We start from the raw sequence: 57,671 nt of genomic DNA, 5'->3' as shown, positions 1-57,671 counted from the left end.
ATGAGGTAGTCGGTTGCCGCACCGGAAACCGAGCTCACCGTGTCCTTATCCAGGTAATCCTTGGCGCCCACCATGTTCATCACGGCGCGGAAGAGCAGGCCCACCACCATCGACATGGCGAACAGCGGAATGGAAACGTTCTCCCAGATGGAGGAGATTCCCTTGTTAATGCCGTAGGCGGTCATCACGGTCAGAGCGATAAAGCCCACGTGCAGGGTGATGGGCTCGATGGCAGACGGGTTCGTGGTAGCACGGCCCAGGGAAGGACGATCCTCCAGGCGCGAGATGTAGCCGCGGCGCAGTTCCTCCGGAAGCTGCTTCGGCACGTGCGAGACCTTGCCCTTGCGAATACCCCAGTTACCGGCGACGATACCGCCGATGATGGCGGCCAGCGTGCCCACGGTGGCGGAAGTAAAGCCCAAGGAGGATGCCGCCTCAGCACCCACACCTTCCAAGGCGCTGCCGACAGCCGCCGCGGTACCGAAACCACCCGTGAAGCCAACGGGCAGCATCATGCCGAACCAGTCCGGGGTGTCGAAGGCCGGCTTGAACAGGAGAAGACCCAAAACAATGAACAGGCCCCACTGGCCGGTGAACATCATGGTGGAGTAGCCCCACATATTGCGGGCACCCTTGCCCATGTTGCCGCCCATCTCCATAGAGTAGGCCATGGAGGCGAAGACTACGGCGATGAGCAGCGAGGTGTAATCACCAAGATTGTCGGAGAAACCGATCCAGCCCAAGACATTAGGGCCTAAGAGCAGGCCGAGTAGACCTGCCGTGATGGGGGCAGGCAAGAGCAAATCCTGAAACACGAACTTGATCTGGTGGCGCAGAACGTTGCCGATAACCATGAGCAAAGAAATCCAGCCCACGTCTGTCATGATTGTGAACGCAGAGAATTCTTCCATGCGAAAACTTCCTTCCATGCCGCCCATGGCGGCGTCCTTGAGACGAGACTCACCCTCTTTCGGGAAATGATCCGTTGATTACACTACAACTCCCTTCCCGCTTTTCCACCCCTGGCATATAACCCTAGGGTGATGTAGCTCTACCCCCAGGGGCTAGGATGGGCGGGCATGAGGGAACTGGGTGAGCACCTACGCAACCACGCGGAAGACTATCGCGATGCAGTACACAGGCACTTTTTCGCCAACGTCGTCGAATCCCGCCAAGTCTTTGCCCTATCGATGAAGGACACGCACCCCTCCATGGCCCCGGCGCTGGCGTGGGTGCTGGAGAATGTGGAGGGCGATGAGGTACAGGGGGACGTCGCTCAGCGCCTGGCACGCATGGGCCGTGATCATCGCCGCCACGGTTTCCCGCCTGAGGTCTATCCGAAATTCGAGGCATCGCTTGTTCACGGGCTGGGGGTTCTGGGGCTCACCCCGTACCAGCACGACGTCGCCACGCGCACCATTTCCCAGGTGTGCTCCATCATGCGCACCGCCGCACAGGAGGCGGACTCGGATGGTGTTCCCCCTGCCCACAGCGCCCAGGTGGCGGCTGTTGACAAGCCGAACCGGCGCACCGCGGTGGTCCGGTTGGAATCGGGCGTGGCGCTGGATTACCGCGCAGGGCAGCACGTTCCGGTGACGTCTCAGCTCACGCCCGGCACCTGGCGTCCGCTGACCCCGGCGGCACCCCCGGAGGACTCAGGACAGCTGACATTCCACCTCGCGCTGGCCGGTGAGGCCTCCTCCATGCTGGCCAAGGCGCAGCCGGGTGATTGGTGGACGCTGGGCGCGCCCGCCGGTGAGCCGCCGCGGCTTAGTGCCGACACGACTCTCATTTCCTTCGGTACCGGCTGGGCGGGCGCGCGGGCGCTGCTTCTCGACGGCCTAGCGAACGGCCTTCCCTCCGGCCTCCAGGTCTATGCCGTAGCACCTTCGCCAGGTGAGCACTATGACACAGAATTTCAGGCTAACCTGCAGGCCTTGGTTCCGAAGCTGAAGCTGCGCCACATCGTCCGGGATGGCCAGGACCCCTGGTTGCTCGGCGCACAACCAGCGGCCCACGGGTTTGCCCCCGTAGTGGCCAAGGAGCCGATGGACCCGGTGCTCGCTGAGGGAACCGACCGCCGCTTCGTGCTCATTGGTCCCGCCGACCGCGTTGAGCTAGCCCAAGCGGCCCTGCTTTCGGGCGGCGTTAAAGAGGAGGCAATAACCACGGATAGCTGGCAGCGTGGCCACGAGTGGGCGGCCTCCGCTGCGGAGCTCGACGGCTGGGGCGATGACTGGGAGGCCTGGGCGGCGTGGAAGAAGTCCCAGTGGGCCTAGGCGCACTAAGCGCCTAGGCGTGCAATCGGAGCCTAGGCGTGCAAACAGAGATTAAGCGTCCAAGACGGGGAGGGACTGGCGGACCTTTGCCACGGTGTCTGGGTCTACCTCACCGTAGAGGGTTTCTTGCTCATAGCCGGCTTCAGCAAGACGCGTGCCGTCCGGTGCCACGAGAACAGAGTGCCCGATACCAGTCGGCCCAGAGGCCTGGCCCGCCTTGGCCTCGCCGCCGGGGCGAGCCTGGCCAGCCGCCAGGATGTAGGTCGTGGAATCGAGCGCCCGCGCTGCGCTGAGCAGGCGCCACTGTTCCAGCTTGCCCGGGCCATCCGCCCAGCTGGTGGGCACGACGATGAGCTGGGCGCCCTGGCGGGCGAGTTCCTTGAACTGCTCGGGGAAGCGGATGTCATAACAGGTGGCCACGCCCACAGTGAGGCTCCCGGCCTCGAAGGTAACGAGTGATTCACCCGGCCGGACGGTATCGGATTCCTTGTATTTGAAGGCATCGTAGGTGTGGATTTTCTCGTAACCGCTGAGGACTCCGGGCCCGGCGATGAGCGCGACGTTGGCCACGCGGTTGATGGTTTTCTCACCGCGCTCGACGGTGTCCGCCGGGGCGAACATTCCCAGGACCACATACACGCCGAGTTCTTCCGCTAGGGCGCGCACCGCGGTGGCGGTGGGTCCATCGAGCCCCTCCGCGTTCGTATCGAGGCGCCCGGAGTCGAAGCTTTGGGTGGTAGCTTCCGGCAGGACGATGAGCTGCGCGCCGTTATCCGCAGCTTCCCGGATCTTGTCGAGTGCTACGGCGAGGTTCTTTTCAACGTCCCCGGTGCTGGTCAATTGAACTGCTGCTACCTTCATGCGGCCCACGGTAGACGAGCCTGGACTAGTTATCCACAGATTTCGCGGATTCGGCACTACCCTCCTTTACGGCGGGTGGGCTGCTGACGCAGTCTCGATGCCATGAACCATCTCGCTATTGACCGCGGTGCCCGCCAGCAGATCCGCTCCCTCCTCGACCATTCCTCCCCCACCGCGTTGCCCTCGGTGCGGAAGCCTCCCCGGACCGCACGTGCCTTGGAGATCCTCGGCGCGCGGTGGGAGGAGTCACGAAGGCTCAGCGAGGGTGCGCGGCGAGCCCAGTTGGAGGAGCTGGACCGCTTCGTGGGTGCAGCCCAGGGTGTCGATGCGGAGCTTTCAACTTTCTTGGGAGATACCCAATGAGCGCAGCAGCGGCATTGCGCGCGGAGGCTTACCGGTTGGAGGATCATTCCGCTGAGCTTGCCCGATATATCGATGCGTCGCACCATCATTGGGTAGCGCTAGCGATTTCTGGGGCGGCCGCGGACGCAGCGCGCGGTACCCTCCACAGCGCCACCGATGCCCTGCTGGGTCCGGCGCAGCAGATGCGCGTGGCGGCACGCATCGTGAGCCTTTATGCGCCGTTGATGGAGCGGGTCGAGCATCTGCGCGTTCGAGCCCTTCGGCTCGCTGCGGTTCCCGCTCTTGCGGAGCCCGCCAGCGCGGTGCTGGGGCACCTCGACACGCTGGCCGATGCCCTCGACTGGGCCTGCGCCCGCCAGCTGAGCGCCTTGTGCACCCCGGAGCTGGGTGAGCCGCCGACCCGCCTGGAGGATTTCAGCGAGCTATCCCTGGCGGAATTGCATGAGGTCCAGCTGACCATGGCCAGCGAGGAGGTCCGCTCCCTGGTTGCAACTAATCCGGACCTCACCGTGCTGGAGGCCAGCCCCGGGCGACTGGTGGTGCTCGTCGACCCAGAGAGTATCGGCACGCACGCGGCCCAAGTCAGCACGTTTGTGGGCGGGGTCGGCTCCTCCGAGCCTGGTAGCTGGCCCACCGCAGTGGAGCGCGCCCGCGCCATCGCCCACGCCACGCACGGGCCTGCTGTGGCGTGGATTGGCTATGCAGCCCCCTCCTCGCTGTCCCGCGCGGCACACGAGGAGCCGGCGCGCCGCGGCGCTGCCGAACTCATCCGCTTCCAGCGCGCCCTGCGGCAACGCTTCCCTCGTGCCCAGCACATGTTAATCGGCTACTCCTACGGTTCCGTGGTGGCGGGCAAGGCTGCGCAGCACGACTATGTTGCGGATGACGTCGTACTCGTCGGCAGCCCAGGTGCCTCCGTGGCTAACGCCGCACACTTGCATGGCCGGGTCTGGAGCGCACGCAACGCCGAGGATCCGATCGCCGCCACCACCGGACCGCGCGGCGGCATTCACGGCCCGGATCCTTCCTCCCCTGCCTTCGGCGCCAACGCGGTGCCGGGCGCGAGTGGGCTGCCGGGCGATCATGGCTCCTATTGGAAAGACCCCGCATTCCTGCGGGGGCTGGGTGTCATCGCCCAACGCTACTAGTAGGCAGCCAATTGGAATTGCTGCCTTTTAGAAGAGGCCGGCATGCTCCTCAGAGTAGGACACCAGCATATTCTTCGTCTCCTGGTAGTGGGACAGCATCATGAGGTGGTTCTCGCGTCCGATGCCTGATTCCTTGTAGCCGCCGAAAGCGCTGTGGGCGGGGTACACGTGGTAGTGATTAACCCACACGCGGCCGGCCTGAATTTCGCGCCCGGCGCGGTAGCAGGTGTTTTGGTGGCGCGACCACACACCGGCACCGAGGCCAAAGTTGGTGTCGTTGGCAATCTGAATGGCTTCCTCGAAGTCCTTGAACGTGGCCACGGAGAGCACCGGTCCAAAGATTTCCTCGCGGAAAATGCGCATGTCGTTGGTGCCGCGGAAGACGGTCGGCTCGATGTAGTAGCCGTTCTCTAAGCCTTCCACCTTGTTCACGTGACCACCAACGAGCGTTTCCGCACCCTCCTTCGGGCCCACCTCAAGGTATTCGGCGATCTTGTCCATCTGCTCCTGGGAAGCCTGCGCGCCCATCATGGTTTCGGTATCGAGCGGGTGGCCAATCTTGATCTTCTTTACGCGCTCCACGGCCTTCTCCAGGAACTTGTCCGCGATGTCCTCGTGGATCAGCGCACGCGATGGGCAGGTGCAGACCTCGCCCTGGTTGAGGGCGAACATGACGAAGCCCTCGACGCACTTCTCCAGGTAGGCATCGTCCTTGTCCATAATGTCCGCGAAGAAGATGGACGGCGACTTGCCGCCGAGCTCCAAGGTGACCGGAATGACCTTGTCCGCAGCCGCCTTGTTGATGATCTTACCCACCGGGGTGGAGCCGGTGAAGGCAATCTTGGCGATGCGGTCCGAGGTGGACAACGCCACACCCGCTTCCTCACCTACACCGTTGACGATGTTGAGCACTCCCTTGGGCAGGAGGTCCTCAATGATTTCAATGAGCAGCAGGATGGAGGCCGGGGTCTGCTCGGCGGGCTTCATCACGATGGTGTTGCCCGCAGCCAGCGCCGGCGCGATCTTCCACGCCGCCATGAGCAGCGGGAAGTTCCACGGGATGATCTGGCCCACAACACCCAGCGGCTCGTGGAAGTGGTAGGCCACGGTGTCCTGGTCAATCTGCGACAGACGGCCCTCCTGCGCACGGATGGCGCCGGCGAAGTAGCGGAAGTGGTCGACCGCCAGCGGGATGTCGGCGGCGAGGGTCTCGCGCACGGCCTTGCCGTTCTCCCAGGTCTCCGCGACGGCGATCTTTTCCAAGTTCTCCTCGATGCGGTCCGCAATGCGGTGCAACAGAAGCGCGCGCTCTGCCGGGGTGGTCTTGCCGAAGGTCTCGAAAGCCTTCTCCGCAGCGTCAATGGCCAGGTTGATATCCGCCTCCTTGCCGCGGGCAACCTGGCAGAAGACCTCACCGGTAACCGGGGTGATGTTGTCCATGTATTCGCCGTCGACCGGCGGTACCCACTCGCCGCCGATGTAGTTGTCGTAGCGCTCGCGGTAGTTGACGATGGCGTCTGCGGTTCCGGGGTTAGCGTACAAAGTCATGGTCATCGCACCTTTCTCGTTGTCTTAAGGGTTTCCGTTGCGCCTTCACCAGTGGTTCTCGAACACATTCTCCAAGAAATGTGACAGGCCGCACAACGTTGGGTGCGAGTGTAGCGCTATTTTTCAACAAACTCACGTTTTCTACAAGGAAAGCTTTTTCTTCTGGACGGTTGCCGCCAGAAAAAGTGCCCGAGTTGCCAAAGATCATGCCCACAATTGCTCTGGACCGTGGATCTTTGGCAACTCGGGCACTTATTAAGTGGAGAGCGCGGAGCCTCAGGCCGACTGGCTCAAAACGAAAAGAACCCCCTCCCTGAAGGAGGGGGAAGTGCCTAGCTGTCGCGGCGGCGGTTGCGCCGCGGCGTCCACATCACCACGGAGGTAGAACGTGGTACGTGGACCAGCTCGCCGCGCGATGGACGTGCTTGGCTGCGCAGGCGGTCGACCTCCGCCTGCAGCTCATCGCGCTCGGCCGCGAGGCGGTCCCGCTCCGCGGTCAGTTCGATGATGGATTTGATGCCGGCCAGATTCACGCCATCATCTTGCGAGAGCGTCTGAATCTTGCGCAAGAGCTCGATGTCGCTCTCGGAATAGCGGCGCCCACCCCCGGAGGTGCGGGCTGGGGAGACCAGCCCCATCCGGTCATAGGTGCGCAATGTTTGAGCGTGCATGCCGGAAAGTTCCGCGGCAACAGAGATGACGTACATCGCCTTGGGCTGGGCCGCATCGGTTCGATTTGTGTCGTCCTTGCTCATCTCACACCTCCTTCTAGCGCGTCACCGTGTTGCCGGCCCAGCCGGCACGCGGATCGAAGCCGGAGTCCTTCTCCGCCTGTGCGTAGCTGCGCAGCGCCGAGGAGGCCGCAGCATCCAGCGTGGAAGGCACGGTGACCTGCACGGTCACCATGAGATCGCCGGCCTTGCCGCCACGCTTGGCTACGCCGCGGCCCTTGACGCGCAGCGTGCGCCCGTCGGGCGTTCCCGCCGGTACCTTGACGCGCACGGGCGAATCGAGGGTCGGCACCGTAATGGTGTCACCCAAGGCCAGCTCCGCAAAGGAGACGGGGACGGTGACGTGTAGGTCATCGCCTTCCCGAGTGAAGACCTTGTCGGGCTTCACCGTGACCGCTACGAAGAGATCGCCGGACGGGGTGCCGTTCGGCCCCGCTTCGCCCTGGCCAGCCAGGCGCACCTTTTGCCCATCGATGACCCCGGCGGGGATACGTACCGTAATCGAGCGGGTGCGGTGTACCGTTCCGGTGCCAGAGCAATCCACACACGGATCCTCCGCGCGCTGGCCGGTGCCCCCACAGTCGGTACACGGCGCCGAGAAACCGAAGGAGCCGCGCTGTTCCGAGGTGAACCCGGTGCCATCACACGTCGAGCACGTCGACAGCTTGCCGGTCTTCGAGCCGGAACCGTGGCACGTGGTACAGGGGGCTTCGCCGCTCAACTGCAGCGGGATGGTGGTCCCCTTGGCCGCCTCGCGGAAGTCGAGGGTTATGTGCGTTTCGACGTCGGCCCCCCGCGACGGCCGAGCTGTGTGGCCAGCACCACCGCCGCGGTTGAAAACGCCACCGAAGATATCCCCCAGACCGCCGCCTTGAGACGCTCCTCGAGCGGATCCTCCGAAGATGTCCGAGAGGTCGAAGTCTTGCGCACCCGGTCCACCCATGTGCGTGGATCGAAACCCGCCGGGAAACCCGGCGCCTCCTCTCCGTCCAAAGCCGCCGCCGCGCATCATGGCCTTGAACTCGTCATAGTCCTTGCGGGTAGCTTTATCAGACAGCACATCATAGGCTTCGGCCACCTGCTTGAATTTCTCCGCCGCCGCGGGGTTATCCGGGTTGGCGTCGGGGTGGTTCTGGCGGGCCAGCTTGCGGTACGCGTGCTTAATTTCTTCGGCGGTAGCGGATGAGGAGACCCCCAGATCCGCGTAATAATCCTTGTCTGCCCATTCTGGCTTAGCGTTCACTGGGCATCTCCTCCTTTCAGGAGAATCGTTAATCGGTTGGGTTTAAAGATTTTTTGCTAAGTAAAAATGCTAACTAAGTAGTGAAAAGAACAGTGGCGCCAAGGAATACTCAAACCCTGACGCCACCTATGATGCCTATCCTGCGTTATCCGGGCTGTCCGGACCGTCAGCGGCATCGGCTGACTCGGCAGGGGCGGCGATAATCACCATGGCGGTGCGCACAACGCGCTCCCCCACCGTGTAGCCGCGGCGCAGAACCGTGCCGATGACCTGCTCGTCACCGGTGGACAGGTCCTGAACTGCCTCGTGCACCTCGGGGTCGAAGGCATCGCCCTCGGCACCGAACGGGGTCAGCTGGTTGTTGGTCAGCACTCCCGTGAGCTTGTCCGCGATGGCCTTGAGTGGCCCCTCGTTGAGGTCACCGTGCTGGTGTGCGAGCTCCAGGTCATCAAGGATTGGCAGGAAGTCTGCCAAGACCTTGGCCTTGGTGGTCTCAATCACGGCCTGACGGTCACGCTCAGTGCGACGGCGGTAGTTGGTGTACTCCGCGTTGAGACGCTGCAGATCCTCGGTGCGCTCAGCCAGCTGAGCCTCCAGGGAGTTCTCAGCGCTGGCGTCCTCACCGGCGGCCGCTTCATCGGTGATGTCGCGGGCGGCATCCTCAACCGCAGCCTCTGCCTCAGCGGTGCCCGCGGTGGCAGCATTAGCCTGTGCCTCAGCAGCCTCATCCACGGCGCCGTCGGCAGAAGCGGCCTCGGCGGCGGCAGCCTCCGCAGCCTCAGCGGAGGTTGCCTCAGGGTCGGTATTGGCCGGGTTGCCTGGGTCCTGAGGGGAGGTCATGGTTTACTTCTCCTTGTTCTCGTCGTCCTCGTCGACAACCTCGGCGTCGACGACGTTCGGGTCACCAGCGGTCTCGCCAGCAGCAGCGCCCTCGGCGCCTGCCTCAGCAGCCTGTGCCTCGTACAGGGCCTTGCCCAGCTCCTGGGACTCGGTGCCGAGCTTCTCGACGGCCGACTTAATCGCCTCGATGTCATCGCCCTTGAGCGCTTCGTCGACGGCATCGGCAGCCTCGGTCACGCGGTTCTTCAGATCCTCCGGCAGCTTGTCGGAGTTCTCATCCATGAACTTGCGGGTCTGGTAGGAAGTGGACTCCGCCTGGTTGCGGGTCTCCTGCTCCTCGCGGCGCTTCTTGTCCTCCTCGGCGTGTGCCTCGGCATCCTTGACCATGCGGTCAATCTCTTCCTGGGACAGGCCGGAACCATCCTGAATCTTGATGGTGTTTTCCTTGCCGGTGGCCTTGTCCTTAGCGGAAACGGAGACGATGCCGTTGGCGTCGATGTCGAAGGTGACCTCAATCTGCGGGACACCGCGCGGTGCCGGGGCGATGCCGCCGAGCTCGAAGGAGCCGAGCAGCTTGTTGGCGGAAGCCATCTCGCGCTCGCCCTGGTAGACCTGAATCTGCACGGAAGGCTGGTTGTCATCAGCCGTGGTGAAGGTCTCGGACTTCTTGGTCGGGATGGTGGTGTTGCGCTCGATGAGCTTGGTCATCACGCCACCCTTGGTCTCGATGCCGAGGGAGAGCGGGGTGACGTCGAGAAGCAGCACGTCCTTGACCTCACCGCGCAGCACGCCTGCCTGGAGAGCAGCGCCGACTGCCACGACCTCGTCCGGGTTAACGCCCTTGTTCGGATCCTTGCCGGTCATTTCCTTCACCAGGTCGGACACAGCCGGCATACGGGTGGAGCCACCGACGAGAACCACGTGGTCAACCTGGGACAGGGACAGGCCAGCATCCTTGATGACCTGGTTGAACGGCTCCTTGGTGCGGTCCAGCAGGTCCTGGGTGATCTTCTGGAACTCGGTGCGGGACAGGGTCTCATCCAGGAAGAGCGGGTTCTTCTCCGCGTCCACCGTGATGTACGGCAGGTTGATGTTGGCGGACTGGGAGGAGGACAGCTCAATCTTGGCCTTCTCCGCAGCCTCACGCAGGCGCTGGACGGCGCGCTTATCCTTGGTCAGGTCAACGCCCTGGGAAGCCTTGAACTTATCCACGAGCCAGTCGACGATGCGCTGGTCCCAGTCGTCACCACCGAGCTGGTTGTCACCAGCGGTAGCCATAACCTCAACCACGCCGTCACCGATCTCCAGCAGGGAGACGTCGAAGGTACCGCCGCCCAGGTCGAAGACCAGGATGGTCTGCTCCTGCTCGCCCTTCTCCAGGCCGTAGGCCAGTGCAGCGGCGGTCGGCTCGTTAACAATGCGCAGGACGTTGAGGCCTGCGATCTGGCCGGCCTCCTTGGTGGCCTGGCGCTGGGAGTCCTCGAAGTAAGCAGGGACGGTAATAACGGCGTCGGTAACGTCCTCACCCAGGTAAGCCTCGGCGTCGCGCTTCAGCTTCATCAGCGTGCGGGCCGAAATCTCCTGCGGGGTGTACTTCTTGTCATCAATGTCGATGGTCCAGTCGGTGCCGATGTGGCGCTTGACGGAGCGGATGGTGCGGTCAACGTTGGTGACCGCCTGGTTCTTAGCGGACTGGCCGACGAGGATTTCGCCGTTCTTAGCGAAAGCCACGACGGACGGGGTGGTGCGGGAACCCTCCGAGTTAGCGATAACGGTGGCCTCGCCACCTTCCAGAACGGATACGACCGAGTTGGTGGTACCGAGGTCAATTCCTACTGCGCGTCCCATAATCTTTTCTCCTTGCTTGTTGGGGTTTGTTCTTAAGTTGATAGTGCGCGACTCAACTTCCGCCGCGTTCAGGGTTGAACTCTAACAGAAGCGGCACCCATTGTCATCCAAACCTGAGCGCCGGTCACTCAACCTACACAACGCGGGCAAACCCAAAGTTGTTCCCGATCCACTCAACTTTTTTTAATTACCGCCCACACGCTGGGAAAACAAAACCGGTTTGGCGGAAACTCACCCCACAGGGACGATTGCTGGCTCACCGTCCACATCTACAACGCGGACTGTCAGCCCATAGAGTTCCTCAATAAGGGCAGGGGTAATGACGTCGCGCGGCACGCCCGCGTCCCACACCTTTCCATCTTTCATCGCCACGACGCGATCCGCATAGCGCAATACATGCGCCAAGTCATGAATGACCGCAATGAGGGTTTTGTTTCCTGCCAGCTGTCGCATCAGCCGCATGAAGGAATGCTGGTATCCGATGTCAAGAGCGCTCGTTGGCTCATCCAAGAAGAGCACAGGCGTTTCCTGGGCGAGGGCCATAGCCAGCCAAGCACGCTGACGCTGACCACCAGACAACGCCGCTACCTCGGCCGTCTCCAGTTCTTCAAGGCCTACCTTTGCTAGCGCGCGACTAACAGCACGCTCGTCCTCCTGACTCCTCCACCCCATAAATCCTTGGTGGGCGAAGCGCCCGCGCGCGACCAGTTCCCTGACATTGATCCCTTCGGGAGCTATGGATTGCTGCGACATCACGGCGACGCGCCGAGCGTAGCTTCGCCGAGAGAATGCGGCTGCATCTTGTTCGCCAATGCGCACCGCGCCCGCGTTCGGTGTTTCCAACCGCGCCAACACCTTGACCAAAGTGGATTTTCCACAACCATTGGGACCGATAATGGCAGTGAATTTCCCGGCCGGAAAAGACACATCCACCGAGTCGAGAATTAGCGGGGCAGTCCTCCCGTAGGACATGCTCACCCCCTCAGCCCGCACGCTCGGCGCACCGTCACATACTTTTTGCTGGTTCACTTTACTGACCTTTCATTCCGGCAGCTCGGGATTGCCACAGCAGCAGACCCGCCAGATAGATGCCACCGGCGCACACCGTAATAAGACCGGCAGGCAGAGTAATTGGGAAAAACAGTCGCTGCCCTGCTAAGTCGGCAGCGAGCAAGAAAAGAGCACCGAGGACTCCAGAGAGCAACACCGGTGTCCTGTCTGGACGCGAGAGCAACCGAGCCATATGTGGGGCCGCGAGGGCAATAAATGAGATTGGACCCGCTATCGCCGTCGATACAGCGACAAGAACTGTGCCAACCAGAACCATCACCACACGTGCACGACTCACGTTCAACCCCAACGCACTCGCCGCGCTATCCCCCAGGGCAAGCGCGTCGCACCAGCCACGCAGCAGCAACCCAGCGACGCACGCCGCGCCTCCCAGCACCCCCAATGGAATAACTCGTGCCCAGGACACAGCATTCAATGTTCCAGCAGCCCAAGTCGCCGCGCCTAAGGATTGCTCCAACTCACCGCTAAGAATCAACCACTTGTTTATTGCTGAAAGAAAGAACGTCACTCCAATCCCCACCACAATCAGTCTTGCTCCCGTAAGCCTTCCTGCAAATGAAAGCCCCATGATGAGTAACGCAGTGAGAGCCCCACCCACCAATGCGCCTAGCGCAATGTTGAACGCGGAGCTAAAGCCCGCCAAGGAAACCGCGATGACACCGGTATAGGCACCGGTATTAAACCCGATGATGTCGGGCGACCCCAGAGGATTGTGAGTAAGGATCTGAAAGATGGCGCCCGCTATGCCCAAACACATTCCTACGACAATCGCAGCAACCACCCGCGGAGCACGCCATTGCCACACGACGGTGGCCGCAAAGTCAGTGCTATTGGGATTCGTAGCCACGGACCACAACGCTGCGCTTTCTTGCCCGGCACCAGGCGAGAAGAGCGAATAGGCAGCAATAGCCAGCGCGACGATCACAATGCCCGTAAAGGACAAAACACTTCTCACGCTCACAATCACAGCCTCCTTCCAGCGCGATGGGACAGCGCAATCAATACTGGGGCACCAATGAGCGACACCGTGACGCCAGCCGGCAACTCAGCAGCAGTGAGGTAGCGCCCCACAATATCGGCTCCCAACAAAAACAAAGGCCCCACCACGGCAGCGGCGACAAGCTGTGCCCGTTCTTCATATATCCCGCACAGCCTGACAACATGCGGGATGACTAATCCGACAAATACAATCACCCCCGCCGCTGCGGTAGCGGTAGCAGCCAACACTGTTACCGCCGCGACAAGTCCCAAACGAGTCAGTTTGAGGTTGATACCGAGACCCGCCGCAACGTCATCCCCCAGAGCAAGGGGCGGCAAATGGCGCGCAAAGGCAATCAGCAGCACCACACCAACTGCTAACCCGCCGGCTGTAATCGCCACCGGTGTCCACGAGGCCACGTCAACAGAGCCCGTCACCCACGCGCGGATACGTGCAAAAGAGTGCGGATCTACCAGGATGAGAGCGGAGGAAAGCCCTTCACATACCGCCCCGATGGCTACACCTGCAAGAATCAGTCTCAGCGGATCAACATCGCCAGCTCTGCCACGCCCTACCGCGGTGACCAGCAGCATGGTCACTGCCGCACCGATGATGGCTGCGAGCGAAAAAGCAAAAGGTGATTGCCACCCCCACCAGCCCAGAGCAATGGCCGCGGCCAAGCTGGCGCCTACGTTAATCCCGAAAACTCCGGTATCTGCCAAAGGGTTGCGCGTCATAATCTGCAGAACTGCACCAGCGAGAGCCAAAGCACAGCCCGCACAAACGGCCACGAGAGTACGGGGAAGCCGCCTCTCCCACACGATCGAGGAAGCTATACCAGGCTGACCTCGAAGGGCGGCCAACACGTCACTGAAAGGAATGCTGCGCGCCCCCAACGCCAGCGACAGCCCCACGCCGATACAGAGAATGGCAAGGCCAGCAACTACTACCCGACCAAGACGCCGAGTATTTCCCTTTCCGGTGTGCACCCCCTGCTCAATCACCAACACCACCCAAACACCTTCATACGCTCACGTTTCCTTAGCTTGACCTAATTTAGGTTAGGCTACCTTTTATGACTACTCGAAAGAAAATCGCGTCTCACATCCCACTCCTCCGCCTTACCGCTGTTGGCCTTACCGCAGCGCTAGCTCTCACCGGTTGCGCCAGCCTCGAAAACGCCGATTCAAACACCGGCGGGTCCAGCTCATCCTCTCCAGCAGAGAAGGAAACAGGAAAATCCAACTCCGCCGCAGGAAATGACTCCGTGGCAACTGGTGGCGAGGGCTTTGCTGGAGCCAGAGAGAAGACCCAATCCTTTGGCAGCGATGCAGCTCCCGGCCAGTTCCCCCGCACCGTCACACATGCCCGTGGTACGACCGAGCTCAAAGAGAAGCCTCAACGAGTAGTCGTTCTCGAAAGCGGCGAGCTCGACTCCGTCCTTGCCCTTGGCATGAAGCCAGTCGGCATGACCACGTCTAAGGGTCAGAACCCCGTCCCCGATTACATGGCCGACAAAGCAAGTGACATCGAAACGGTAGGCACGATCAACGAAGTCAATATGGAAAAGATCGCCTCACTACAACCGGACCTCATCATCGGCTCGCAGCTGCGCATGGATAAGTATTATGACCAATTCAGCTCCATCGCGCCTACCGTTTTCTCGATTCGCCCTGGGTACACTTGGAAAGAAAACTTCCACCTGATCGGTGAAGCCCTCGGCGAGGAAGAGCGCACCGAACAAGTCATGGCCGACTACGACAAGAAGATCGAAGAAGTAAAGAAGGTCATTAAGGACGGGCCAGCTAGCGAAGACACCACCGTCACCATTCTGCGCTTCATGCCGGGCAAAGTACGCCTCTACGGGCGCCTTTCACTCATTGGAACGGTGCTTGATGACGCCGGCCTCGCCCGCCCCGCCAACCAGGACATCGAAGAGCTCGCTGCAGAAATCTCACCGGAGAACATTGACCAAGCGGACGCCGACTACATCTTCTACTGCAGCTACGGAGATCCCTCCGCCACCGGCCAAGACACCGCCATTTCCACTGCGGCGTTCCAGCAGCTTCCAGCGGTTAAAGACGGCCATGCTATCGAGGTCAGCGACGATACGTGGGCACTCGGCCTAGGTCCAATGGGCGCACAGAAGATCGCGACAGATCTCACGGAGTATCTCAGTCACTAACACGGGGGTAGCAACCTCCCCTCAAAACAACACCTGTGGGATTGACTCACCCCAACATAAGGGGCTAGCTTTCATATAAGCGAGATGGGTTACATGTCTGCACCCACTGTGTGGCGGACCATGTTAAAGGCGCCTATTTTTCGCTGGCCCGGCCAAGCCACCGCTTGGCCGTTTCCCCACGCAAGAAGGGTGGTCACATATGAATGCTTACTTCATTAGACAGCGTCGTTCTTCCGACCGGCCTCCAGTTGTGCACGCCAACGTTAAGTAAGCCCTCTTATCACACAAACTGGACAGGCTAATCAGCGCCGCACAGAGCTTGAGCAACTGCTGGACTCGATAGTTTGTGTTCTTTCCGCATTCCATAAGGCTGTACCAGTGTGCCTTGAGACCCATAAAGGTTGTAATCCATGACTAACGATGCTCATACCCCCGTGCCCGAATCCACCGACATCGACGCCGCGCTGATCGACGCCGCCGCGGCCCAAGCCCACTCCTGGCTCGCCTCCACTGCCGACGAACAGGATCCGGCCACAGAACAGCTCGCTGACTTATTGCGCAACCCGGACGGAGTGGCCTTCACCATGGACTTCGTCGACCGCGTCATGCGCCCCGAAGATGACAAGGTAGCCGCCCACGCACTGAAGTCCGTCACCACCACCTACGATGCTTCCTTCCTCGGCCTCATCAACGGATCGCTGGTGGGCCTGGGTGGCTTCTTCGGCCCGATCCTGCCCAACTTGGTCATGCCGCTGGCGCGTATGCGCATGCGCCAGATGGTCGGCCACCTGGTCCTCGACGCCGAGAGCGATGCCCTGAACAAGACCCTGGACAAGGCAGCCGAGTCCGGCGAGCAGCTCAACCTCAACCTCCTCGGCGAGGCCGTGCTGGGTGATGCGGAAGCGCGCTCCCGCGCTGACCGCACCTTGAAGCTCATCCAGAACCCGCGCGTGACCTACGTGTCCGTCAAGGCTTCCTCCATGGTGGCCCAGCTCAACCCCTGGGATATCGAAGGCTCCTTGGTCCGTCTCAAGGAGCGCCTGCGCCCGCTCTATGAGGCCGCCGCGCGCCGCCCGGACAAGGTCTTCATCAACCTGGATATGGAGGAATACCACGACCTCCACCTCACCGTGCGCCTGTTCACCGAGCTGCTCAGCGAGCCGGAGTTCATCAACCTCGAGGCCGGCATCGTGCTGCAGGCCTACCTGCCGGATACCTTCGACGCTCTGACGCACCTCGCCGAGTTCGCTAAGCAGCGCGTGGCCGAGGGCGGCTCCCACATCAAGATTCGCATCGTCAAGGGCGCAAACCTTTCCATGGAGCACGTCCAGGGCGAGATCCACGGCTGGCCGGCAGCGCCCTATGCCACCAAGGATGAGGTGGACGCCAACTACTACCGCCTGCTCGACTACATCCTGCGCCCCGAGTTCGCCGATTGCGTGCGCATCGGCGTGGCCACCCACAACCTCTACACCGCGGCGTTTGCCTACAAGCTGGGCACCAAGCGCGGCGTGATGCGCATGATGGATTCCGAGATGCTCCAAGGCATGTCCCCGGCCCAGCAGACCGCGGTCCGCGAGGCCTTCGAGGGCCGCCAGATCCTCTACACCCCGGTGGTGCACATGGAGGACTTCGACGTCGCCGTCTCCTACCTGGTGCGCCGCTTGGAGGAGAACTCCGCTCCGCAGAACTTCCTCTACGCCCTCTTCGCCCCGGAGGAGCAGGCGCTGAAGGACCAGGAGGAGGTCTTCCGCGAGGCCGTCGCGCAGCGCTGGGATACCTTCGCCGGCCCGCGCCGCACCCAAAACCGCCTGGAGGAGGCCGAGCAGGCAGCCGGCCGCCAGGCACCGCGCACCGGGCGCTTCGCCAACGAGCCGGACACCGACCCAGCCCTGGAGGCTAACCGCGAGTGGGCGCTTAAGGCCCTGGCCAACGACCCGGGCGAGCACGGGGTGGACGAGGTGACGGATACGGGGGTCGTCGACAAGCACGTGGCCCGCGCCGCCGAGCTCGGCGCCGAGTGGGGCTCCCGTCCTGCCGAGGACCGCGCCCGCGCGCTCGAGGCCGTGGCCGATGAGCTGGCCAACCGCCGCGGCGAGTTCATCTCCGTGGCCGCCTACGAGGCCAATAAGACGGTGACCCAGACCGACCCGGAAATCTCCGAGGCCATCGACTTCTGCACCTACTACGCGCAGTCCGCGCGCCTGCTGGAGAACTACGCCGCCGAGTTCACGCCCTACCGCGTGACCGTGGTGACCCCGCCGTGGAACTTCCCGGTGGCCATCCCCACCGGCGGCATCGCGGCCGCTCTGGCCGCGGGTTCCGCCGTCATCATCAAGCCTGCGCCGCAGGTCGTGCACTGTGCGAAGCTTGTCGTGGACGCCTTCCGCGCCGGCCTCGAGGCACAGGGCCTCGACCCGGATCTGGTCCAGCTCGTCTTCACCGACGAGGGCGACGCCGGCCGCGCTCTGGTCTCCCACGCCGACGTCGACGCCGTCATCCTCACGGGCGCTTCCGATACCGGCAAGCTCTTCCGCTCCTGGAAGCCGGAGCTCAACATCATGGCGGAGACCTCCGGCAAGAACGCGCTCATCATCACTCCGTCCGCGGACCCGGACCTGGCCATTCAGGACCTCTACCTCTCTGCCTTCGGCCACTCTGGTCAGAAGTGCTCGGCCTCCTCCCTGGTTATCTTTGTCGGCGCGGCCGGCGAGTCGCAACGCCTGCGCTCCCAGCTTGTCGACGCCGTCAAGACCCTCATCCCCGGCCCCGGCTACGACATCACGACGACGATGAATGGCCTGGCCGAAGCCCCGGGTGAGAAGCTGCTGCGCGGCCTGACCCAGCTGGAGCCGGGTGAAAAGTGGCTGGTGAAGCCGAAGAAGCTCAACGAGGAAGGCACCCTGTGGTCGCCGGGTATTCGCGATAACGTGCGCCCGGGTTCCTGGTTCCACGTCAACGAGTGCTTCGGCCCGGTGCTTGGCATCATGCACGCGGAGACCCTGGAGGAGGCCATCGAGTGGCAGAACTCCACCGGCTATGGCCTCACCGGCGGCATCCACACGCTGGATAACGATGAGATCGATTACTGGCTCGAGCGCGTCGAGGTGGGCAACGCCTACGTCAACCGCGGTATTACCGGCGCGATTGTGCAACGCCAGTCCTTCGGCGGCTGGAAGCAGTCCGTCATGGGCCCGGGTGCCAAGGCCGGCGGCCCGAACTATGTCGCACAGTTCGGCACCTGGTCCGAGGGCCCGCTGCGCCCCTTCGACGTGGATATTTCGCAGCCGGTGGCGGCCCAGCTGCGTGCCTTCGGTGACCTCGATCTCTCGGAGGAGGACACCGCCTGGCTGTGGCGCGCAGCAGAGCTCGACGAGCTGGCCTGGCAGCAGGAGTTCGGCCGCAAGCACGACCGCTCCGGCCTGGTCTGCGAGGCCAACGTCTTCCGCTACCGCCCGGTGCTGACCCCGCTGCAGGTGCGCATCGCCTCGGACGCCGCGCTTCGCGACGTCTCCCGCCTCGCCCTCGCCGCCACCCGCACCGACTCCCCGGTGCGCTTCAGCGCCGCCCCGGAGAAGGCTGCGGAGCTGCGTGGACTGGGCTTTAAGGTCGACGCCGTGGAAGCAGAAACCTTCGCCCGTGAGGTCGCTCGCCTAGAGTCGGGCCGCGTGCGCGTCGTTGGCTCCGTGGAGCCGGGCCTCTTTGAGGCGGCGGTGGAATCCAACTCCGTGGTCTTGGACCAGCCGGTGTTGGCCGATGGCCGCCGCGAGCTTCTACCCTTCCTCCTGGAGCAGGCAGTCTCGGTGACGATGCACCGCTTCGGCATCATCCGCCAGGTAAGCAGCATCCGCGCATAACTCGTTTCCTGCGCTCATATGAGAAGATGTAGCGCATGAGAAACAACAATGGTGACGGTGCCCGCCCGGGCACCGACCCCCAGCCCTCCACTGCCTCTGACGCGGCGGCTTCTGCCGCCGCAGAACCGTCCGCTGCTGCCAAGCCCATTAGCGAAGAAGCCACCCTCCACCCCTCAGAGACCGACGACAAGTCCCGTGTCCTCGGCCGCGATGCCATTTCTCTGGCGAAGATCTGCCTGATCTTCATCATCGTGGTCGCAGGCGTCGGCCTGGCCGGCTACCTGCTGAAGTTCATCTGGGTAGGCCTGCTGCCGGTCATCCTGGCCATTTTGGTGTGCACGGTGCTCTTCCCCGTGACCAACTGGTTGCGTGCGCATAAGTTCCCCCGTGCGCTGGCCGCTATCACCACGCTGCTGGGCTTTTTGGCCATCATTGGCGGCGTGTTCGCGGCGATGGCCCCGGTGGTCTCCTCTCAGGGTGCGTCCCTGGTCAGCCAAGCTGAGAGCGGCTTGAACAAGCTCGTCGATATGGCCAAGGACCTGCCCTTTGAGATTGATGCGGCGAAGGTGCAGGAAGTGCTCGATGACGCCATGACCTTCATCAAGGGCCAAGCTTCCAACATTGCCACCGGGGTGATTTCCGGCGTATCGATGGCCAGCTCCATCGCCATGGCGCTCGCCATCATGCTCTTCGTAGCCTTCTTCATCCTCAAGGACGGCGACAAGTTCCTGCCATGGCTGCGCACCTACTCCGGCTACTCCGCGGGCTGGCACGCCACTGAGCTGCTGACTCGCGTGTGGAATACATTGTCTGGCTTCATTCAGGCACAAGCAGCCGTCGCGGCTGTCGACGGCCTCCTCATCGGCCTCGGCCTCTGGGTCCTCCAGGTTCCGCTGGCTCTCGTCATCGGCGTGGTGACCTTCTTCGCCAGCTTCATCCCAGTCATCGGTGCGGTCACTGCGGGTGCTTTGGCCGTCATCATCGCGCTGGTTTCAGATGGCCTCACCAAGGCTCTCTTGGCACTCGCCCTCATCATCATTGTGCAGCAGGTGGAGGGCAACGTGCTCCAGCCAATGCTGCAGTCCAAGGCCATGGGCCTGCACGCAGCAATGGTGCTGCTCTCCGTGACCGTGGGTTCCGCCCTGGCGGGGATCATCGGCGCTTTCCTGGCCGTGCCGGTGGCTGCCACGATTGCCGTGGTCTTCCGCTACCACCAGGAGATGGCCAGCCTGCGCGCCGGCGAAATCGAAGCCAAGAACATCAAGATTTCCACGTCAGAGGGCCACGACACCGTCATGGAGCTCTACGAGAACCTGGAAGCCAGCAGCGCCCGCTAGCCACACAACCGGCTCATGGCTCTAGCCTCCCCGGCCGTGCAACTGCCCTAGCTGCCAAACTTCTGCCCCGCCACCCGCGGCGGGAGCAATGGTTTTGGCAACTAGGGCACTTTCCGTATGTGGGGTCTAATCCGCGGTTACCGTGCCGAAAGCGACGGCCAGCTCCTCCGCAGCGCGGTCGAGCACCGAGGCCCACGAGCCATAGGATTCCTCATTTGCGGTATCCGATACCTGCTTAAGCAACGTGCACGGCACACCGAACTTTCGGCACACCGCGGCGATGGCGTAGCCCTCCATATCGCACAGCGCGGAATCTTGGGCAAGGCGCGTGCGGGTAGGGGTGTCCGAGATGAAGGAATCGCCCGTCGCCAGAGTCTCAGTGGGCAGCTTTCCGGAGGTCTCTAACTCAATGACCTCGGGGAGGAGATAACGAGAGACGTCGCTGAGCACCTCCAAGTGGAAATCGTGCTTGCAAACGTGGGAGATCTCGAAGACGCCAGCAAGATCGTCGCGAAGCGCGCCCGCAGTACCAATGTTGATGACGCGCTCCGGCAGCTGCTGCGCTGAGGCCAAGACCGACGTCAACTCGATGGCGGCGGGTACCGTGCCAATACCCGTGATAAGCAGCGGTGCTCCTTCCGGTACATGCGCGGCTTCAGCGTCCACGGCGGCGACGAACAAGGTACGACCAGAAAGATTCTCCATGCCTGCGAGACTACCTTCTGGCCCGAGGAATGCTCTCCACAACTCTGTTCTGAGCGTTGCGGCCACTTGTAGGGTCTGGAACCACACCGAGACCTCAGAAAGGAGAACACCATGTTCACCCCACGAGTATTCGCCGCAGCGGCACTGCTCTGCTTCCCCCTTATCGCGTGCAGCACCCCTGAAGAAGCCCAGGCCAGCCCCGTAGTCTGCGAGGCAGGAAACGCCCAGGCGGCTTTCAACGACAACATCGCGCAGGTTCCGCAGTGGAATGGCCACAACTGGGCACTGGTTGATTCCTCCCACTTCGATCCCTGCGCGAGCTTAAGCTGGCAGACCATTTCCATCGAGGGCGCAACGGCTTCCTCGCCGCACCACATCATGCTCTTCCACTACGGCCAGTACCTCGGTACCGCCACCGCTGAGCCCTATGGCTTCTTCCCCAGCGTGGAGCGGGTCAATGGCAACGAGATTTCCGTGACCTACCACTGGCCACAAGAAGGCGATGCCAATGCCGCACCGACGGGCGAGACACACGCTGGCTTCCGTTGGGACGAGGCCCAGCACAAAGTCATCATGAGCGGCGATGTTCCGCCGATGGGCTAGATAAGATAGAGCCAATCGTGCGCCGTAGATGAGGCGCACAATTTAAGGAAGGAACATCAATGCTTAGGTCCGCCTTCATCGGCGCTGCCCTTATTTGCCTCCCGCTGGCCGCCTGTTCCCAGGACAACGCGGCGCAGGATTCTGCGGACTCGCCGATGTTCAATTCCGTGCAGAGCAGCGCAACGGATAGCACTCCGGATAACGCAGAGGGCGCCGAGGGCCCCGCTGCATCGTCGCCGGCCGCGGGTGCCTCGCCGACGTTGCCTGCCGAGTCCCCTACAGACGATGCGGAATCCTGCCAGGATATCGACGCCCACGCGGCCTATGAATCAGGCATTGGCACGATTCCACCGTGGAATGACAACAACTGGACGCTGGTGGATTTCTCGCAGTTCGATCCCTGCGCGGAGCTGAGCTGGCAGACCATCAGCATCGAGCGCGGAACGTCCTCCTCGCCGTACCACATCATGCTCTTCCACAAGGGCGAGTACCTGGGCACCGCCACCGCCGAGCCCTATGGTTTCTTCCCTACCGTCGAGCAGGTCAGCGGCAACGAAATCGCCGTGACCTACCACTGGCCGCGCGAGGGCGAATCCAATGCGGGGCACACCGGCGAAACGCATGCCGGCTTCCGTTGGGACGACGGCCAGCAGAAGGTCATCATGTCTGGCGACGTCCCGCCGACAAGCTAGCGCGGCGGTTCGCCACCGTTAGCGCAGGCGCTGGCCCACAAACCCCGCGGCCAGTGTGTTGCCGCTCGACTGATCAATGAGCAGGAAATTGCCCACCGCGCCGCGGGCGGCGTAGTCCTCCATGGGAAGCTCCGCCTGCGTCTGGACGGTGATGAACGCGATGTCATTGAGTGCCGCGGATTCCGGGGCCTCAACATCGGCCACGCCATCCAAATCCAGCACCCGATCAACCGAGGCCACCCGGGCCTTGACCAGGGCGGCACCATAACGCAGCTTCACCATCTGGCCTGCGCGCAGCTCCTTGTCCGTGAGGACCACCGCGGTGGCGGCGAATTCGCGCACCTCCTCCGGGCGCTGTGTGCCGGCGATGAGGTCGCCGCGGGCCAAGTCGATTTCGTCGGCCAGCCGCAGCACCACGGAGTCGCCGGCGCGCGCCACCTCATCGGATCCAAGCGGGCCATCGGTGGTATCAATCGCGGTAACCGTCGACGTCCTCCCGCCCGGCAGGGTCACCTCATCCCCCACCGCCACGTGCCCGGCCTTCACGCGCCCGGCATAGCCACGGTAGTCAGTGGCGTGCTCACGGATGACGTATTGGATGGGGAAACGCAGGTCCAGGTCATCGGCGCGGCCGGTGACCACGGGGACGGTCTCCAGCGTGTCCAGGACCGTCGGGCCCTCATACCAGTCCATGTTGGTGGAGCGTTCCACCACGTTATCGCCCTTGAGCGCAGAAATCGGGATGACCACCGAATCCGTAATGCCCAGGCGCGCGGCGACCTCGTTGAACTCCGCCTCAATCGCGCGGAAGGTGGCCTCGTCGTAGTCCACCAGGTCGATCTTGTTCACACCCAGAATCACGTGGCGCACGCCCAAAAGCGCGGCAACGTTGAGGTGGCGGCGGGTTTGCTCGACGACGCCATTGCGGGCGTCGACAAGCAGCACCATCACCTGGGACGTGGACATGCCGGTTACCGTGTTGCGCGTGTACTGCACGTGGCCCGGGGTATCAGCGAGGATGAAAGTGCGCTTATCGGTGGCGAAGTAGCGGTAGGCCACGTCGATGGTGATGCCCTGCTCGCGCTCGGCGCGGAGGCCGTCGACAAGCAGTGAGAGGTCCATGCCGTCGAAGCCGCGGTCGGCAGAAGAACGCTCCATGGATTCCACCTGATCCGCGAGCACGGACTTGGTGTCATAAAGCAGGCGGCCCACGAAAGTGGACTTGCCGTCATCGACGGAACCGGCGGTGCACAGGCGCAGGGTATCGCGCTGTTTGAGCGCGCCGACATTCGGCGCAAGGGTAGTCGTCATCAGAAGTAGCCTTCCTTCTTGCGGTCCTCCATGGCGGACTCGGACAATTTGTCATCGGCGCGGGTGGCGCCGCGCTCGGACAGGGTGGAAATGGAGATTTCCGCGAGCACCTCATCGGGCGAGGCGGCGGTGGATTCCACGGCACCGGTGCAGGACATATCCCCCACGGTGCGGTAGCGCACGGTGCGGGTCTCCAGCGGCTCATCCTCGCGCGGGCCGCCCCACTCACCTGGGGTCAGCCACATGCCGTTGCGGTTAAATACCTCGCGCTGGTGCGAGTAGTAGATGGAGGGAAGCTGCAGGTTGCGCGCACCGATGTACTCCCAAATATCGGACTCGGTCCAGTTGGAGATGGGGAAGACGCGGACGTTTTCGCCGGCCATCTTGCCGCCGTTGTAGAGGTCCCACAGCTCCGGGCGCTGGCGGCGCGGGTCCCAGCCGCCGAAGGAATCGCGGATGGAGAAGATGCGTTCCTTGGCGCGGGCGCGTTCCTCATCGCGGCGCGCACCGCCCAGGACGGCGTCGTAGCCGCGCTCGGCGATGGTCTCCACCAGCGGCACGGACTGCAGCGGGTTGCGGGTGCCATCGGGGCGCTCCTGCAGGTCGCCGCGGTCGATCCAATCCTGGACGTGGGCGACGTGCAGGCGCGCGCCAGTCTCGGCGACGAGCTGATCGCGGAAGTCGATGACCTCGGGGAAGTTGTGGCCGGTATCGACGTGGATGAGCTCGAACGGAACGGTCGCCGGCGCGAAGGCTCGGCGGGCCAGCTCGAAGACCACGACGGAGTCTTTGCCGCCGGAAAAGAGCAGGCCTACCTTGTCGAATTGTCCGGCGACTTCGCGCAGGATGTGGAGGGATTCGTTCTCTAAGTCTTTAAGGTGTGGTGAAAGAGTCATTATTCGTGCAACCCGCATTCTGTCTTGCCGTCAGCGAAAACGCGCCCGGAGCGCGCATCCTCGCCCTCGCCTACCGGGAAGGTCAGCGGCGCGCAGCCGATGGAGCGGTAGCCCTGCAGGGTGAGGGGGTGGATGATGAGATCGTGTTCCTTGATGTAGGCGTCGGTGTCGTCGAGGTCCCAGGTAATAATCGGGGAAATCTTCAGCCGGCCCGTGCGGTCCAGGCTCAGCGCCGGGGCGGTGGCGCGGTGCTCGGAATCGGCGCGGCGCAGGCCGGTGACCCAGCCGACGTACGGGTCCATGGCCATATTGAGCGGCTCCACCTTGCGCATGCGGTTATAGGCCGCGACATCGCGCGCGTACAGGCGCGAGCCATAAATCTTGTCCTGCTCCTCGGGGCTCAGCAGCGGGCGCACTGTCACCAGCGGTAGATCCGCATAGCGCTTGGCGACGTCCCCCGCTACCTCCAACGTCTCCGGAAAGTGCCAGCCGGTGTCGATAAAGAGCAGGTCGGCGTCGAGGTGCGCTTGGTGTGCGAGCTCGGCCAGCACGGTGTTTTCCATGGACATCGTGACGGCAAGCCGGCCCGGCGCGTGCTCGGCGGCCCAGGCGGTAATTGTTTCGGCGGAGGCGTCGTGGAGCTTATCGGCCCACTCCTCGACGAGTTCCTGGTTGCGCTGGGCCACGGCAGGTTCCAGCGGCGCGGTGTCGCGGGTGCCTTCGGGGCTAATGCTGGGGTCACGGTAGTCGCCGCGGGCCAGCAGGTTGAGCGGTTCGGTCATGACTCCTCACATTAAAGGGAGCTGGGCGTGCGTGCAGCCCCACAGAGGGGTGCGAGGGCTGTGAGCTTGGGTACTAGGAAGAATAAAAATTAGCCAGAATGAACCGAGCGGACTAGATTTACAGACTAGATAGTCTAGTTTTATCGAACTGAAGGGGTTCTCATGCAGCGTGTTGCCATCGTCGGGGACGGCCCCGCAGCGCTCTCCACCGCCGAACGGCTCATCAGGGCCGGGCTGTGCGTAGACCTCTACTGCGAGCGCCCCGCGCCGTTTGGTTTGCTGCGCCGTTTCGCGGGGCTGTCCGGCGCGGAATCCGCCGCCTCGCCGTGCCCGAAGGGGACAACGCCGCGCCTGCGGCTCATCGGCAACGTGAGCGTGGGCTCTGGCCCGGACGCGGACATCAACCACACGGACCTCAACCAGCTCTCCGCCTCCGGCGACCGCCACCTAGTTTTGCTGGAGCTCATGGCCCGCGGCGTGGCCATCACCACGTGGGAAGGCCTCTGCCAGCTCACCGACGACGTCGAGGATTGGGCCGCCGTCACGGCACAGGCGCAGCGCGCGCCGGTCTGCTTCTAGCGCGCGAGCGCGCGAGCTAGTCGCTCGCGCAGCCATAAGGGAAGCCTGCTGCCGATACCCACGCTAGACGCGCTCGCGTCTAGCGGGATAGACTTGCGCGGTCAATGCTCTCCAGCGGCCCGGCGCGGCCGCCAACACGCACGAAACGCTGGCACATGGAACTCGTTCGCATCCTTCTATCCCGCTCCAAGCCGTACACCGGCTACGTCATCGCGGTGCTGCTCCTCCAAGCGCTCTCCACCGCGGCTACGCTCTACCTGCCTTCGCTCAACGCGAAGATCATCGACAGAGGCGTGGCCCAAGTAGACATCGACTACATCTGGCGCACCGGCGGCATCATGCTCATCGTGGCCTTCGTCCAAGTCCTCGCCGCCATCGCCGCCATCTGGTTCGGCTCCCGCACCGCCATGGGTCTGGGCCGCGACCTGCGCTCCGATATCTTCCGCCGCGTCACCCGCTACTCCGCCGAGGACATGAGCAACTTCGGCACCGCCACCCTCATCACCCGCGGCACCAACGACGTCCAGCAAATCCAGATGGTCTACATGATGATGCTCAACTTCATGGTCACCGCGCCGATCATGTCCATCGGCGGCGTCATCATGGCCATCCGCGAAGACGCCGGCATGTCCTGGCTCGTCGCGGTCTCCGTCATCGTGCTGCTCACCGCCATCTCCCTCATCATCGTCCGGCTCATGCCGCTCTTCCGCGCCTGGCAAGGCAAGCTCGACGTCATGAACGGCACCCTGCGCGAACAAATCGCCGGCATCCGCGTCGTCCGCGCCTTCACCCGCGAGGAGCACGAAGCCGAGCGCTTCCGCACCGCCAACCGCGACCTGACCAACCTCTCCCTGAAGGTCGGCCAGCTGTTCATCCTCATGTTCCCCATCATCACCGTCATTCTCAACGTGGCCACCGGCGCGGTTCTCTGGTTCGGCGGCCACCGCGTGGACGAAGGCCTCGTGGAGGTCGGCTCACTGACCGCCTTCCTGCAGTACCTGCTGCAGATCCTCGCCGCAGTCATGATGGGCACCTTCATGGCGATGATCCTCCCGCGCGCGGTCATCTGTGCGCGCCGCATCACCGACGTCCTCGAGCACGAGCCCTCCATCACCGAGCCGACCCACCCCCGCACCCCGGAGCGCTCCGCGGGCGTCGTCGAGTTCGACGACGTCACCTTCCAATACGCCGGCGCCGAAGCGCCCGTGCTTCACGACGTCTCCTTCACCGCCACCCCCGGCACCACCACCGCGCTTATCGGCGCGACTGGTTCCGGCAAGACCACCGCGCTCTCCCTCATCCCGCGCCTCTACCTCCCCACCGAGGGCCGAGTGCTTCTCGACGGCACCGATATCGCCGACATGGCGCGGAAGGACGTCGTCAAGCGTGTAGGCCTCGTGCCGCAGAAGCCCTACCTGTTTAGCGGCACCGTGGCCTCCAACCTGCGCCTGGGTGCGCCGGAGGCCACCGACGAGGAGCTGTGGAACGCGCTGCGCGTGGCGCAAGCTGACTTTGTTGAGGACCTCGACATGCACATCGCGCAGGGCGGCACCAACGTCTCCGGTGGCCAGCGCCAACGCCTGTCCATCGCGCGCATGCTCGTCGCCCGCCCGTTGGTGTACCTCTTTGATGATTCCTTCTCCGCGCTGGATGTGCTGACGGATGCCGCGGTGCGCTCCGAAATGCGCGAGTACACCGCGGAGGCGACAACCATCATTGTGGCGCAGCGCGTGAGCTCGATTGTGGATGCAGATCAGATTTTGGTCATGGACGCTGGGCGCGTCGTGGCCCGCGGCACGCACGGGGAGTTGCTCGAGTCCTCCGAGACGTACCGCGAGATTGTGGAATCCCAGAAGACCTCGGAGGTGGCATAAATGGCTGAGCAGGATAACGCTACGTTGAGTGAAGACACCACAATCGAGGAGAAGACCGGCGAGAACGCCCCGCGCAAGGCCAAGAACTTCTGGCCCTCCGCCAAGCGCCTCTTTGGTCTGCTTGCGCCGTTTAAGGTGCAGCTGTTTGCGATTGCGGCGATGAACATCATCTGTGTGTTCCTCGCCGTGGCCGCGCCGAAGGTGATGGGCAAGGCCACCGACGTCATTTTCTCCGGCGTCATTTCCCGCCAGCTACCCGCTGGGATGAGCAAGGAGCAGGCCATCGCGGCGCTGCGCGCGGGCGGGCAGGATAAGTTCGCCGACATGGCTTCCGCCATGGACTTGAACCCTGGCTTCGGCATCGACTTCTCCACGTTGGGCACGATTATCGGCATCGTGATTGCGATGTACGTGGTGTCCTCGCTCTTCCAGTGGTGGCAGGGCTACTTGCTCAACTCCATGGTCATGAAGATCGTCTTCGACCTGCGCGAGAGCATCGAGGCCAAGCTCAATGCGCTGCCGCTGAATTACTTTGATACGCAGTCGCGCGGCGATCTCCTCTCGCGCACCACCAACGACGCCGATAACATCCAGTCCGCCTTGCAGCAGGCCATTTCGCAGCTGTTTTATAACCTGCTCATGGTCGTGGGCATCACGGTCATGATGTTCACCGTGTCCTGGCAGCTAGCGCTCGTGGCGCTGCTGGCGCTGCCGCTGACGGCGGTGGTCATCGCGGTGATTGGCTCGCGCGCGCAGAAGCAATTCAAGGCGCAGTGGAAGGCCACCGGTGACCTCAACGGGCAGGTGGAGGAAGCCTTCTCGGGCCACGACCTGGCGACCGTCTTCGGGCGCATCGATTCCATGACGGAGGACTTTGATAAGCGCAACGAGGAGCTGTTCCGCTCCGCGTCGCTGGCGCAGTTCCTGGCTGGAATGATGATGCCGATCATGCAGTTCATCTCCTACCTGTCCTACGTGGTCATCGCGGTACTCGGTGCGTTGAAGGTGGCCTCCGGCACGCTGACGTTGGGCGGCGCGCAGGCCTTCATCCAGTACTCGCGCGAGTTCAACCAGCCGCTGGGCCAGCTGGGCGGCATGATGCAGCAGGTGCAGTCGGGCGTGGCCTCGGCAGAGCGCGTCTTCGAATTCCTCGACGCCGAGGAAGAGCCCGCCGAGGAGTCCACCTCCCGCCTCGGCGGCCGCGCGAAGGGCCTCGTGGAGTTCGAAGACGTCGACTTCTCCTACAGCCCCGACAAGCCGCTCATCCAGGACCTCAACCTGCGCGTGGAGCCCGGCCAGACCGCGGCCATCGTCGGCCCCACGGGTGCTGGCAAGACCACGCTGGTCAACCTCATCATGCGCTTCTACGACATCGATTCGGGCACCATCCGCCTCGACGGCGTGGACACCGCGCAGATCTCGCGCCGCGAGCTGCGCTCCCAGGTGGGCATGGTGCTGCAGGACGCCGTGGTCTTTGAGGGCACCATCATGGACAACATTCGGTACGGCCGCCTCGACGCCACCGACGAGGAGGTCATCGCCGCCGCGAAGGCCACCTACGTGGACCGCTTCGTCCATTCCCTCCCCGATGGCTATGACACCAAGATTGACCAGGATGGCGGCGCGATTTCCGCCGGCGAGCGCCAACTCATCACCATCGCCCGCGCTTTCCTGGCGCAACCGGCGCTGCTCATCCTCGACGAGGCCACCTCATCCGTGGATACCCGCACCGAGGTGCTCGTTCAGCAGGCCATGAATGCGCTGCGCGCGGACCGCACCTCCTTCATCATCGCGCACCGCCTGTCCACGATTCGCGACGCCGACCTCATCATCGTCATGGAAGAAGGCTGCATCGTCGAACAAGGCACCCACGCCGAGCTTCTCGACGCCCACGGCGCCTACTGGCGTCTCCACCAGTCCCAGTTCCGCGAGGACTAGCGCTAGTCGACCGTCACGGACATTATCGGGGCCGAGAACGTGTCGCCCGTGAGGTTCGCCAGCTCGAGGGTGACGTCAGTGAGGGAAAGGTGTTCCATGAGGGCGTCGGGAAGCTCAGCGTCTGGGACAGGATTCGGCTGGGGTATACCGAGCTGGTCGAGGACGGCATTAATGTCACCGCCGGTGAGGTCTGCCGTGACGGGCACGGTGCGCGCGCCTTCGACGGTGGGCGTGGCGGTCAGCGAGGTCGCCACGATGCGCGCGGGCTCCACCGTCGTTATGGCCCCGCCGGTGGTGAGCAGCCCATCACCGGCGTTGCCCGGCAGCGTGATGGCAAGGTTGCGCACGGCAAGGCGCTCGCCGGTGAGCTCGATAACGCGCACCTCGCCGTCGCGGGTGGGCATCGTACCCAATGTGGCTTTCACGTTCCCCATCAGAGTCACCTCGTCCGCTCGCACGGTGGAAAAATAAGGCTGCGCTGGGGCAACCTGCGCCCCGACTGGTCCCGCGCTGCTCACCAGGATCTGCGCGCTGAGCACGGCTACCCCGACCTTCACGCGCGCCGGTCGGGCAGCTTCGCGCCTCGAAGCGTTAACCATCGCTGGGCTCCCAGGCCAAGGTCAGCGCGCCGCCGATGATGCCGAGTAGCGAACCGATGAGAAAGCCTCCCAAGTTGGAGGTGGGAAGCGCGATGACCGCCACGATGATGCCCAGTACCCCCAGATACGTCGCAGTGGTGGGACGGAACCACGCGCCAAGGCCAAACATGACCAGCAACGCCCCGATAAGCAGGGTGGACACACCCGACACGGTAGAAATCATGACGAGCAGGTCCGAGATCTGCACCGTGAAGTAGGCCGGCATAGCGATGACGATGCCCGAAAGAATGAGCAGCAGCCCCGGAATAAACGGCCGCCCGGCGCGCCACGTCTTAAACCGCCCCCACGCCCCGCCTGTGGCTGCCGCGGGAGCTACAGCCTGGTCAACATCGAGAGAATCCGGCGCTTCTGCTCCATGCAGTGCTGCGTCGGAATCCCTAGCGTGATCAGCAGACATTGCCGCGGCCCCGCTCCACAGATACGCCCACATTCTTTGCGGATAGCGTCTTCGCGCCTATGGAGGTGGCGCGCACGTCGTCGGCAGTCAGCGAAACCTGCTTGGCATAGAGGCCCCACGTTCCCGGGTCGGCGGACTGGGACAGCTGGCTGGCGTCGATGCCCACGTTCGCGTCCTGCATGACCAGCGAGCCCTCGATATTCGACGCACCAACGAGGAGACCAGTGGCCTCCACACTGTTATCGCCCTTCGCCTTGAGCGCGAGCGTGGACTCCCCCACCGCAGGCAGGTCAGTGGTGACATAAAGACACAAATCCGAGGCCACGGCGTGTTCCATCTTCAGCCGCGCGGTGGGAACATCCTCCTCGCCCTTCTTGTCGCTATCCACAAACAAGGAAAAGCCATCGCCTTCCAAGTGACGAATGTTGACGTTGAAGAACGTACCCGAGAGCGCCAGATTCGCCGTCAGACCGCCCTGCGCAACCGCAACTCCGGCCACTCCGAATGCTGCGAAGCCCGCAACGAGGCCCACCGCGGCCTTCGGAACATTGATTCTGCCCACAACGCCTCCTGAATTCTTAGCCCTCAAGATGATAGCTGAATGCTGACTCACTGATTTGGGGCCGGGGGATTTAAGGTAGGAGGCACGCACAGCAGCAATTAAAGGAGCGCGCATGTTCGGCTGGGTTGCCATCGCCGCATCGATCCCGGTGTGGCTGTACTTTTTCTACCGCCTCACGGCGCTGTTTCGGTTTATCCGCTCCGGCGGGCCCACGCAGCTGAACCGTACCGACCGGCCCCTGGCGCGCCTTGGTCGCGTGCTCATCGAAGTCTTCGGCCATACCCACTTCAAAGGCCGCCCGCTGGTCAACGCCGCGCACTGGCTCGTCATGGTGGGCTTCCTCTTTGGCGCCATCGTGTGGTTCGAGGCCTATATCCAAACCTTCGCGCCCGATAAGGGCTGGCCGTGGCTCGGCGACTGGCCGGTGTACCACTTCATCGAAGAGGTCCTCGCCATCGGAACCGTGCTGGGCATCTGCTTCCTCATTGGCGTGCGCCTCAAACTCGGCCATACCGACCGCGGCAGCCGCTTCTACAACTCGCAGGTCTTCCCCGCACGCCTGGTGGAGGCCATCGTCTTCCTCGAAGGCCTCGGCATGCTCGCCGTCAAGGCCGCCGCCATCGCCACGTACGGCGGTGGCTCCCCGTGGGCTGATTTCTTGACGATGCGTGTGGCGGGGATGATGCAGGCGTCGCCAAGCATGGTGCAGTTCTTCGCCCTGGTGAAGCTGCTCACGGGCCTAGTGTTCATCGCGTGCATCGCCCATTATTTCCAGTGGGGCGTGATGTGGCACCGCTTCCTGGCCTTCTTCAACATCTTCTTCCAGCGCAACGCCGACGGTGAGAAGGCGCTCGGCGCGCTACCCACGCCGGACTTGGAGGACCTCGAACCGGGGAGCTGGAAAATGCTTCTCGACGCTTCCTCCTGCACCGAATGCGGCCGCTGCCAGGACCTGTGCCCCGCATGGAACACCGAGAAGCCGCTGAGCCCGAAGAAGCTCATGATGGACCTGCGCCAGGGCGCGCTGGATAATTACAACCCGCATGAGGGGCTCAACGTGCTGGCGATGGCGGGCACGATTGATGATGACGTCCTGTGGTCTTGCACCAACTGCGGTGCGTGTGTGGACCAGTGCCCGGTGGATATCGAGCACATCGACCATGTGGCTGACCTGCGTCGGTTTAAGGTGCTGGCGGAGTCCGACTTCCCGTCGGAGCTGACCGGGCTGTTTAAGAACATGGAGACGAAGGGCAACCCGTGGGGGCGCAACGCCTCTGAGCGCCGCGCGTGGATCGATGAGGCGCGTTCCGACGGCATCGAGGTGCCGATCATCGGCGAGGACGCTGCGGATTTTTCGGACCTGGAGTACCTGTTCTGGGTCGGTTGCGCGGGTGCCTACGACGACAAGGGCCGCGCTACGACGCGCGCGGTGGTGGACATGCTGCACACTGCGGGCGTGAAGTTCGGTGTGCTGGCCACGGGCGAGACCTGTACCGGTGACCCGGCGCGCCGTGCTGGCAATGAGTTCCTGTTCCAGGTGATGGCGGAGCAGAATGTTGCCACGCTTAACGACGCCTTCGCCGGCGTCCCCAAAGGCCAGCGCAAAATCATCACGACGTGCCCGCACTGCTTCAACACGATTCGCAACGAGTACCCGGATTTCGACGGCCACTTCGACGTTTTGCATCACACGCAGCTGCTCAACCGTTTGGTGCGGGAGAAGCTGCTCGTGCCGGTGCCGCGTTCCCCGGAGAACCGCCGCCCCGTTACGTATCACGACCCGTGCTTCCTGGGTCGCCACAACAAGGTCTTCGACCCGCCGCGTGAGCTCGTCGAGGCGACCGGTGCTTCGCTGGCGGAGATGGACCACAACCGCGACGAAGCCTTTTGCTGCGGCGCCGGTGGTGCGCGCATGTTCATGGAAGAAAGCTTGGGGCGACGGGTTAACGAGTTCCGCTCGGAGCAGGCCGTGGCGACCGGTGCCGAGCAGATTGCGACGGGCTGCCCGTTCTGCAACGTCATGCTGACGGGTGGCGTGAAGTCCATCGCGCCGCAGACACAGGTCAGCGATGTGGCGCTCATGCTTCGCGACGCCATTGCCCCCTCCGGCGACCTTCCCGCCCCGCGCGAGAAGGCCTTCCTCGACACTCCCCGCCGCCTGCCCGTGGAAGATTCCACCGCGCCTTCCCCGGAAACACTCGCTGCGGAATCTGCCCCAACAAGCTCTCCGCAGGCCCCCACCGCTGCACCAAGTACGTCTGCGGCGCCGACACCTCCGACTGCCCCCAGCGCGCCCGCAGCTCCGTCTGCGCCGAGCGCACCGCAAGCGCCCGCCGCGCCCAGCGCACCACAGGCAGTGCCAACGTCCCCTGCCGCGCCGAGCGCACCTACGGCGCCATCCGCTGCACCGCAGGCACCATCAACGCCGGCTGCCCCCAGCGCGCCGAACACGCTTGCAGCACCCTCGACTCCATCTGCGCCACAAGCGCCCTCTGCTCCCAGTGCACCACAGAGTCCATCTGCTCCAACGGCTCCCAGTGCACCGCAGGCCCCAGCTGCGCCACATGTCGCAGGAGCTCCAACCGCTCCTACAGCGCCGAGTGCTCCCAAAGCACCTACCGCACCGTCCGTGCCAGACGCACCCGCAGCTCCATCTGCACACACTCCGGCACCGAACGCAGCCTCTGTACCGCAGGCACCAGCCGCGCCCCAGGCGCCCGGTGTACCATCGTCGCCAAACGCTGCAGCTGTACCGACTGCACCGGCGGCACCCAAGGCTGCAACAACGCCAAGCGCTCCCGGTGCACCGGCGGCCCCAGCGTCAAACGTTCTCGGTGCTCCCGCTGCACCAAACGCACCGCAAGCGCCCGCAGCACCAAGCGTTCCCGCCGCCCCGAACACGCCAACAACGCCTCAGGCACCAGCTGCCCCTTCAGCGCCGCCTACGCCCAGCGCTCCAGCGGCGCCGAGTGCGCCAAACACGGGGTGCGTGCCGAAGGCTCCGGATGCGCCAACTACCCCGCCGAAGGCTCCGGGGGCGTCGGAAAGCGAGGACTAGTGCGACGTCCGCCACACCACCGCCGCGCAGGGTAGGCGAGCTTTATATCGCACAGGTACGCTCTACTCCATGCAATCTGACGTGACCTACGTCCTCGCCTCGGGCGAGACCAACTACACCAACTCGCTGGTGTCCTTCGCATGGATTATGGCGGTGGCGCTGCTGGCGCCGTTGGTGTCTCATGCCCTGGGCAAGAAGATGCCGGCCGTGGCGCTGCTGATTTTCTTCGGCATGCTCATCGGCCCATCGATGTTGGACCTAGCAAATGAGGACCCCGGCATCGGGATGCTCAAGGAACTCGGCGTTGGCGCGCTGTTCCTGCTTGCGGGCTTTGAAATTGACCTCGCCACCCTGAAGTCGAAAGAAGCCGCGACGGGGCTCTCCACCTGGCTCATCTGCATGGTGGTGTGTGGTGTTGGTGCCTACTTCCTCATGGACGACATCCCCGGCGCCATCGTCATGGCAATTGCTTTGACGTCGACGGCCCTGGGCACCATCACGCCGATGCTCAAACAGGACAAGCTGCTTGGCACGCGGGTAGGCGATTCCGTGGTCATCCACGGCGCCATCGGTGAGGTCGCGCCGATTACCGCGATGGCGCTCCTTTTGGGAACGCGCTCCACCTGGGCAACGATGCTGATTCTTCTCGCTTTCATCGCGATTGCCGTGGCTGTCGCTGTCATGCCTTTTGCCATAACCACCCTCATGCCGTGGTTCAAGGAAGCATTCATCTCCGGGGCGGGCTCCACTAACCAAACCATCATGCGCCTCATCATTTTGATTCTGGCGATTCTCATGGCGGTCACGGCGGTCTTTGAGCTCGATATCGTGCTGGGTGCCTTCGCGGCGGGCATCATCTTGAACCGCATCGTGCCCGACGAGTTTCATAAGGGCTTGGAGAACCGCCTCGACGTGGTGTTTTATTCCATGCTCATCCCCGTCTTCTTCGTGGTCTCTGGCATGGCGATTGACTGGAAAGTCATCGTGGACGAACCCCTCAAGGTCCTCGGCATTCCGCTGCTCATCTTGGTCACCCGCGGCCTGCCGGTGTTCCTGCGCGAGAACATCCACCAGACCGGCTCCGACGTCGAAACCACCCGCGAGCGCATCCAGGTGGCCCTTTACGCGGCGACCGGCCTGCCCATCATCGTGGCGGTGATGACGCTTGCGGTGGGTTCGGGCATCGTCGATACAGAAATGGCCTCGATCTTCATCGCCGGCGGTGCCCTCACCGTCGCAATCTTCCCGTTCCTCTCCGGCCTCGTGCGCGAAAAGGCGGAAGAAAAGGGCTGATAGAATATAGGGCGTGACTAATCCCTTCAGCATGCGGCTTTCCGACGCCGAACGGACCGACGCCGTCAACGACCTCGCCCAGGCGCTGGGTGAAGGCCGTCTGACCATGGATGAGTTTGAGGACCGCACCGACGCCGTCATGCGCGCCACTACCCGCCGCGAGCTGGCAGAAGTCTTCATGGATATCCCCACCAAGGCCAGCAGCGAGCTGAAGATTTACTCCCAGGGCGACGTCGCGCGCGCCTACCAGTCAACCCGGAAACCCCGCTTGGCCACCGCACTGGTTGGCTCCCTCGGGCTCCTTTTCGGAGCGATCGCATCCTTCGGCACCCTGTCCGGCGCCACCGCCGCACTCACCGGCACCGGCCTGCTTTTCCTCATCCCCGCGTTGTGGATCATGCTGTACGTGGCCAAGGTGGGCCCGGAGTCTTGGCACCTGCCCTCAGCGCGGCAGATTGAGCGCCAGCGCATGCGCGAGCTTAAGGCCGCGGGCGCCGAAGAACGCGCGCAGATGCGGGCGTTGGAGCAGGCGCAGTGGGCGGAGAGGCGTCGCCAAGCAAGTGAAATTACCGGGGATGCGATGAATCTGGCCAAACGCAAGCTGGAAGAGTGGAACCAGAAGTAACATATCCGGCATGACTCACAACCGGATTTTTGATCAATCCACCAAACTACAGGGCGTTGCCTACGATATTCGCGGCGAGGTTTCCACGGAAGCCGAGCACATGGAGCTCGACGGGCACAGCATTCTGAAGCTCAACACCGGCAACCCGGCGGTGTTTGGTTTCGATGCGCCGGATGTCATCATGCGCGACATGATTGCGGCGCTGCCGACCTCGCAGGGCTACTCCACGTCGAAGGGTATTATCCCGGCGCGGCGCGCGATTGTGACCCGCTATGAGCTGGAGGATTTCCCCAGCTTCGACGTCAATGACGTGTACTTGGGCAACGGCGTCTCCGAGCTGATTTCGATGGTGACACAGGCGCTGCTTGACGACGGCGACGAGGTTCTCATCCCCGCCCCTGACTACCCCCTGTGGACGGCGGCGACGTCGCTGGCGGGTGGCACACCTGTGCACTATCTGTGCGATGAGGAGGATGATTGGAATCCGTCCATTGAAGATATTCGCGCGAAAGTAACGGAGAAGACCAAGGCCATTGTGGTCATTAATCCGAATAACCCGACGGGTGCTGTGTACTCGCGTGAAACGCTGCAGAAAATCGTTGAGGTAGCACGCGAATACAATCTGCTGATTCTGGCGGATGAGATTTATGACCGCATTCTTTATGACGGCGCGAAGCACATTTCGATTGCCTCCCTGGCGCCGGACTTGCTGACGATCACGTTTAATGGCCTGTCGAAGGCCTACCGCGTGGCCGGCTACCGCGCCGGCTGGATGGTGCTGACGGGCCCGAAGTCCCATGCCCGCGGTTTCATTGAGGGTCTGGATTTGCTGGCGGGCACGCGCCTATGCCCGAATGTGCCGGCGCAGCACGCAATTCAGGTCGCGCTTGGTGGGCGGCAGTCGATTTATGAGCTCACCGGTGAGGGCGGGCGCTTGCTCAAGCAGCGCAACATTGCCTACGAGAAGCTCAATGAGATTCCGGGCGTGTCCGTAACGAAGCCGATGGGCGCGCTGTATTGCTTCCCGCGCCTGGACCCGGAGGTGTATGAGATTCACGATGACGCGAAGCTCATGCTCGACATCCTGCGCGCCGAGAAGATCCTCATGGTGCAGGGCACCGGCTTCAACTGGCCTACGCCGGATCACTTCCGCGTGGTCACGCTGCCGTGGGCTTCGCAGCTGGAGAACGCGATTGAGCGGCTCGGCAACTTCCTGGTGAGCTACCGCCAGTAGCACTGCACACTACTGACAACTAGGCTTCCCACAATCGGGCAGGAGCAAAGAGGCGCGCTCGGTTCAAAAGCGTGCGCGCCCCCTTGCCTCAAGCACTAGCGGTCGGGCGGAGCGGGGCTTCCCGGCTCGGAACGTGTCGGCGGCGTGGCGGGTTTGCGGGGAGGGGCGAATCCATGGCCCGTGCCGGCTGTCTCGTGTTCGCGGATGCGCTGGGCGCGCGGCGCGCGATGCGGGTGGGCCGGTTCCCGCGGATCGCGGGGGCCGGCCGGTACCCATTTAATCTTGCCGTTTTCGCGCACAATGCGGCCGCGACCCGGCAAGCCGTTGATGGCGTTGTGGTATTTGCACAGCGGAGTGAGGTTCTCGGGGTTCGTTTCGCCGCCGTGTCTCCATTCTGTGATGTGGTGTATCTGGGAATAATCGGCGCCGCACAGGCAGCGATCCCAGGCGCAGGTGGGTTGCTCACCGCAGGCCATGATGCGCTGCTTCTCCGAGGCGACGCGCTGGGTGCGGTGGAGTTCCACGGGGCCTTTGACGCGGTCAACAATCATGACGAGGCCTTCTTCGGCGAGCTCGCGCTCGATGAGCTCTTTGCCCGTGATCTTGGCGCCGTTGGATAGCTGAATCACTATATCCCCGAGGTCTGGGGCTGCGTTGTCCTGAGACTCGTCGGCGCAGCTACTGATAGTGGGCTGGTCCGAAGGAGAATTTGGGGCTATTGGAGCGGCGGAAGCAGGATCCGCGGAATCGGGGCGCGGGGTGGACGGGTCGCCCAAGCGTCCCAAGATTGTGGCGTACTCGGGAAGCTCCATGACGGCGAGGGTCTGGGCAACGGGGCGGGCGAGGCGGCCCTCGCGAAACGCGGCCGTGAAGGAACCCACAGGATCCTCCTCATCGATATTGGGCCGCAGGTCCTCGATGAGTGCAGCCGGAGCCGTGAGCGTGAGCTTGGATAGCTCCTTTCCCCGGCGAATTGTCACTCCCGGCTTCGGCGCGGGCGGCGGGCTGAGCTCGCGAATGCGCTTGCGCGCATAGCGGGCCACGGCCTTCTCATCGCCAGCGATTCCGCACAGCTCAATGCGCAGATCCCACGCCTGGTGCTGTTTCTTCAGCCTTCCTGCGAAGCGCTCAATGAGCAACAGCGTGGGCAGGTCGTGCCCATTGGCACGGGCGGCCGAAACGGCACGCGCCTGTTTGCGGGTGAAGGAGGTGGAGGCAAAGTAGACGTCGAAAAGCGCCAGCAGAGAGCGTGCCGCAGACTCCGGACCCCACACCCGAAGCTGCTCGAAGCTGAGCCCCGCAACGCCGGCGACGAGCTCGATGCCCGCCGCCTGGCTGCGAAGATGCGCTTCCACAAGGTTCATGCCAGCAACGCTAAACGCCCCACCCGCACCGCACAACGGCGCCGCCGCCAGCCTGTGGATAACTTGTTGATCGTGTCATCATTAGTTTTCTTTTTAATGAAACTCATTCACAATGATAGGCATGACTAACCTGAATCCGTGGCGTACTGGGCTCATCAGTTTTCTTAGCCTCTCCGCCCTGATAACGCTTGCGGGTTTGTTTCTACTACGCCCCACCACCCCGCCATCCGAGCACACCAGCGCCGATTTCTTCGCTACCTATGCGCTCAATCAGCCACAGGTGACCGGAACCGTCGACCGCATCGATCATCATCTTTGCAGCGATCCCCATGCCGGCCGGGCTTTCGACGAAGCCCCGCTCATCCCCGCCGAGGGCGACGACACCTCCTGCTCCCGCGCCCTCATTGACCTGACCTCCGGCGCAGACGCAGGCCGCAAGACGCAGCTCGTATTCTATGGCGTGGCCAGTGACCCGACCCTCCACCCCGGTGACGAGGTAATTCTGACAGTTTCCAGCGACGGCACCTATGCCTTCGCTGATTTTCAGCGCAATGGAAACCTTGCGTTGTGGGCTATCATCGCGGCCCTTGTCATCGTCGGCTTCGCCGCTTGGCACGGACTGCGCGCATTGGTGGGTCTTGTAATCAGCTTGGCAATCGTCTTCTTCTACCTCATCCCCTCCCTCATCGAGGGCCATTCGGCGCTGCCGCTGGCGCTCGTTACCTGCGCGGCCATCCTTTTCCTCGCCGTTCCTCTCGTGCACGGCGTGAACTGGAAATCCGCCTCCGCCCTGGGAGGAGCATTGGTGGCGCTGGCGTTGTCGGGGGCGTTGGGGTGGGCGTCGATAAGCAGCACGGCACTGACGGGTTCCAGCTCGGAGGATAACCTCAAGCTGCTGCTCTACATGCCGGGGGTTTCCGTCGTGGGAGTGCTGCTGTGTGGGTTCATTGTGGGCGCATTAGGCAGCCTCAACGATATCGCGGTGGCGCAGGCCTCCACCGTGCGCGAGCTCAACGCCGCCGACCCCACAGCCGGGCCCGGCGCGCTTTTCATGTCAGCCATGAAGGTGGGCCGCGACCATATCGCCTCCATGGTGTACACCATCGTGCTGACCTATACCGGCGCGGCCCTGCCGCTGCTCATGCTCATCACGGCGGCACAGCGCCCAGCCCTGCAGATCCTCTCCAGCGACCTCGTCGCCACGGAGGTTCTGCGTTCCCTGCTGGGTGCGATGGCCTTGACACTCGCGGTGCCGCTGACCACCGTGATTGCGGCGTTTACTGTGCCGGAAGGACGCGACCAAGCGCTTCGACGTTCCAGCCCGCAGCGCGCCAAGCATCGACGTTGAGCACGTTGCGGCCGTCGATGATGTGGCGGCGGGCCACGAGCTCACCGGCTTCCGCCGGGTCGAGGTCGCGGAATTCCTGCCACTCGGTGGCGAGGATGACCAGCTCGGTGTCCTTGAGTGCCGCGCTTGCCGACGCCGCGTAGTTCAACGTCGGGAACACCTTCTTGGCGTTCTCCATACCTTGCGGGTCATAGACCGTCACGGCGGCACCGGCCAGGGAGAGCGAACCGGCCACGGACAGCGCCGGCGAATCGCGGACGTCATCGGAGTTGGGCTTAAAAGCGCAGCCCAGCACGGTGACGCGGTGGCCGAGGAGGGAGCCGTCGAAAGCCTGCTTGGCCAGGTCCACGACGCGGTCGCGGCGGCGCATGTTGATGGCGTCGACCTCGCGCAGGAAGGTCAGGGCTTGGTCGGCGCCGAGCTCACCGGCGCGTGCCATGAAGGCGCGGATGTCCTTGGGCAGGCAGCCGCCGCCGAAGCCTAAGCCCGCGCCGAGGAATTTGCGGCCGATGCGCTCGTCGTAGCCGATGGCGTCGGCAAGCTTGACGACGTCCGCCCCTGCAATCTCGCAGATTTCAGACACGGCGTTGATGAAGGAAATCTTGGTGGCCAAAAAGGCGTTAGCGGAGACCTTGACCAGCTCGGCGGTCTGCAAGTCGGTCACGATGAACGGGGTGTTCTGTGCCAGTGGCTGGGCATAGACCTCGCGGGCAACCTCTTCGACGTTACTTACACCGTCGGCGAGCCCTGCCTCGCCGACGCCGAGGACGATACGGTCCGGGGTGATGGTGTCCTTGACCGCGTATCCCTCGCGCAGGAACTCCGGGTTCCAGGCAATCTCCACGCTGGTGCCCTCTGGGGCCAGTTCATCGGCCATCTCCTGCAGCCGCGCCGCGGTGCCTACCGGGACGGTGGATTTGCCGAAGATGATGTGCTCGCCCTTAAGGCGCGGTACGAGCTCCGTGATGACGGACTCCACGTAGGTGAGATCCGCGGCATAGGAGCCGTGGGCCTGCGGGGTGCCGACGCCGAGGAAGTGCACGTTGGCGAACTCCGCGGCGTCATCATAGCTGGTGGAAAAATCTAGGCGGCCGGCCTCGATGTTGCGCTCGAGTACCTCCGGCAGGCCAGGCTCGTAGAACGGCACGCGGCCGCCCTTCAGAGCTTCAATCTTGTTTTCATCAACATCTACACCGAGTACCTCGTGGCCGAGCTCCGCCATACAGGCGGCGTGTGTCGCACCTAGGTAGCCGGTACCAATAACAGTCATACGCATAACCGGCTATTTTAGGCGCTCCTGTGCCTGCTTGCCCGACGAGGTGCAGAATGTTTAGCGGAAGTTCAGATAGGACTTCGACGGTGTTGGCCCGCGCTGGCCTTGGTACTTCGAGCCCAGCACGCCGGAGCCGTACGGCGCCTCCGCCGGCGAGGACATCTTAAAGATGGCCAACTGGCCCACCTTCATCCCCGGCCACAAAGAAATGGGCAGGTTAGCGGTGTTGGACAGCTCGAGCGTGATGTGCCCGGAGAAGCCCGGATCGATGAAGCCCGCCGTGGAGTGCGTCAGCAGACCTAGGCGCCCCAGGGAAGACTTGCCCTCCAAGCGACCCGCCAGGTTCGCTGGCAAAGTGAACTTCTCCAGCGTGGCGCCCAGTACAAACTCACCTGGGTGCAGGACGAAGGCATCGCCCTCGGCCACCTCCACCTCGCTGGTGAGGTCCGGCATCTCCTGCTTGGGGTCGATATGCGTGTAGCGCGAGTTATTAAAGACGCGGAAGAACTTGTCTAGGCGCACATCGATGGATGATGGCTGGACCATCTTGGCGTCGAAAGGCTCGATGCTCAAACGCTCGGGAGCATCAGCGGCGATGGCGGCACGGATATCACGATCAGAAAGAAGCACGGTTGATAGTCTACCTCCCCACTGGGCCTTTTATGGCCTCGGGCGGCGGCGGTGCTAAGCTTTATGACGATGCACATTCTGCATTGCGCCGACGTAGTTTAATGGTAGAACTGCAGCTTCCCAAGCTGCTGGCGCGGGTTCGATTCCCGTCGTCGGCTCCACTTATCTTTCCAGCTCATGGACTAATTTCATACCTGCAGGATGGACCATGACAGCCCCTATCTTCACGCCGAAAACCACAGCGGAGCTTCGCTCTGAGCGTGAGCATATACTTCAAGATCTTGCGCCCCGCACAATCGATGAACTCCGCGAACTTCGTGCGATAGATCAAATCCTAACTATCGATGAGGCCATTCTGAATCAGTATGAAGCTCTGTGTTTCGTTATCGGCGACTAGGAACAGATATGGTTTCTCTCAGGACTGCACCTTCCCTAGTCTGAGCTTCTAAAAATCTCTTCAAGCGCCCCACGTCAACTCAAGGGTGCGCGGCAACAGACTCCACACAGGCAGGACACAATGGGCAAGAACGAACCAGCGGGAATCACCGACGCACCCAAGAAAAAAGGCACCAACCACAACGCCATCATCGCGTTGATCCTGATTCTCGTCGGCCTTGGCGTCCTGCTCTACCCCGTCGTAGCCACGCAATGGAACAACTACAACCAGTCCCGCGCCGCGGAAGAGTACGCGAAGCTCGAAAAACAAGCCCCGCCTGAGGTTCTGCACACCGCGTGGGAGGAAGCACAAGCCTACAACGCCGGGTTGGGCCAGATCAGCATCGACGACGCTTGGACCACCACCGATGACGAAGACTCCCCCGAGTACCAGCGATACCGCCAGTACCTGTCGGTATTGTCTGAGACCGATGCCATGGGCCGCATCGTCATCCCTTCCATCGATTCTGATCTGCCTATTTATCACGGCACGTCGGAGAAGGCACTCTCCCGCGGTGCGGGCCACCTCTACGGCACGGACCTACCCGTCGGCGGCGTAGGTGAGGGCGAGGGTCGGCACGCAGCACTTTCCGCCCACACAGGCCTACAAAATGCCACGCTGTGGGACAACCTCACCAAGGTCAAGAAGGGGGATGCCTTCTACATCGCCGCCGGCGGTGAGAAGCTCAAATACGAGGTACACGATATTCGGGTCGTCGAGCCTGCGGACACCAGCTCGCTCCACCGCGTACCGGGCCAAGACCTCGTTACGCTCATCACCTGTACTCCCTACGGCGTAAATACCCACCGCTTGCTCGTCACCGGCCACCGAGTGCCGATGGATCCGAAAGACGAGGCCGCATTCAACAGCTCGGGTGTGCACTGGCAGTGGTGGATGTGGGCCATTCTGGCTGCCGCAGCCATCATCATGCTTCTACTCATCTACTGGTGGCGCAAATATGTCAGCAACGCTAAGGACGCCGTGCTTGACGACGACCCGCAGGACTCCTAACCGACAATGAATATGCAATAAGGCCCGCCCTTCCCTGGTTGTTGGAAGAGCGGGCCTTTTCTAAAAGTAGCTGCAAGCGCTGGTTCTATGCCGGGCGACGTCGCAAGGCAAGGCACCCTGCCGCGACAATAGCGGCACCAGCGAGAGCCCACAGGCCTACGCCTTCACCACCGGTCTTGGGCAGCGCACCCTTGGTGATGTCAGCGACCTGAAGGACGCCGATCTTCTTCACGCAATTGTCAGCGGTGTCAGACTCAGCGCACCTATTACTGGTGATCGCGGTCCCTCCAGAGAGCACCTTGATGACTGCATTGCCATCCTTATCCCAGTCCGTGGAGAACTTGATCGGCGCGGGCAGCAGGTTATAGCCGTTCGGCGCCTTGGTCTCGATGAGGTAATAAACGCCAGGGGCGTCCAAACCTTCGAGCTTCACACGGCCCGTGGTGGTGGTCGTGGACTGCTTCACCACAGGGTTAGCATCAGTGTTGACGCTGCCATCCGCGTTTAGCTTCAGCTTTCCGTCAGCATCACCGCGATGGACGGTGAACTGCGCGCCACCGAGCAACTCGTCGGTTTGAATCTTGTCCGGCGCGGCTGGATCATAGCTAACCTTTTCAAGCAGGACATCCATCTGCTTGGTCTCCAGCGGGATACAAGAGGTGTCTTTCCAACCGCCCATCTCTGCCTCGTTCATGAGGCCAAAGTTGGGTTCATGTAGGCCATCCTTGGTGTAGCAGCGGGAGTTACCGGCAGGCTGACTCGGGTACCCGGCAGGGACGGATGTGCTATTCAATTTGGTTCGATCCAGCTTGAAGCGCACCGTCACCTCGTAGACGTGCTGCCCGGAGCTTCCATTGACGCCCTTGGGCTTAATGATCTTTGGAGTGTCGTTCTTGTTGAGTTCATACGGACCGGCCCCCTGGTACGACTGCGGCTGGCTGGTCTTGTTGAACTCGTCCTTGAAGACCACAGTGGCCCCAGTAACCGTGGCGGCACCAACGAACTTCGGGGTATCCGTCAGCTTTCCGTAGATCACCTCATTGGTGTCGAAGCCGGGAGCATCCGGGGCGGCTACTACGACGTTGTACTTCGCGGTATATTCATTCGCCGCACCAGGAACAGGTTGCGGTGCACTGTCGACAGCAACCTTGCTGAAGCAGGCTTCAGTAGCAACGTTGTCGCTACCGGCCTCACCATCAGTGGCTTGGAAAGCCACTTTGTTCGGGCTACACACCGTCTTGAGGTTGCCGTATTTATCCGTTCGCACCGGCGCAGAGACGACATACTCTACCTTCGCGTGTCCGGGAAGGGTACCCACGTAACCCTTCATGTACCCCACCTCACCACTTGTGGCTGACGGCACGTCCATCCCGGCGTAAATGCCGCTCTCAGGTTTGATCTCATTGGGCCCCGGACCACTGCCGTTGACCACGGTAGATCCCGGACCAAAGCCCTCAAACTTTGCCGTGGGGTCGGTAGCGTTCACACCATAGTGAGTATCCGTTGGTAGGTATTCCCAGAACGTACCACCCGAGCTGGCATTGTCCGTAGTGTTTTCCACGGAGATAGTCCAAAAAGTCCGCACCTCACCGTCCACCACCTTGGTCTCGGAGCGTTGCTTCTTCACCGCAATGTTTGATTGCAGCGCTGGCGGCGGCGGAACTAGGTCGGAGGCCGCGTCCGTGTTAAATGAAGCAGGCAGGTTGTTCATTATGTTGACCAGCTCGAACTTCGGGCTATCATCATCTGGGTTGGTGATCTTTAGCTCAAAGCCCAGCTGATTCGCATTCGCACTACCCGAGCCAAAACCCAGGTTTCCATTGGAGTAGGTCCACGCCTTGCCCCAAGAAGCAGAGGGGTTCGAGATCGTGCGCCCATCCAAGGTCTTGATGCCGGTGAGATCCCAGGTCCTGATGTCGCCGGTCTGTGTGTCAAAGCGTTCAAGGATAAGCTTGTCGCCTGCCTGAGCCTTACTCTGGAAACCCCACATATACTTCTGGGCTTGCGGGAGCACCGCCCAGTCCTCCGAGTAGGACTTCTGGCTTCCTAGCACGCGTTGAGCCGTGACTTTGTCGACGTCGACCTTATAAAGGTGACGGCTACCAGAAGTGGACGTGTTGCCCACAAAGAATCCCTCGCTGGTGTACACGCCAGCGTTGAGGAGATCCCGGTCGCCGCTCTTTTCAAACGGGGTACCGGTACTTCCGGCCTTTAAAATAGGCCCAAGATTATATACTTCACCGGTTGCCGGATTGATCTGCAGGAGATTTCCTGCAGGGTAGCAGGGATCACCATTTTGACCGCGAATCTGGCTTACCGCATAAAGCCAGTTATCACTCGAATCAAAGGCTAGAGCATTGTACACCCAGGGAGTGGACTCTCCCACCTGGCGAAAGTCTCGGCCTTGGTTGACTTGACGGCTCAGAATGGAAGTGTCTCGGCGAAGATCCTTAGGTTCACTGGTTACAACGTAGACAGGGCTACCGTCGGCAAATTCAGCTGGGGTGAGATCGCGCTTTGGCTGTCTGCTTGTAACCGGATCTTGGCACTCCTCTTTCGCAGGAACGGTGAAGGAAGCTGTAAACACTGTATCGGCTGGCCCGCGGTGAACACCCTTAAACTGAATCTGTGCGGTGCCACCAATAGTAATCTGCGGCAGGATGACTTGGTATTCCTTGGCGCTAATCCTTTTGTAGGTCACCTTCGCCTCATACCAACCTCCGTTGGCACCGGTGTAATAGATCGTCAGGTCATCAGGGTTAGTCGATAAATAACTGTTAACGCTGGATTTGAGGGTAACCACCGTGCCTTGCGGAATGGACAGCTGGCCGCCAAAAAGCTCACCGGCCGGAATCTTAAAGTTCGGGATATAGCGGCTTCCCTTGAGCACGTAACCATCGTTTTGCATCGTGATGGTTCGGTCGCCTGCAGCGTACGGGGTAATGTTCGGTGCTGCCATCAGGCGAGCTGGAGCCTCGTCAACGTCAGCAATTTCCAGCGGCTCAGTCACTTCCGAAGGAGCTTCTGGGGTTTCGCTGGATTCCGTTGAAGACGTGCTGGGCGTCTCCTCGGCTACTCCCCGCACATCGACGGACATCCCACTAAGTTCGGAATCCTCTGCGACCGCTGGGGTCTTCAATGAGAAAGCTGCTCCTGCTGGCACGTCAGTAGAAAGGCCAGTGATTCGGAAAGTCACTGAAGAGCTGGTTGATTTTACAACGAGGTTGTCTCCTTCGCGGACGGGGATCTCTTCGCCGTCGATAGTCAGTGTGTAGGCCGAGCCTTCGAACTCCAGTCCTGCAGTCTCAACAGTGAACTCCAACTCCTCCACGGTTCCGGCGTCAACAAAGTGGCCTTCAAATGTTGCGGAGTCGCCAGCAGTCAGGCTCAGCTGGTCTGCAGAATCGAGCTCGGTGCGCAGAGCCGTGGTTTGTGCTTCGGCGACGGCACCAACGATTCCGGGCAGAGCAGCCGGTGCAGCAACACCAACAATGAGAGCCAGTGCAGCAATGAACGCCGCAAAAGCTCGCCAGCGGTACACTACCGGCTCGGCCGGGTGAGCATCTGTCCAGGACATTAGCGTCCCTCGCTTTCTGAATTCTTCCTGCGACTAAAGGCAATCATCACGAAACCAGTGGCGATCAACACCATCGCTGCGGCAACCACACCGAGTACTTCTGCACCGGTCATTGCCAATGAGCCGCCATTCCCTTGCGAACGGTTCGGGGAATCTGAAGTTGTGTTTGTACCAGATTCCGGGTTGTTAGGTGGCGTTGTCCCAGGCTCGTGCGGAGTCTCTCCTGGCTTCGTCGGTGGAACCGGGGGAATCAACGGAGGGAACACCGGCGGAAACTTTGGCGTTGTCCGCGGAGTACTCGAGGTTGTCGATGGAGTATTCGGGGTTGTCGGGGCCGTGGGGGTCGTCGGCGGCGTCGGCGTTTCACCCGGTTTGTGGGTCTTGGCCACAATCACTCCTGGTACTGGTTTCGGGTTATCTACCACCGTGTGGAATGGAACCGCCACCACAAACGGGTTTATCTCTCGGTAAGAATCATCCGGCGCTGTAGACGTCACCACATAGAAGCCATGAGCTAGACCATCAAACGTCACCTCGCCATTGGCATTGGTGACCAGATCCACGTGCACATCGGTGCGCCAATCACGAACCTCGTCGAGATTCGCGTTCCGTACGCGGGCTGCGTCGTCAGCGTTGGTCGGGTCCAAGCCGGCAAGCCGGTCCAGATGAATTGTGACACCTTGGATTTTTCCCGAGGGCGCCTGGCCATCGTCGTTGGGATTGCCTTGTGTCAGCCGAATTGTCACTGTATCCGTAGCCGAAGTGCGTTCCGCACCAGTGGACTGCTGCCCGGCAACCTGCACCGCTTCTGCAGCAACGACGCCCGGCCCTGCGAACGCAACCGCACACGCTACTCCGACGGCAACCACTCGGGCCGACCATGCATTTGTCAACCTCTTCATCGCCTTACTCCCGCACGCTACTTTCCTTATTAATAACTTCTTGCACCCCGGTAGCCGCCTTCTGGCGACGCAGCCACCACACCAGCCAACACCCAATGACAATCACCGCAGCCAACAGCGCGTACATCCACCATTGCCAGCCCGGACCATGGGAGTTTTCAAACACCGACTCCTCCCCAGGCTCCATAGGAACCTGATGGCCACGCACCAGCAAGCGATGCGTGTTGATCCCGTACGGGGTGCACGTAATCAGTGTGACGTAATCCTGATCAGCGACTGGCCGTAGGCCATCTACCTCGCTCGGCAGCACAACTTGAATGTCGTCTACGACGTACTTCAATTTGTGGCCAGCAACCTGGATATAGAACACATCTCCCTCGGTGGCAGAGTCGAGGTGATCAAACATCGTCGAATTTGCCAGACCCGTATGCCCCGTAATGACGGAATGGGTTCCTGATCCACCGACCGGCAGGTCAGAACCATACAAATGCCCCAAACCACGCTGCAGTGTCTTATCTGCGGTGCCATGAAACACCGGAAGATCAACGTCTACTGCTGGGAACACGAGGCGGGCCATCGCTTCGGTCTCACCCAACTGCTTCAAATAAGCCTCATAGTCGGGATTGTCTACCCCGATACGGTTCAGCCACGGATCCAAGATCGGACCCGACGTATGTTCTTCGTTGTATGCATGTGCAGCATCCCACACCGAATCCTGCACCTGCGCCGGTGTCTCTTTATCCAGTCGCGCATATTCCTGCGCCACTCTTGAGGCGTTCCAATTGTTCCATGCGGTCGAGACCACTGGGTACAGCATCACCAACAACCCAACGACAACGATTACCGCCGGAAGGACTAGGCCTCCACGGCGCCTGTGCCGTCGGCCTGCATTTTGGCCTACCACCGTAGTCAACGACCCGCACCACCCAAAACAATGCCCCACGCGCTAGCGCAGCGCGACCGGGATTACAACGAAAGAGAATGAAGGGGACTGAAGTCTATACCTAGCCCAGTCCCCTCACTGGGTCGAGCACCATATTTTGATTACCCGACCCGCAGCGCAGACCATCATGGACAGTCTGCGCCACCGGAACTACGCCCGGCTATTAGTTGCGCGCGGTACGACGAGCGAACCAAGCACCAGCAGCAACAATTGCTGCGCCAATAGCAGCCAGGATGCCCACACCGGCACCACCGGTCATCGGCAGGTTCGGGGTATCCTGCTTGACGTTGTCAACGTTAGCAACCAGAGTCACCGCGTCATCACCTTCTCCGGTAGCTGCGATGTCCTTGCGGGTGAAGTTGATCTCCACCGGCTTGTCCAGCTTGGCGTAGCCAGCCGGAGCCTTGGTCTCCCTCAGGCAGAACTTCTTCGCGTCAGTGACCTGTGCGTTGTCTGCGAAGTCAGTGACATGCAGGCCATCGATAGTGAAGGTACCGTCGGCGCCGGTGGTCCACTTACCTACTTCACCAATCTTGATTTGGGAACCCAGGTCAGAGGCCGAGGTGCACTGGTAGAGCTCGAACTCTGCGCCTTCCAGAACCTTGCCGGCTTCCTTGCCGTCCTTCTTCACGACCTTCAGCTTGCCGTGGTAGGTCACGACCTCGTTGGTCTTGTTCTTGACTTCCTTGCCGGTGTTCGGGTTATTGAAGATGACATCAGCCTGGTTCTTCAACTCAGTGGTGTCGCCAACCTCCTTGCGCTTTACCTCGAAGGTCAGGGACATCTTGGCACCGGACTTGACCTTGGCAAGGCCCTGGTCGGTCAGCTTAACGACGAGCTTGTTTCCGTTCTCAGCCGGATTGTTGACCTCGTAGTCACCGGCACCCAGATCGGTCTCTCCAGCCTTGACCTCGGTGACCTTCTGGAAGTCCAAACGCTGGTCCAGCTGATCCTCGAAGCGGAAGGCGGTCAGGCTCTTACCCGCACCCCAGGTCGGAGCATCCGCGTTGATGGTGTAGGTGTACGCGTCCTGGATGTTCTGATCTGCATCCTTGACAGTCTTCTTGGTCGTGGTTTCCGTGTTCTTCGGGTACGCGATGACGTCGTAGTTCCAGGCATCCGATGCCTTGTTAACCATCGGCACCGACACGATGAACGGAGCGCCGGCAACGATGCCGTCCGGAGCGTTAGTTTCCTCTACCAAGTAGATGCCCAAAGGCAGATCAGTGAAAGCTGCCTTGCCATCAGTGCCGGTGGTTTCTTCCTTGGTTTCCGCAGTCTTCTTGTCGTCCTTGACGTCAGCAGCGGTCTTCGGGAACGTCGCCCAATCACCGTTCTGCAGATCGTAATCGAGCTTGGTGATCTTGTAGGTGACGCCAGCGAGCGGTTCGCCCGGAACGCCTTCCATCTTTTGACCGGTAGCTGCAGTACCAGACTCAGCACCCTTCTTCTTGAAGAGGGTGATAGAGCCCTTTTGGTTGAAATTGATGTTTGCCTTGTTCACGGCGCCCTGCTCAGCAGCAGGCTGTGCATCGACAGCACCGTCTTGCGCCAGGGCCCCCGGAGCGGAGATACCCATAGAGAGGCCAACGACGGCAGCGAAAGTAACCGAACGAGCGGTACGAGAGATCTTGTTCACGGAAACTGGTCCTTTACACGAGTTCTGAAATGAGGCACCGCGCCTCATTGGCTGTGTGCAATCCATTCCCCACGGTTCACGCACCATGACCTGACTCGTTGCTAAGTATCTTTCGCCTGCCGAGAGTAGTTTTCAGGTTGAAACGTCTACGCAGGCCCCAACCTTAACTAACGATAGCCTGTGGATTACATAACTAGATTCTACCCCAGCGTGTTGGGCAAAGTCCCCGACTAAAGCTCCTCCCCCGCAAAACCGGCTAAACTTCTCAAGAATCCGCACGGTCCACCCAAACGTGAAGACTCCTTCTGCAGTTCAACTAATGCTTTCGAGACGTCATCTAGTTTTGTGTGAAACTGAACACATTACCCCTTTAAGGGGGTAAGCCTGCTCGATTTTACACCCGTTACATAGAATGCAAGCTTCACGCAGGAGAGTAGCTTCCCAGAGAGCACCTTCCAACGACGACGAAACGAACCATATATGCTGCCAATACCACCAGGTAGAACATCCCCTTTGATGACCCATAAAAGGAAGCGTCACCAAGAGCGCTCAAGGTACCCTGAACTCATTTAGATTCTCAGCCTTCAACAGCCCACGTACCAAAGAGTTAATAGCGTTAAGATTCCTGACAAGAGCTCTCTACGTACTCTGAGCCTCGTCGACAGCACGAAGAAGCGCCGCATAGGCACCGCCGCACGCAAGCAGCTCGGCGTGGGTGCCGCGCTCGACCACGCGGCCAGCGTCGAGGACGATGATCTGGTCGGCATCGCGGATAGTGGACAGGCGGTGGGCGATGACCAAGCGGGTAGCATCCGCGCCAAGCACTGCCTCCTGGATGGCGCGCTCCGTCTCGTTGTCGAGGGCGGAGGTGGCCTCATCCAAGATGAGCACCCGTGGTTGGCGCAGCAACGTGCGGGCAAGCGAAAGGCGCTGCTGCTCACCGCCGGAGAAGCGGTAGCCGCGCGAGCCCACCACTGTGTCCAGACCTTCCGGCAGCGCGGCGATGACCTCGTCCACGCGCGCGGCGTTAAGCGCCGCCCACATCTGTTCCTCACTCGCATTCGGCTGCGCGAAGAGGAGGTTCTCCCGCACCGTGCCGTGAATCAGGTAGGTCTCCTGGGAGACCACGCCAATGACCTCCGCGCGCTGCTCCGGCGGAATGTCACGCAGGTCGACCCCGCCTAAGAGCACGGCGCCTTCAGTTGGGTCGGCCAAACGGGCCAGAAGCGCGGCCACCGTGGATTTACCGGAGCCTGTATGCCCCACAAGTGCGGTGGTGGTGTGGGCAGGGATGGAAAGGGAGACGTCGGAAAGCGCGTCGGTGTCGGTGCCTGGGTAGCGGAAGGAAACGTGCTGGAGGGTGAGGGAGGCGTCGGCAAGCTGGGCGGGCTCGGTGGACTCCTTGAGCTCCAGCTCCAGGTCCAGGTACTCGAAGATGCGGCTGAACAGCGCCATCGACGCCACCCACTGCGCGCCCACGTTGAGAAGGCCAGTAATGGGGCGGAAGATCTGGGTCTGCAGAGTCGAAAAGGCGATGAGCGTGCCAATCGTAATCCCCGGGCGCAGGCCGGCAACCAGGTAAATCAGCGCCGGCATCACGCCGAAGATGATTTGGGTCAGCGCCATGCGCCAGCGCCCGGCCAGCTGAGACTCCAGCTCCAGTCGGATGAGGGAGCGGGAGGTCTTCTCAAACCCGTCGTAGACGCGATCCTGCGCTCCCAACGTGGTGGCCAGGCGCATGCCGGAGACGGACAGGTTCTCCGAAATGGTCTGTTGCAGTGTTGCCTGCGCGCGGCTGTTTTTCTCCATGAGGCTGCGGCGCAGCACGGCGGCGCGGCGCGTGAGCCACACTGCAGGCGGCAGCACCAGCAAGGACAGCAACGAGAGGGTCGGCGAGAGGGCCACCATCGCCACCAGCGTGGCCACCGTCATGGTGAGGTTACTGGCCACAGACGTCGCAGTGGTGGTCACCATGCCGCGCATCGCCGCGATGTCATTGGTCAGGCGCGATTGAATCTCACCGCCGCGGTTGTTGGTAAAGAACTGCAGGGACTGGCGCTGCAGGTTGGCAAAGACCTGCGTGCGCAGCTCGTGCATGATGGTGTGCCCCACCCGCGCGGACAGAAAGGACTGGATGACGCCGATGGCCTGAGACACCACCGTGATGGCCAGCATGCCGCCGACGAGCCACAGCAGCAGCGCGGTGTCGTGTTCGGGAATGGCCTCATCCACGGTGCGGCGCACCAGGAAGGGCTGCACCACCGTCAGCCCGGAGGTGGCGATGATGAGCGCTACCACCAGCAGCAGCGTGCCGCGGTGCGCGGCGAATAGGCCGGCGACGCGAGCAAACTTCACTGGGTGCTGGGCCAGCTGATCGACGTCCGCCGGATCCTTCACCGCAGTGTGCATCGGCCGCGTCATGGCTTAACCGCAGGTAACGATGGGCTGCGGATCGTACACCGTGGTGGTGGTCTCCCGGGAGATTTCCTTGCCGGACAGATCCTTGATCACGCGGGTATCGGACGTCGTAAAGCCCGGCGCGCCAGACGACGGCGAGCAGTCCTCGCTCACCGACTTGCGCTGCGGCTCGGTCTTGGCCCAGCGGCCGTTGTTGATGGATTCGACGTCAACCGTCTTCACGCCCTTGAAGCGCACGGTGATCTCGTCACCAAAGCTGGTTTCGATGCGCACCGGGTGGTTGGAGGTGTTCTTAAACTGCAGGTCAATTGCGCCTTCGTACACGGTGGCCTCGCGGCCAGCCGGGTAGCGCGAAATGTAATAGGAGTGCGGGGTGTGTGCCACGTCCTCCATGCCGGCGAAGTAGGCCGCGTTGTACAAGGTGGTGGCGAACTGAGAGATGCCGCCGCCCACGGCCTTGCCCGCGTGGCCGTCGATGATGATGCCGGATTCCACATAGCCCTGCGCGGTACCGCGCGGGCCGGTGTAGCCGTTGAGGGAGAAGGTCTCACCCGGGTTGACCACGGCACCGTTGACCTCCTGGGCCACCAGGCGGATATTGGTGCCGGAGGCCCCGGAGAAACCGCCGGTAGAAAACTCGGACACGGTCTCATCGAAGGTGGCCTTCTCTGCCATTTCCGTGGTGAAGTCTGCGGGGTCCGGCTTGTAATCGGCATCCCATTCGCGGTCGTCCTCGCTGCTCACACGGTCCTCGAAGCCCTCGAGGGTCTTCTCCCAGTCGATGATGGAGCCATCCACCGAGGGCGTGATCTGCTTGTCGTTGCCGCTGAAGGAAATCTTGGCGTTGGTGCCGGGCACCTCGGAGCCTTGCATGCGCTCTTGGAAAAGCTCGCGCGCGCGGTTCTTGTCCACCTTGAGGCGCAGCTCGCCGTCTTCGGCGGCGATGGAGACGAACTGGGAAATCTCCGGCTTGCGCAGGGTGCCGGCGGTGTTGTTCTCGCCCTTCAGGGTCAGCGGGTTATCCAGCGCGCGGGCGGCATCCCCGGTGCGCATGGCTTCAATCGCTTCATCATTAATCTGCGGCTCCACCACCATTGGCTCAACCTCGACGCCCTCGGGGTCGAGCCAGTGCTTGACCACACCCTCGTGCAGCTCCCCCTCTTCGACTGCCTGGCCGAGCTTGGGTTTGGTCTCCTTGAGGGAGCCGTCGATAAGCTCCAGGTTTCCGTCCTCCGGTTCGATCTTCAGCTCGTTGCCGACGCGCTCGAGCTGGCCGGAGAGCTGGCCTTCATCGATGTCCACGGCGACAGGGATTTCCTGGGTGGGCTTGATGAAGCTGTACAGGCGCGAGAAGGGGTTCAGGGAGGCGTCAGGAATGCCGTCGACGGCCTTCTGATAATTCAGGCTCAGGCCAGCATCTTGAGGGATAAGCTGCGAGCTTTTCTCCCCGGCGCGGATATCCACGGGCTGGGCCGCGACATCCCCGAGTTCCTGCTCCAGCTTCTCCACCGCAGCGGTGCGCTCCATACGGGAGATGTCCACGCCGCCGACCGACGTCGCGCGCGGAACCTTGTGCTGGTTGGCCATCACGTCCCACGCATAGGCGATGCCGGCGATGAGTAGGAGGCCGACGAGGACACCAAGGGTGACATGAAGCCCCTTGCGTCGCTGCTGCCTATGTCCGATTGCCTTTTTCACGTGTACGAGATTAACGCCTGCCAGCTAGTTTTTACTAGTTACCCTCCTGCTGGGCCACGACTTCCACGGCCGCGTCGATGACCGCGTTGATGTCCTCATCGGTGGACCACAGCGGCATATCGGCCCCGGCTTCGAGGGCTGCGGCCACGGCCTCCGGCACGCTGAAGTTCTCCGAGATAGAAGCCATTCCTCCCAGGTCATCGGTGTAAATCGTGCCCTCGAAGCCCAGCTCCTCGCGGGCTAGCTGGTAGGCCCGCGGGTTGAGGGAAGCGGGTTCATCGCCGAGGCCTGGAACCACGAGGTGCCCCATCATGAGAGCCGCGTCCGGAGCTTGCGGGATTGCCGTGTGGAAAGGCACGAATTCGTGGCCATGCAATTCTTCCAGGGGCGGGGTAACGGCCTCACCCAGGTGCGTGTCCCCGGAGGCGCGCCCGTGGCCGGGGAAGTGCTTGAACACGGCCTTCACGCCGGCAGCCTGCAGCCCGCGGGCAAAGGCCGCGCCATACTCGCCGGCGGCCTCCGGGTCGGTGGAGAAGGCGCGGTCGCCGACGACCTCCAGGTCTCCCCCATCCACGTCGAGCACCGGGGCGAAGTCCACCGTCACGCCGTGGGCGCGCAGGCTGTGCCCGATTTCCGTGGCTAGGGCCTCGACCTCTTCTGGGCTATGGCCCTCCGCCATGGCCTGCGGGGAGGGGTAGTCGCCCAAGATTTCGGAAAAGCGCTGCACGCGCCCGCCCTCGAAGTCGATGGACACCTCGAAGTCGCGGCCCATCTCCTCGCGCAAAGCGTTCACTCCCCGCGGGCCATCGCTGAGCAGCTCTGGATCAGCCCAGCTCGGGATGAAGAGCCCGCCCACGCCGGCTTCCAGCTTCGCGCGGGCATCGTCATAGTTCAGCGCCGGCGGCATGAGTTTGGCGGCGGCGCGGGCGCGGACGTCCTCGGGCGCAGCATCCTGCGGTGTCGAGTCCCCCGACGCGGCGCTAGTGGGCGGGGCACTGGTTTCGCTGGGCGGGGCGTCGGAAAGCGCAGGCTCCTCGCTACACGCGCTCAGCGCACAGCTAGCACTCAACAGGAGGGCAGGCATTGCTTTTCTCATGCCCACCAGTGTGCCTGAAGCACCCGCACGGGCAACACCTGGTTGTTAGGATGGCCACATGAATAACGGAGAGACCATGCTCATTGCCTATGACGGCTCCGACCGCGCCGACCGCGCCCTCGAGTACGCCGCGCGGCTCCTGCGCCCCACCGACGTCGAAATCCTCACCGCCTGGGAGCCGTCCGCGCGCCAGGCTGCCCGCGCCGTCAGCCGCACCGGGCTGCACCAATCCACGGTCTCGCCGGACAGCGTGGAGGACGATCCGGCCTACGAGGAGGCCCTCGCCATCTGCCGCCAGGGCATCGCCAAGGCGGAGACCTTGGGGCTGCGGGGCCATGCCCACCTGGTGGAATCCGTAACGACGATTCAGAGCGCGATTGTCGACGCCGCCCAAGAACTCAACATCGACGTCATCGTCACCGGCACCCGCGCGCTCACCGGCTTCCGCTCGCTGTGGACCAATTCCACGGCGGAGTACATCGTGCGCAATGCGGGCCTGCCGGTCTTCATCGTGCCGCCGGAGAACGATGAAGAGGACGACGCGGAAGAAAGCGACTCCTAAAGGCAGCTTTTAGCTGCTAGAATCTGGCGCCATGGCATTCGACAGCGATTCCCTCAACAAGCGCACCCTGGGCCCGGCCCTGGGCAGCGCGGTCGTCGGCGTGGCGTTGGGAGTCGTGACCATCCTGGGCATTGCCCAATTCTCGCAGGCAGATGCCGTGCCGAACGATAACTCCGTCAAGGCCTCCGACGCCGTGATGGGCGGGCCGGAGTACGGCTCCCGCGAGTAAGCGTGCGCGCACGCATCGGGGGGCTTTTCTTTTTAGCCCTCGTGGTTCTTCTGCAGCCGTGGGGGCTGACCGCTGCTGATACCAAGCACGATCTGGTGGCCAACCCGGGGCATTTTTTGCGCGGCGCGCTGCATGCTTATACCGATACTTTCACGCTAGGCCAGCTGCAAAACCAGGCCTATGGCTACCTCTTCCCGCAGGGCTTGTTCTTCTTGCTGGCGGACCCGCTGCCGGATTGGATAGCGCAGCGCGCCTGGTGGTTCCTGGTCCTGGCGGTGGGCTTTCTGGGCTTCTTCCGCTTGACCCACACGGTACTTCCCGCCGCCCCTCGCTATGCCGCACTGATGGGCAGCCTCCTCTATGCGCTCTCCCCGCGCACGCTGACCACGCTGGGTGCGATTTCCTCGGAGACCTGGCCGGTCATGCTGGCACCCTGGGTGCTGCTGCCCTTCTTGCGGCCGGGCCGCCTGTGTTGGCGGGATGCCGCGCCCTCGGTGGTGGCGGTGGCGTGCATGGGCGCGGTCAATGCCACGGCCACGCTGGCGGCTTGCCTACCGGCGGGTGTGATTCTGCTGTGGCGGCGCGCGGGCAAGGCCGGCCTGGCCTGGCTCGCTGGGTGCGCGGCGGTATCCGCGTGGTGGATTACCCCGCTGCTTATCCTGGGCCGCTATGCCCCGCCCTTTACGGAATTCATCGAGTCCGCTGGCGTGACCACACGCTGGCTCAACCTGGCGGAAATTCTGCGCGGCACCACCAGCTGGGCGCCCTTTGTGGATACCGAGCGCGTTGCCGGCAACGAGCTGGCCACCGAGCCGGTCTTCGTGCTTGTCACCGTGGCCGTTGCCGCCTTGGGCCTGGTGGGCCTGGCCCGCCTGCCGCGTCTGTGGGGTGTCATGCTACTAGTGGGCGTGACTGTTATGGGCACGCATGCCGCGTGGTACCTCGACGCGCTCGACGGGCCGTTGGCCGCGCTGCGCAATGTGCATAAATTCGACCCGCTGGTGCGCATCCCGCTGGTACTCGGCGTGGCCGCGATTGCCGCCCGGG

General features: G+C 62.4%; 47 protein-coding genes and 1 tRNA gene (1 of these 48 running past the window's edge). 21 read left to right on the top strand and 27 right to left on the bottom strand.

Annotated features, from left to right (window positions below):
- On the bottom strand, positions 1-911 hold the 5' portion of the coding sequence (locus HMPREF3009_RS12670) for a sodium/glutamate symporter (protein ID WP_070517771.1). It extends 460 nt beyond the left edge of the window; only the first 911 of its 1,371 coding nucleotides appear in the window; it begins with the start codon at positions 909-911; its stop codon lies off the left edge, out of view.
- Positions 912-1,079: 168 nt separating this feature from the next.
- Between HMPREF3009_RS12670 and HMPREF3009_RS12665 the strand changes: the two genes are divergently transcribed.
- The gene (locus HMPREF3009_RS12665) at positions 1,080-2,279 is read left to right on the top strand and encodes an FAD-binding oxidoreductase (protein WP_070682369.1); all 1,200 of its coding nucleotides are present in this window, start codon (positions 1,080-1,082) and stop codon (positions 2,277-2,279) included.
- A gap of 51 nt (positions 2,280-2,330) precedes the next feature.
- On the opposite strand, the gene HMPREF3009_RS12660 is transcribed toward HMPREF3009_RS12665, so the two are convergent.
- A complete protein-coding gene (locus tag HMPREF3009_RS12660) occupies positions 2,331-3,140 on the bottom strand; it encodes a carbon-nitrogen hydrolase family protein (protein WP_070682366.1) in 810 nt (269 codons plus the stop codon).
- 102 nt (positions 3,141-3,242) lie between these two features.
- On the opposite strand from HMPREF3009_RS12660, the gene HMPREF3009_RS12655 reads away from it, so the two are divergent.
- Entirely contained in the window at positions 3,243-3,503 is a 261-nt protein-coding gene (locus HMPREF3009_RS12655; protein ID WP_070682363.1) for a hypothetical protein, read from the top strand.
- Entirely contained in the window at positions 3,500-4,651 is a 1,152-nt protein-coding gene (locus HMPREF3009_RS12650; RefSeq protein WP_070682360.1) for an alpha/beta hydrolase, read from the top strand. The genes HMPREF3009_RS12655 and HMPREF3009_RS12650 overlap by 4 nt, the downstream gene beginning before the upstream one ends.
- A 27-nt stretch (positions 4,652-4,678) precedes the next feature.
- Here HMPREF3009_RS12650 and HMPREF3009_RS12645 read toward each other — a convergent pair whose 3' ends face one another.
- The 8 genes from HMPREF3009_RS12645 to HMPREF3009_RS12610 form a co-directional block, all read right to left on the bottom strand.
- The gene (locus tag HMPREF3009_RS12645; RefSeq protein ID WP_070682400.1) at positions 4,679-6,199 is read right to left on the bottom strand and encodes an acetaldehyde dehydrogenase ExaC; all 1,521 of its coding nucleotides are present in this window, start codon (positions 6,197-6,199) and stop codon (positions 4,679-4,681) included.
- 332 nt (positions 6,200-6,531) lie between these two features.
- Positions 6,532-6,954, bottom strand: coding sequence for a heat shock protein transcriptional repressor HspR (locus HMPREF3009_RS12640; protein ID WP_070517689.1), 423 nt, complete (start codon positions 6,952-6,954; stop codon positions 6,532-6,534).
- A gap of 13 nt (positions 6,955-6,967) precedes the next feature.
- On the bottom strand, positions 6,968-8,173 hold the full coding sequence (gene dnaJ, locus HMPREF3009_RS12635) for a molecular chaperone DnaJ (protein ID WP_046647142.1): 1,206 nt from the start codon (positions 8,171-8,173) through the stop codon (positions 6,968-6,970).
- A gap of 135 nt (positions 8,174-8,308) precedes the next feature.
- The gene (gene grpE / locus HMPREF3009_RS12630; protein WP_070682357.1) at positions 8,309-9,013 is read right to left on the bottom strand and encodes a nucleotide exchange factor GrpE; all 705 of its coding nucleotides are present in this window, start codon (positions 9,011-9,013) and stop codon (positions 8,309-8,311) included.
- A gap of 3 nt (positions 9,014-9,016) precedes the next feature.
- Positions 9,017-10,861 (bottom strand): molecular chaperone DnaK, encoded by a 1,845-nt coding sequence (dnaK, locus tag HMPREF3009_RS12625; protein ID WP_070682354.1) that lies wholly within the window; start codon positions 10,859-10,861, stop codon positions 9,017-9,019.
- Between the two features lie 231 nt (positions 10,862-11,092).
- Entirely contained in the window at positions 11,093-11,890 is a 798-nt protein-coding gene (locus tag HMPREF3009_RS12620; RefSeq protein ID WP_046647139.1) for an ABC transporter ATP-binding protein, read from the bottom strand.
- Between the two features lies 1 nt (position 11,891).
- Positions 11,892-12,899 (bottom strand): FecCD family ABC transporter permease, encoded by a 1,008-nt coding sequence (locus HMPREF3009_RS12615; protein WP_232745432.1) that lies wholly within the window; start codon positions 12,897-12,899, stop codon positions 11,892-11,894.
- Positions 12,896-13,825 (bottom strand): FecCD family ABC transporter permease, encoded by a 930-nt coding sequence (locus tag HMPREF3009_RS12610; RefSeq protein ID WP_232745446.1) that lies wholly within the window; start codon positions 13,823-13,825, stop codon positions 12,896-12,898. Before HMPREF3009_RS12610 ends, HMPREF3009_RS12615 begins: the two co-directional genes overlap by 4 nt.
- A gap of 161 nt (positions 13,826-13,986) precedes the next feature.
- Between HMPREF3009_RS12610 and HMPREF3009_RS12605 the strand changes: the two genes are divergently transcribed.
- The 3 genes from HMPREF3009_RS12605 (at position 13,987) to HMPREF3009_RS12595 (ending at position 20,290) form a co-directional block, all read left to right on the top strand.
- Positions 13,987-15,096 (top strand): ABC transporter substrate-binding protein, encoded by a 1,110-nt coding sequence (locus HMPREF3009_RS12605; protein WP_046647137.1) that lies wholly within the window; start codon positions 13,987-13,989, stop codon positions 15,094-15,096.
- A 410-nt stretch (positions 15,097-15,506) separates the two neighbouring features.
- Positions 15,507-18,953, top strand: a complete 3,447-nt coding sequence (locus HMPREF3009_RS12600) for a bifunctional proline dehydrogenase/L-glutamate gamma-semialdehyde dehydrogenase (protein WP_070682351.1) — start codon at positions 15,507-15,509, stop codon at positions 18,951-18,953.
- Between the two features lie 35 nt (positions 18,954-18,988).
- Entirely contained in the window at positions 18,989-20,290 is a 1,302-nt protein-coding gene (locus tag HMPREF3009_RS12595) for an AI-2E family transporter (RefSeq protein ID WP_118783651.1), read from the top strand.
- Positions 20,291-20,416: 126 nt separating this feature from the next.
- Here HMPREF3009_RS12595 and HMPREF3009_RS12590 read toward each other — a convergent pair whose 3' ends face one another.
- On the bottom strand, positions 20,417-20,995 hold the full coding sequence (locus tag HMPREF3009_RS12590) for a nucleosidase (RefSeq protein ID WP_070517693.1): 579 nt from the start codon (positions 20,993-20,995) through the stop codon (positions 20,417-20,419).
- A gap of 111 nt (positions 20,996-21,106) precedes the next feature.
- Between HMPREF3009_RS12590 and HMPREF3009_RS12585 the strand changes: the two genes are divergently transcribed.
- On the top strand, positions 21,107-21,598 hold the full coding sequence (locus tag HMPREF3009_RS12585; RefSeq protein WP_070517694.1) for an LppP/LprE family lipoprotein: 492 nt from the start codon (positions 21,107-21,109) through the stop codon (positions 21,596-21,598).
- Positions 21,599-21,657: 59 nt separating this feature from the next.
- Positions 21,658-22,290 carry an LppP/LprE family lipoprotein gene (locus tag HMPREF3009_RS12580; RefSeq protein ID WP_070517695.1) on the top strand — a complete coding sequence of 211 codons (633 nt, stop codon included), beginning with the start codon at positions 21,658-21,660 and terminating at the stop codon, positions 22,288-22,290.
- Positions 22,291-22,308: 18 nt separating this feature from the next.
- On the opposite strand, the gene HMPREF3009_RS12575 is transcribed toward HMPREF3009_RS12580, so the two are convergent.
- Genes HMPREF3009_RS12575 through HMPREF3009_RS12565 form a run of 3 tightly spaced genes read right to left on the bottom strand, consistent with a single transcriptional unit; the run spans position 22,309 to position 25,279 of the window.
- Positions 22,309-23,601: a sulfate adenylyltransferase subunit 1 gene (locus tag HMPREF3009_RS12575; protein WP_070517696.1), complete on the bottom strand. Its 1,293-nt coding sequence runs from the start codon at positions 23,599-23,601 to the stop codon at positions 22,309-22,311.
- The gene (gene cysD, locus HMPREF3009_RS12570) at positions 23,601-24,497 is read right to left on the bottom strand and encodes a sulfate adenylyltransferase subunit CysD (RefSeq protein ID WP_010188641.1); all 897 of its coding nucleotides are present in this window, start codon (positions 24,495-24,497) and stop codon (positions 23,601-23,603) included. The genes HMPREF3009_RS12575 and cysD overlap by 1 nt, the downstream gene beginning before the upstream one ends.
- Positions 24,497-25,279, bottom strand: a complete 783-nt coding sequence (locus HMPREF3009_RS12565; RefSeq protein ID WP_070682348.1) for a phosphoadenylyl-sulfate reductase — start codon at positions 25,277-25,279, stop codon at positions 24,497-24,499. Before HMPREF3009_RS12565 ends, cysD begins: the two co-directional genes overlap by 1 nt.
- A 162-nt stretch (positions 25,280-25,441) precedes the next feature.
- On the opposite strand from HMPREF3009_RS12565, the gene HMPREF3009_RS12560 reads away from it, so the two are divergent.
- The 3 genes from HMPREF3009_RS12560 to HMPREF3009_RS12550 all read left to right on the top strand — a co-directional run bounded on the left by HMPREF3009_RS12560 (position 25,442) and on the right by HMPREF3009_RS12550 (position 29,670).
- Positions 25,442-25,858, top strand: coding sequence for a methylenetetrahydrofolate--tRNA-(uracil-5-)-methyltransferase (locus tag HMPREF3009_RS12560; RefSeq protein WP_046647128.1), 417 nt, complete (start codon positions 25,442-25,444; stop codon positions 25,856-25,858).
- 155 nt (positions 25,859-26,013) lie between these two features.
- Positions 26,014-27,732 (top strand): ABC transporter ATP-binding protein, encoded by a 1,719-nt coding sequence (locus tag HMPREF3009_RS12555; RefSeq protein ID WP_070682395.1) that lies wholly within the window; start codon positions 26,014-26,016, stop codon positions 27,730-27,732.
- Positions 27,733-29,670: an ABC transporter ATP-binding protein gene (locus HMPREF3009_RS12550; RefSeq protein WP_070682345.1), complete on the top strand. Its 1,938-nt coding sequence runs from the start codon at positions 27,733-27,735 to the stop codon at positions 29,668-29,670.
- Between the two features lie 2 nt (positions 29,671-29,672).
- On the opposite strand, the gene HMPREF3009_RS12545 is transcribed toward HMPREF3009_RS12550, so the two are convergent.
- From HMPREF3009_RS12545 to HMPREF3009_RS12535, 3 genes are read right to left on the bottom strand one after another with little or no spacing between them, the layout of a single operon-like run.
- Positions 29,673-30,269 (bottom strand): hypothetical protein, encoded by a 597-nt coding sequence (locus HMPREF3009_RS12545; RefSeq protein ID WP_070682342.1) that lies wholly within the window; start codon positions 30,267-30,269, stop codon positions 29,673-29,675.
- Positions 30,262-30,726, bottom strand: coding sequence for a DUF6114 domain-containing protein (locus tag HMPREF3009_RS12540; RefSeq protein ID WP_232745439.1), 465 nt, complete (start codon positions 30,724-30,726; stop codon positions 30,262-30,264). The genes HMPREF3009_RS12545 and HMPREF3009_RS12540 overlap by 8 nt, the downstream gene beginning before the upstream one ends.
- On the bottom strand, positions 30,716-31,288 hold the full coding sequence (locus tag HMPREF3009_RS12535) for a DUF6230 family protein (protein ID WP_049154769.1): 573 nt from the start codon (positions 31,286-31,288) through the stop codon (positions 30,716-30,718). The genes HMPREF3009_RS12540 and HMPREF3009_RS12535 overlap by 11 nt, the downstream gene beginning before the upstream one ends.
- A gap of 112 nt (positions 31,289-31,400) precedes the next feature.
- On the opposite strand from HMPREF3009_RS12535, the gene HMPREF3009_RS12530 reads away from it, so the two are divergent.
- The 4 genes from HMPREF3009_RS12530 to HMPREF3009_RS12515 all read left to right on the top strand — a co-directional run bounded on the left by HMPREF3009_RS12530 (position 31,401) and on the right by HMPREF3009_RS12515 (position 37,498).
- Positions 31,401-34,346 carry a (Fe-S)-binding protein gene (locus tag HMPREF3009_RS12530; protein ID WP_070682340.1) on the top strand — a complete coding sequence of 982 codons (2,946 nt, stop codon included), beginning with the start codon at positions 31,401-31,403 and terminating at the stop codon, positions 34,344-34,346.
- A 69-nt stretch (positions 34,347-34,415) separates the two neighbouring features.
- The gene (locus tag HMPREF3009_RS12525) at positions 34,416-35,639 is read left to right on the top strand and encodes a cation:proton antiporter (RefSeq protein WP_070510984.1); all 1,224 of its coding nucleotides are present in this window, start codon (positions 34,416-34,418) and stop codon (positions 35,637-35,639) included.
- A 13-nt stretch (positions 35,640-35,652) separates the two neighbouring features.
- On the top strand, positions 35,653-36,264 hold the full coding sequence (locus tag HMPREF3009_RS12520) for a DUF1707 SHOCT-like domain-containing protein (RefSeq protein WP_232761141.1): 612 nt from the start codon (positions 35,653-35,655) through the stop codon (positions 36,262-36,264).
- 10 nt (positions 36,265-36,274) lie between these two features.
- Positions 36,275-37,498, top strand: a complete 1,224-nt coding sequence (locus tag HMPREF3009_RS12515; protein ID WP_070682334.1) for a pyridoxal phosphate-dependent aminotransferase — start codon at positions 36,275-36,277, stop codon at positions 37,496-37,498.
- Between the two features lie 95 nt (positions 37,499-37,593).
- Here HMPREF3009_RS12515 and HMPREF3009_RS12510 read toward each other — a convergent pair whose 3' ends face one another.
- Positions 37,594-38,862, bottom strand: a complete 1,269-nt coding sequence (locus tag HMPREF3009_RS12510; RefSeq protein ID WP_070682330.1) for an HNH endonuclease signature motif containing protein — start codon at positions 38,860-38,862, stop codon at positions 37,594-37,596.
- A 121-nt stretch (positions 38,863-38,983) separates the two neighbouring features.
- Here HMPREF3009_RS12510 and HMPREF3009_RS12505 point away from each other — a divergent pair, with 121 nt between their 5' ends.
- Positions 38,984-40,210 carry a YibE/F family protein gene (locus tag HMPREF3009_RS12505; protein ID WP_070682327.1) on the top strand — a complete coding sequence of 409 codons (1,227 nt, stop codon included), beginning with the start codon at positions 38,984-38,986 and terminating at the stop codon, positions 40,208-40,210.
- Here HMPREF3009_RS12505 and HMPREF3009_RS12500 read toward each other — a convergent pair.
- Both HMPREF3009_RS12500 and dcd read right to left on the bottom strand, forming a co-directional pair.
- Positions 40,140-41,486, bottom strand: a complete 1,347-nt coding sequence (locus tag HMPREF3009_RS12500; RefSeq protein WP_070682324.1) for a UDP-glucose dehydrogenase family protein — start codon at positions 41,484-41,486, stop codon at positions 40,140-40,142. The two genes, HMPREF3009_RS12505 and HMPREF3009_RS12500, sit on opposite strands and share 71 nt — an antisense overlap.
- A gap of 54 nt (positions 41,487-41,540) precedes the next feature.
- Positions 41,541-42,113 carry a dCTP deaminase gene (dcd, locus tag HMPREF3009_RS12495; protein ID WP_070682319.1) on the bottom strand — a complete coding sequence of 191 codons (573 nt, stop codon included), beginning with the start codon at positions 42,111-42,113 and terminating at the stop codon, positions 41,541-41,543.
- An 87-nt stretch (positions 42,114-42,200) separates the two neighbouring features.
- On the opposite strand from dcd, the gene HMPREF3009_RS12490 reads away from it, so the two are divergent.
- Positions 42,201-42,274, top strand: a tRNA-Gly gene (locus tag HMPREF3009_RS12490).
- 356 nt (positions 42,275-42,630) lie between these two features.
- Positions 42,631-43,560, top strand: a complete 930-nt coding sequence (locus tag HMPREF3009_RS12480; protein ID WP_070682316.1) for a class C sortase — start codon at positions 42,631-42,633, stop codon at positions 43,558-43,560.
- Between the two features lie 85 nt (positions 43,561-43,645).
- On the opposite strand, the gene HMPREF3009_RS12475 is transcribed toward HMPREF3009_RS12480, so the two are convergent.
- The 7 genes from HMPREF3009_RS12475 to HMPREF3009_RS12450 all read right to left on the bottom strand — a co-directional run bounded on the left by HMPREF3009_RS12475 (position 43,646) and on the right by HMPREF3009_RS12450 (position 55,833).
- Entirely contained in the window at positions 43,646-47,137 is a 3,492-nt protein-coding gene (locus HMPREF3009_RS12475; RefSeq protein WP_070682314.1) for a prealbumin-like fold domain-containing protein, read from the bottom strand.
- Positions 47,137-48,039: a prealbumin-like fold domain-containing protein gene (locus HMPREF3009_RS13195; RefSeq protein ID WP_083312751.1), complete on the bottom strand. Its 903-nt coding sequence runs from the start codon at positions 48,037-48,039 to the stop codon at positions 47,137-47,139. The genes HMPREF3009_RS12475 and HMPREF3009_RS13195 overlap by 1 nt, the downstream gene beginning before the upstream one ends.
- Positions 48,040-48,043: 4 nt before the next feature.
- Complete coding sequence (locus HMPREF3009_RS12470; protein WP_049378962.1) at positions 48,044-48,952, bottom strand: class C sortase; 909 nt, start codon at positions 48,950-48,952, stop codon at positions 48,044-48,046.
- A gap of 193 nt (positions 48,953-49,145) precedes the next feature.
- The gene (locus HMPREF3009_RS12465) at positions 49,146-50,621 is read right to left on the bottom strand and encodes a SpaH/EbpB family LPXTG-anchored major pilin (RefSeq protein ID WP_070682311.1); all 1,476 of its coding nucleotides are present in this window, start codon (positions 50,619-50,621) and stop codon (positions 49,146-49,148) included.
- A gap of 639 nt (positions 50,622-51,260) precedes the next feature.
- Positions 51,261-53,042 (bottom strand): ABC transporter ATP-binding protein, encoded by a 1,782-nt coding sequence (locus HMPREF3009_RS12460; RefSeq protein WP_070682308.1) that lies wholly within the window; start codon positions 53,040-53,042, stop codon positions 51,261-51,263.
- 3 nt (positions 53,043-53,045) lie between these two features.
- Entirely contained in the window at positions 53,046-54,737 is a 1,692-nt protein-coding gene (locus HMPREF3009_RS12455; protein ID WP_070682306.1) for a VanW family protein, read from the bottom strand.
- 34 nt (positions 54,738-54,771) lie between these two features.
- The gene (locus tag HMPREF3009_RS12450; protein WP_070682303.1) at positions 54,772-55,833 is read right to left on the bottom strand and encodes a glycoside hydrolase family 3 N-terminal domain-containing protein; all 1,062 of its coding nucleotides are present in this window, start codon (positions 55,831-55,833) and stop codon (positions 54,772-54,774) included.
- Positions 55,834-55,891: 58 nt separating this feature from the next.
- Between HMPREF3009_RS12450 and HMPREF3009_RS12445 the strand changes: the two genes are divergently transcribed.
- The 3 genes from HMPREF3009_RS12445 to HMPREF3009_RS12435 form a co-directional block, all read left to right on the top strand.
- Complete coding sequence (locus HMPREF3009_RS12445; RefSeq protein WP_070682299.1) at positions 55,892-56,395, top strand: universal stress protein; 504 nt, start codon at positions 55,892-55,894, stop codon at positions 56,393-56,395.
- A gap of 31 nt (positions 56,396-56,426) precedes the next feature.
- Positions 56,427-56,624, top strand: a complete 198-nt coding sequence (locus tag HMPREF3009_RS12440) for a DUF2613 domain-containing protein (RefSeq protein WP_010188604.1) — start codon at positions 56,427-56,429, stop codon at positions 56,622-56,624.
- Between the two features lie 2 nt (positions 56,625-56,626).
- The coding region (locus tag HMPREF3009_RS12435; protein WP_118783650.1) for an alpha-(1->3)-arabinofuranosyltransferase domain-containing protein at positions 56,627-57,671 on the top strand (1,045 nt) is incomplete at its 3' end.

This window comes from Corynebacterium sp. HMSC034H07 (assembly GCF_001815175.1).
GTDB lineage: Bacteria > Actinomycetota > Actinomycetes > Mycobacteriales > Mycobacteriaceae > Corynebacterium > Corynebacterium hiratae.
This window is presented reverse-complemented; position numbering and strand designations above follow the sequence as displayed.

Excerpts from the sequence above, each read along its gene's own strand:
- HMPREF3009_RS12665 (WP_070682369.1), top strand. The coding sequence starts at position 1,080 with ATGAGGGAACTGGGTGAGCACCTACGCAACCACGCGGAAGACTATCGC.
- HMPREF3009_RS12660 (WP_070682366.1), bottom strand. The coding sequence starts at position 3,140 with ATGAAGGTAGCAGCAGTTCAATTGACCAGCACCGGGGACGTTGAAAAG.
- HMPREF3009_RS12655 (WP_070682363.1), top strand. The coding sequence starts at position 3,243 with ATGAACCATCTCGCTATTGACCGCGGTGCCCGCCAGCAGATCCGCTCC.
- HMPREF3009_RS12650 (WP_070682360.1), top strand. The coding sequence starts at position 3,500 with ATGAGCGCAGCAGCGGCATTGCGCGCGGAGGCTTACCGGTTGGAGGAT.
- HMPREF3009_RS12645 (WP_070682400.1), bottom strand. The coding sequence starts at position 6,199 with ATGACTTTGTACGCTAACCCCGGAACCGCAGACGCCATCGTCAACTAC.
- HMPREF3009_RS12640 (WP_070517689.1), bottom strand. The coding sequence starts at position 6,954 with ATGAGCAAGGACGACACAAATCGAACCGATGCGGCCCAGCCCAAGGCG.
- grpE (WP_070682357.1), bottom strand. The coding sequence starts at position 9,013 with ATGACCTCCCCTCAGGACCCAGGCAACCCGGCCAATACCGACCCTGAG.
- dnaK (WP_070682354.1), bottom strand. The coding sequence starts at position 10,861 with ATGGGACGCGCAGTAGGAATTGACCTCGGTACCACCAACTCGGTCGTA.
- HMPREF3009_RS12605 (WP_046647137.1), top strand. The coding sequence starts at position 13,987 with ATGACTACTCGAAAGAAAATCGCGTCTCACATCCCACTCCTCCGCCTT.
- HMPREF3009_RS12600 (WP_070682351.1), top strand. The coding sequence starts at position 15,507 with ATGACTAACGATGCTCATACCCCCGTGCCCGAATCCACCGACATCGAC.
- HMPREF3009_RS12595 (WP_118783651.1), top strand. The coding sequence starts at position 18,989 with ATGAGAAACAACAATGGTGACGGTGCCCGCCCGGGCACCGACCCCCAG.
- HMPREF3009_RS12590 (WP_070517693.1), bottom strand. The coding sequence starts at position 20,995 with ATGGAGAATCTTTCTGGTCGTACCTTGTTCGTCGCCGCCGTGGACGCT.
- HMPREF3009_RS12585 (WP_070517694.1), top strand. The coding sequence starts at position 21,107 with ATGTTCACCCCACGAGTATTCGCCGCAGCGGCACTGCTCTGCTTCCCC.
- HMPREF3009_RS12580 (WP_070517695.1), top strand. The coding sequence starts at position 21,658 with ATGCTTAGGTCCGCCTTCATCGGCGCTGCCCTTATTTGCCTCCCGCTG.
- HMPREF3009_RS12575 (WP_070517696.1), bottom strand. The coding sequence starts at position 23,601 with ATGACGACTACCCTTGCGCCGAATGTCGGCGCGCTCAAACAGCGCGAT.
- cysD (WP_010188641.1), bottom strand. The coding sequence starts at position 24,497 with ATGACTCTTTCACCACACCTTAAAGACTTAGAGAACGAATCCCTCCAC.
- HMPREF3009_RS12565 (WP_070682348.1), bottom strand. The coding sequence starts at position 25,279 with ATGACCGAACCGCTCAACCTGCTGGCCCGCGGCGACTACCGTGACCCC.
- HMPREF3009_RS12560 (WP_046647128.1), top strand. The coding sequence starts at position 25,442 with ATGCAGCGTGTTGCCATCGTCGGGGACGGCCCCGCAGCGCTCTCCACC.
- HMPREF3009_RS12555 (WP_070682395.1), top strand. The coding sequence starts at position 26,014 with ATGGAACTCGTTCGCATCCTTCTATCCCGCTCCAAGCCGTACACCGGC.
- HMPREF3009_RS12550 (WP_070682345.1), top strand. The coding sequence starts at position 27,733 with ATGGCTGAGCAGGATAACGCTACGTTGAGTGAAGACACCACAATCGAG.
- HMPREF3009_RS12545 (WP_070682342.1), bottom strand. The coding sequence starts at position 30,269 with ATGGTTAACGCTTCGAGGCGCGAAGCTGCCCGACCGGCGCGCGTGAAG.
- HMPREF3009_RS12540 (WP_232745439.1), bottom strand. The coding sequence starts at position 30,726 with ATGTCTGCTGATCACGCTAGGGATTCCGACGCAGCACTGCATGGAGCA.
- HMPREF3009_RS12530 (WP_070682340.1), top strand. The coding sequence starts at position 31,401 with ATGTTCGGCTGGGTTGCCATCGCCGCATCGATCCCGGTGTGGCTGTAC.
- HMPREF3009_RS12525 (WP_070510984.1), top strand. The coding sequence starts at position 34,416 with ATGCAATCTGACGTGACCTACGTCCTCGCCTCGGGCGAGACCAACTAC.
- HMPREF3009_RS12515 (WP_070682334.1), top strand. The coding sequence starts at position 36,275 with ATGACTCACAACCGGATTTTTGATCAATCCACCAAACTACAGGGCGTT.
- HMPREF3009_RS12510 (WP_070682330.1), bottom strand. The coding sequence starts at position 38,862 with ATGAACCTTGTGGAAGCGCATCTTCGCAGCCAGGCGGCGGGCATCGAG.
- HMPREF3009_RS12505 (WP_070682327.1), top strand. The coding sequence starts at position 38,984 with ATGACTAACCTGAATCCGTGGCGTACTGGGCTCATCAGTTTTCTTAGC.
- HMPREF3009_RS12500 (WP_070682324.1), bottom strand. The coding sequence starts at position 41,486 with ATGCGTATGACTGTTATTGGTACCGGCTACCTAGGTGCGACACACGCC.
- HMPREF3009_RS12480 (WP_070682316.1), top strand. The coding sequence starts at position 42,631 with ATGGGCAAGAACGAACCAGCGGGAATCACCGACGCACCCAAGAAAAAA.
- HMPREF3009_RS12475 (WP_070682314.1), bottom strand. The coding sequence starts at position 47,137 with ATGTCCTGGACAGATGCTCACCCGGCCGAGCCGGTAGTGTACCGCTGG.
- HMPREF3009_RS13195 (WP_083312751.1), bottom strand. The coding sequence starts at position 48,039 with ATGAAGAGGTTGACAAATGCATGGTCGGCCCGAGTGGTTGCCGTCGGA.
- HMPREF3009_RS12460 (WP_070682308.1), bottom strand. The coding sequence starts at position 53,042 with ATGACGCGGCCGATGCACACTGCGGTGAAGGATCCGGCGGACGTCGAT.
- HMPREF3009_RS12450 (WP_070682303.1), bottom strand. The coding sequence starts at position 55,833 with ATGAGAAAAGCAATGCCTGCCCTCCTGTTGAGTGCTAGCTGTGCGCTG.
- HMPREF3009_RS12445 (WP_070682299.1), top strand. The coding sequence starts at position 55,892 with ATGAATAACGGAGAGACCATGCTCATTGCCTATGACGGCTCCGACCGC.
- HMPREF3009_RS12440 (WP_010188604.1), top strand. The coding sequence starts at position 56,427 with ATGGCATTCGACAGCGATTCCCTCAACAAGCGCACCCTGGGCCCGGCC.